Raw genomic sequence first — 56071 nt, 5'->3', positions numbered from 1 at the left:
CTGCATAAAAAAGAGTAGAGTTATTCGCGTAGGGTACAGAGGTAAGATGTTCTATCTTTCAGACCTTTTACTTCACGTAATCGGATTTGGCTGAATATTTTAGCCGCCCCAGTCAGTTGATGGCTGGGGCGTTTTTTATTGCGCGCTCCCAGGGAAAACGGCACCGGAGCCGGCAAAACCGGCCCAGCGCATGAGAAAGGGTTTACACCGTAGCGGCAGGCTTCGGCTGTCCTGAGCGATTCGCTGGTACTGTTTTCGCGCGTGCCGCCTTTGTCGTAAAGCGCGCGGATCGCGTTTTGTCCTGGTCGGGGGAGTAGCGGTAAAACATATGTCGATCGGATGAGCCGCGCCTGCCGCCATCCGACATATCAATGAATTATTCTGCGTCCAGCTTCTCTTCCACCGGCTCCAGTTCACTAAACCAGCAGTCCAGCTTTTGGCGCAGTTTATCCACGCCCTGTTTTTTCAACGAAGAGAAGGTTTCAACCTGCACGTCGCCGTTAAAGGCCAGCACCGCCTCACGAACCATACTCAGCTGCGCTTTACGCGCGCCGCTGGCCAGCTTGTCCGCTTTGGTCAGCAGGATCAGCACCTGGATGTTGCTCTCTACCGCCCACAGCACCATCTGCTGATCAAGATCCTTCAGCGGATGCCGGATATCCATCAGCACCACCAGCCCCTGCAGGCTCTGGCGTTTTTCAAGATACTCACCCAGCGCGCGCTGCCATTTGCGCTTCATCTCTTCCGGCACTTCGGCATAGCCGTAGCCAGGAAGGTCCACCAGCCGCTTGCCGTCTGCCACTTCAAACAGGTTGATCAGCTGGGTTCGGCCGGGTGTCTTTGAGATGCGGGCCAGGCTTTTCTGGTTGGTCAGCGTGTTCAGCGCGCTGGACTTGCCTGCGTTTGAACGGCCGGCAAAAGCCACTTCGATTCCGGTATCGGAAGGAAGATGGCGAATATCAGGCGCGCTCATCACAAAGTGCGTCTGTTGATAATTCAGGTTAATCAAAGCGGTCGTCTCCGTCAGTCAGGGCTTTGCGGCGATTATACCCGAAGCCGGGCAAAAGACGGCTTTTTCGACATTGTTCGCTGTAAGTAAAAAACCTGCGCTTTGTAAGAGATTGCTGATTGTGGTTATGCGAAATAACAGTATTGTGTTTGTGGTTTTTATATAAAATTACGCTGAATCAATAAATTAGAAGATGGCTATATTCTGAAAATAGTGTAAAAATCATTTTTGTTACTTGTTAGTTCAACTCAATAGGGTAAAGTAATCGACATAGCGAGGACGCTGGCAGGACGATCAACTCAGGATGAGGGTCAGGAGCGCCAGGAGGCGAGGACAAAGGAAGGTCAGGAAGACAAACGTCCGGAGACGTTGTTTATTTAAGGGAAAGGGAAACGACAGGGACTGTTTCAGGCAGATGGAAAAACAGGGCGCGTTGATTGCCGACACGGAATGTAAGGTCCGTTCAGGACAGTGAGTCAAGAAAAAGGCGACAGAGAAATCTGTCGCCTTTTTTCTTTGTTTGATTTCTGCTAGATTCCGCCGCAATTATATACTGAATAAAACGGCCAAAGACGAACAACTATGAAATCACCCTCCACACCACGCGGTAAGAATCCAGCGAAAGTCCGCCGTAAAACCCGCGAAGAGCTGAACCAGGAAGCGCGCGATCGCAAGCGGCAGAAAAAACGCCGCGGCCACGCGGCGGGAAGCCGCGCAGGCGGCGCGGATTCTGCTACCGGCGGCGGAAAACAACGTCCGCAAAAGGATCCGCGTATCGGCAGTAAAACCCCCGTTCTGTTGGGCGTAACCGGAAAGGTCGTCGGACAGCATAAACCGAAGAGTGAGAAACCTATGCTTTCACCGCAGGCTGAACTGGATTTACTGGAAACGGATGAGCGCCTGGATGCGCTGCTGGAACGTCTGGAAGCAGGCGAAGCCCTGAGCGCAGAAGAGCAGAGCTGGGTGGACGCCAAACTGGATCGCATTGACGCGCTGATGCAGCAGCTGGGCCTCTCTTATGACGATGATGAAGACGAAGAGGAAGAGGAGAAGCCGGAAGATATGATGCGTCTGCTCCGGGGCGGCAGCTAACCGGTTTACGCCCTGGATCCATTCGTGCTGTTTATAACCCTCCCGGTGATATGTTATCTGGCGTGGTTATTCGTTAAACTACGGCGCTTGTCGCGGCGACAGAGGTGGCTGCGTAGTCGGCTTATTGCCCGTAGCGTGGCGAAGCCAGCCCGCCATACTCGCCAGAGACATCATCGGAAGGAGTGAGCATGTCTGAACAGCTAATAGACTGGGATCTGGCCCTGATCCAGAAATATAACTATTCCGGGCCACGATACACCTCGTACCCGACCGCGCTGGAGTTCTCTGCGGAGTTCGACGAAGCGGCATTTTTACAGGCCGTGGCGCGTTATCCGGAGCGCCCGCTCTCGTTGTATGTGCATATCCCGTTCTGCCACAAGCTGTGCTACTTCTGCGGCTGCAATAAGATAGTGACCCGCCAGCAGCATAAGGCCGACCAGTATCTTGACGTCCTGGCGCAGGAGATTATCCATCGCGCGCCGCTGTTTGCCGGGCGTCGCGTCAGCCAGCTGCACTGGGGCGGCGGTACGCCGACGTACCTTAATAAAGCGCAAATCAGCCGCCTGATGGGGCTGCTGCGCGATAACTTCTGTTTTGACGCCGACGCGGAAATCTCGATCGAGGTCGATCCCCGCGAAATCGAGCTGGACGTGCTCGATCATCTGCGCGCCGAAGGATTTAACCGCCTGAGCATGGGGGTGCAGGACTTCAATAAGGAGGTTCAGCGCCTCGTCAACCGCGAGCAGGATGAAACCTTTATTTTTGCGCTGCTCAATCACGCCCGTGAGATAGGCTTTACCTCGACCAATATCGATCTGATTTACGGCCTGCCGAAGCAGACGCCGGAGAGTTTTGCCTTTACGCTGAAGCGCGTAGCGGAGCTGAACCCCGATCGCCTGAGCGTTTTTAACTATGCTCACCTGCCGACGCTGTTTGCCGCCCAGCGTAAAATCAAGGACGCCGATCTGCCCAGCGCCCGGCAGAAGCTGGATATTTTGCAGGAAACCATCGCCTCCCTGACCGAAGCGGGCTATCAGTTTATTGGTATGGACCACTTTGCCCGCCCGGATAACGAGCTGGCCGTCGCCCAGCGCGAGGGCGTGCTGCACCGTAATTTTCAGGGCTACACCACCCAGGGTGACACCGACCTGCTGGGGCTGGGCGTGTCCGCCATCAGTATGATTGGCGATTGTTACGCGCAGAATCAGAAGGAGCTGAAGCACTACTATCAGCAGATTGATGAGCGCGGAGACGCGTTGTGGCGCGGAATTGCCCTGACCCGCGATGACTGCATCCGCCGGGACGTGATTAAGCTTCTGATCTGCAACTTCCGCCTCGACTACGCTGCGGTTGAGCGGCGGTGGGGGCTGAACTTCGCTGAATATTTTGCGGAGGATCTGAAGCTGCTGGCACCGCTGGCGAAAGACGGGCTGGTGGACGTGAGCGGGGAAGGCATCGTGGTGACGGCGAAAGGCCGCCTGCTTATCCGCAACATCTGCATGTGCTTTGACGCTTATCTGCGGCAGAAAGCGCGGATGCAGCAGTTCTCGCGGGTGATATAAACGCAGCGGACGGCGCGCGGCCCCGCCTGCGGAAAATAAGCAGACGGGGCCGTCGCGTCGTTACCCTGCCTGGCTAAACAGCCCGGCCAGCGCCGCGCACAGCACGGCGGCGACGGTCGTCTGCGGCGTATGGCCGTCAACCGTGCCGCTTGCCAATAAATGGATTAACGTTGCCAGCATAATGTCTCTCCCCCTTTGCCGGTCACGATCATACTGAACTCATCGGAACAGTAAAGCGCAAAATAACGCCAGTTGGCGGTCGCTTATTCATCATCAGAATCGCTACTCCATGCCCAGCTCTTTCAGCTTACGTGTCAGGGTATTACGCCCCCAACCGAGCAGGCGCGCCGCCTCCTGCTTATGCCCCTGCGTATGACGCAGGGCGGTGGTGAGCAGGGTGCGCTCCATTTCGGGCTGCGCGGCCGACAGCAGATCCTGCTGGCCGGCGCGCAGCGCCCGATCCGCCCATTGCGCCAGCAGCGTCGCCCAGCTATCCGGATGAGGGGAGGGCGCGCTGTCCGGAACCGTGACCTCAAACAGCTCGCCGGGCAGATCCTGGATCAGCACCTCCTGTCCGGCGGCCATTACCGTCAGCCAGCGGCAGGTATTTTCCAGCTGGCGGACGTTGCCAGGCCACGCCAGCCGCGTCAGGGCGGCCTCGGTTTCCGGATGCAACAGTTTGGCCTCTACTCCCAGCTCCCGGGCGGCCACCTGCAGAAAATGGCGCGCCAGCCGTGGAATATCCTCCCGGCGGTCGCGCAGCGGCGGCAGGTGGATACGAATAACGTTCAGGCGGTGAAAGAGATCTTCGCGGAACATGCCCTCCTGCACGCGCAGCTCAAGGTTCTGGTGGGTGGCGGCGATAATGCGTACGTCCACCTTCACCGGGGCATAGCCGCCGATACGGTAGAACTGCCCGTCGGCAAGAACGCGCAGCAGACGGGTCTGGACGTCCAGCGGCATATCGCCGATCTCATCAAGAAACAGCGTGCCGCCGTCTGCCTGTTCGAAGCGCCCCTGGCGAACGGTACTGGCACCGGTAAAGGCCCCTTTTTCATGGCCGAACAGCTCGGACTCGATTAAATCTTTGGGAATCGCCGCCATGTTGAGGGCGATAAACGGTGCCGTTGCCCGCGGGCTGTGGCGGTGCAGGGCATGGGCGACCAGCTCTTTCCCGGTGCCGGACTCGCCGTTGATAAGCACGCTGATTGAGGAGCGGGAGAGGCGGCCGATGATGCGGAAGACGTCCTGCATGGCGGGCGCTTCGCCAATAATGTCGGCGGTTGGGCCGCTGAGCGAAACGTTGCGCGGCTGCTGCTGTTCCTGATAGTGGCTGATGGCGCGTTCGACCAGCGCCACCGCCTCGTCGATATCAAAGGGCTTTGGCAGATAGTCAAAGGCCCCCTGCTGATAGGCGCTAACGGCGGCGTCGAGATCGGAATGCGCGGTCATGATAATAACCGGCAGCATCGGGTGACGCTGCTTGATCTGTTTTAACAGCGCCAGGCCGTCCATGCCCGGCATACGGATATCCGACAGCAGGACATCCGGCGTTTTGCCCGCCAGCGCGGCCAGCGCCTCGCTGCCGTTCTCAAACGTGGCGCAGCTCAGACCCGCCCCGGAGAGCGCCCGTTCCAGCACCCAACGGATGGAACTATCGTCATCAACAACCCAGACTATTCCTCGTTGCATAAACACCTCTTAGCGCCTGTTCCGGCAGGCTGGTTTTCTTGCCCTGTTGCACGTCCTTCGGGGCGGTCCGCAGGGAAGCAAAGCGAATCCTCTCAGATACTGCGTACGCGCTCCGGCCGCTGCGCGGTCGGGATTCACGCTGGCCGCGCCCGGTGGGACAGCCTCTTATTTCCGAATGGGCAGGTAAACCGAAAACTCGGTATGGCCCGGCCAGCTGGTAAATTCAATTTTGCCGGAATGCCGATCGATAAGGCTGCGGGCGATGGATAAGCCCAGCCCGGTGCCGCCTTCGCGACCGCTGACCATCGGATAAAACAGCGTATCCTGTAGCTGAGCGGGAATGCCCGGCCCGTTGTCCTGCACGTCAATCCGCGCCGCCAGCCGATAACGCACCCCGTGCAGCGTCAGTTGAAATGCCGTACGGGTGCGCAGAACGATCTGGCCGCCCTCCGGTCCCAGGGCCTGCAGGGCGTTGCGGACGATGTTCAGCAGCACCTGCTCTATCTGTTCCGGGTCGTGGGGCAGCTCCGGCAGGCTGGGATCGTAGTCGCGGATCAGGGTCACGTTTTCCGGTATTTCCATCGAAACCAGCGCCACGACGCGTTCAGCGACCTTATGGATGCTCTCGGTTATGTGCGTTCCCGGCAACTGCGGGCCAAGCAGGCGATCGACCAGGTTTCGCAGCCGGTCGGCCTGCTCAATGATCACCTGGGTGTACTCCAGCAGTGCCGGATCGGGCAGCGCCTTGCTCAGGAGCTGCGCCGCGCCGCGCAGGCCGCCGAGTGGGTTCTTAATTTCGTGGGCCAGTCCGCGCACCAGATCGCGCGCCGCCACCTGCTGGGCGTGCTGCAGCTGCTCCTGGCTAAGGCGGCGCTGGTTGTCCATGGGGGCCATTTCCAGCAGGATCTGGCCGTCAGAGAGCCGCTGGGCGGTGACGGAGAGAATATGCGAGCGCCCGTCGATGACCAGCGTAACCTCGTTGTCGGTAAAGCCCTGGCCCGTCAGCAGGCTTTCGCGCATTAAGTCAACGTTTAGCGAAAAGTAGCTCAGCAGCTCCGGCAGCGGCGTACCGAACAGCTTGCGCGAGCTTTGGGCCAGCAGCTGCTGCGCGGCGGGATTGGCGTAATGTATGGTCAGCTCATCGTCGACCAGCAGGATGCTGTTGATTAACGAATTGAGGATCTGCCCAGCATCGGGCAGCGTGCCTGTTGCCATTAGCAGTCTCCTGAACGGGTTGCACTATTTTGGTGCAGTATAACTTTTTATGCCCGAAAGCGCGCGGTCGGGGCGGCCGAAGAAGAAAAAAGCCCATCGCAGGATGGGCCAAACGTTTCCACGGCAACGAAATTACCCGGTCCCTTTCTGACCGCAGCGATGCGGCGGCGGTCAGAAACACGATGGGTATCCAGGCACCAATTAAACGCTGTAGTACAGTTCAAACTCGACCGGGTGCGGGGTCATGCGCACCCGGTCGTCTTCTTCACGGCGCAGCGCGATATAGGCGTCGATGGCTTCATCGGTGAAGACGCCGCCCGCCTTCAGGAACTCGCGGTCCAGATCCAGCTCGTTGAGCGCTTCTTCCAGAGAACCGGCAACCTGCGGGATCTCTTTCGCCTCTTCCGGCGGCAGGTCGTACAGATTTTTGTCCATTGCTTCGCCCGGATGGATCTTGTTCTTGATGCCGTCAAGGCCGGCCATCAGCAGGGCGGCAAAGCACAGATAGGGGTTGGCCGCCGGGTCCGGGAAGCGTACTTCGATACGACGCGCTTTTGGCGAAGCCACGACCGGGATGCGAATAGAGGCGGAACGGTTGCGGGCGGAGTAGGCCAGCATCACCGGCGCTTCGTAGCCCGGCACCAGACGCTTATAGGAGTTAGTGGTCGGGTTCGCCAGGGCGTTAATTGCTTTGGCGTGCTTGATAACGCCGCCGATGTAGTACAGCGCCTGCTCGGACAGACCGGCATATTTATCGCCGGCGAACAGGTTCACGCCGTTTCTGGACAGCGACATGTGGCAGTGCATACCGGAGCCGTTGTCGCCGAACATCGGCTTCGGCATAAAGGTCGCGGTTTTGCCAAAGCGGTGGGCGACGTTGTGCACCACGTATTTGTAGATCTGAATTTCGTCGGCCTTTTTGGTCATGGTGTTGAAGCGGGTAGCCACTTCGTTCTGACCGGCGGTTGCCACTTCATGGTGATGAGCTTCGACGACCAGGCCCATCTGCTCCATGACGGAGCACATTTCAGAGCGCAAATCCTGGGCGGAGTCGACGGGCGGAACCGGGAAATAACCGCCTTTCACCGCCGGACGATGGCCCTTGTTGCCGCCTTCGTAGCGGGTAGAGGAGTTCCATGCGCCTTCGATATCGTCGATAGCCACGTGGGAGCCGGAAATTGACGAGCCGAAGCGGATATCGTCAAACAGGAAGAATTCGGGTTCTGGTCCAAACAGCACGGTATCGGCGATGCCGGTCGCGCGCAGGTACTCTTCGGCGCGCTTGGCGATCGAGCGCGGATCGCGGTCATAGCCCTGCAGGGTGCCCGGCTCCAGAATATCGCAGCGGATAATCAGGGTGGAGTCGGCGAAGAACGGATCGATAACCGCCGTAGAGGCGTCAGGCATCAGCACCATGTCGGATTCATTAATGCCTTTCCAGCCGCCAATCGAGGAGCCGTCAAACATTTTGCCTTCTTCAAAGAATTCGGCATCCACCTGATGAGCAGGGATGGTGACGTGCTGTTCTTTCCCTTTGGTGTCGGTGAAGCGCAGATCGACAAACTTCACCTCATGCTCATTCAGCATCGTCAAAACGTGTTCAGCGGACATACTTTAATTCTCCCGGATTGGTCATTTTGTCTGGTAACGGGGCCTTTTATGCTGCATCTACGGGCCGTGTCGCCGTAAAAAAGATAAAGCGAAAACTGTGCCAACTTTCAAATTACCCCAAAAAGGCGTTATCATGCGCAGCATCGTGCAAAAGGGCTGCACCATGACAAGCGAGTTGCACCATTATAGTGCTTCAGGAGCGTATTTAAGCACTATAATGGTGCAATGAACGATGAATAGCCCTTTGAACGCTCCGTGAAAGCGATCACAAAGAGACTCTGTCACACTTGTTTGCGGAGGATGTTTGTGATCCTGTTTTGTAGTGCGATTAATCCGTGTACAATAGCGCGCTATTTCTAATGCCTGAGGCAAAGTTGTGATCGAAAATCTGCGTAATATCGCCATCATCGCGCACGTTGACCATGGTAAAACGACCCTGGTTGATAAGCTGCTCCAGCAGTCCGGTACGTTTGATTCCCGTGCCGAAACTCAAGAACGTGTGATGGACTCCAATGACCTGGAGAAAGAGCGTGGGATTACCATCCTCGCGAAAAACACCGCCATCAAGTGGAATGATTACCGTATCAATATCGTTGATACCCCGGGGCACGCCGACTTCGGCGGTGAAGTTGAACGTGTCATGTCCATGGTAGACTCCGTGCTGCTGGTGGTGGACGCCTTTGATGGTCCGATGCCGCAGACGCGCTTCGTCACCAAAAAAGCCTTTGCCCACGGCCTGAAGCCCATCGTTGTTATCAACAAGGTTGACCGTCCCGGCGCGCGTCCGGACTGGGTTGTCGATCAGGTATTCGACCTGTTCGTTAACCTTGACGCCACCGACGAACAGCTGGATTTCCCGATCATCTACGCTTCGGCGCTGAACGGTATCGCGGGTCTGGACCACGAAAATATGGCGGAAGATATGACCCCGCTGTATCAGGCGATTGTCGACCACGTGCCGGCACCGGACGTCGATCTCGACGGCCCGCTGCAGATGCAGATCTCCCAGCTGGACTACAACAACTACGTTGGCGTTATCGGCATCGGCCGCATCAAGCGCGGTAAAGTGAAGCCGAACCAGCAGGTCACCATCATCGACAGCGAAGGGAAAACCCGTAACGCGAAGGTGGGTAAAGTGCTGACTCACCTGGGCCTGGAGCGTATCGACAGCGACCTGGCGGAAGCGGGCGACATCATCGCGATCACCGGCCTTGGCGAGCTGAACATCTCCGACACCATCTGCGATCCGCAGAATGTCGAAGCGCTGCCGGCGCTCTCCGTCGACGAACCGACCGTGACCATGTTCTTCAACGTCAACACCTCGCCGTTCTGCGGTAAAGAGGGGAAATACGTTACCTCCCGTCAGATCCTTGACCGCCTGAACAAAGAGCTGGTGCACAACGTGGCGCTGCGCGTGGAAGAGACCGAAGACGCGGATGCCTTCCGCGTATCCGGCCGCGGCGAACTGCACCTGTCGGTGCTGATCGAGAATATGCGTCGTGAAGGTTTTGAAATGGCGGTTTCCCGCCCGAAAGTTATCTTCCGTGAAATCGACGGTCGTAAGCAGGAGCCGTTTGAGAACGTGACCCTGGACGTCGAGGAGCAGCATCAGGGCTCCGTGATGCAGGCGCTGGGCGAGCGGAAAGGCGATCTGAAAAACATGAATCCGGACGGCAAAGGCCGCGTACGTCTCGACTACGTGATCCCAAGCCGCGGTCTGATCGGCTTCCGCTCAGAGTTCATGACCATGACCTCCGGCACCGGCCTGCTGTACTCCACCTTCAGCCACTACGACGACGTGCGTCCGGGCGAAGTGGGCCAGCGTCAGAACGGCGTACTGATCTCCAACGGCCAGGGTAAAGCGGTGGCGTTTGCCCTGTTCGGCCTGCAGGATCGCGGTAAGCTGTTCCTCGGCCACGGCGCGGAGGTTTATGAAGGCCAGATTATCGGTATTCACAGCCGTTCCAACGACCTGACCGTCAACTGCCTGACCGGTAAGAAGCTGACCAACATGCGCGCGTCCGGTACTGACGAAGCCACGGTGCTGGTTCCGCCGGTCAAGATGACCCTGGAGCAGGCGCTGGAGTTTATCGATGACGACGAGCTGGTAGAAGTGACGCCGCTGTCTGTGCGTATCCGCAAACGTCACCTGACGGAAAACGATCGCCGTCGCGCGATGCGCGGAGCGAAAGAAGAGTAACTCACGCTCTTTGTAAGAAAAAAGCCGCTGAATCCAGCGGCTTTTTTAATGGCGTGGCTGCCGTTATGGCTGCGCCTTCGCCGCTTCGTCTGCGGCAAGGATGGCCGCCCTTTCTTCCCGAATATCAGCTGTAGCACTACCAGTAGCCCAAAGACCGGCAGCAGCGCGCCGAGGGCGGAAATGCCCATTGCGCCTTTGATCAGCATCGCGCCGGAGGCGATCGGCAGCAGGAAAACGATAATGCGGAACACTTTTACCGAAATCCGTTTATGCACGTACTGGCCGACAATCGAACCCAGCACCATCGTTGGAATACAGAACAGCACCAGCTTACTGGTTGAAATGGTTAAGATCCCGCTGGTGGCCAGTCCGCCGATAATGGCGATGTTATTGGCCATAAAGAAGGCGTTAAGCGTACCGTGAAGCGCGGCGGGTGCCAGGTTACGCAGCATACCGTACATCACCACCGGCGGCCCGTTGGTTGAGAACGCCGCCCCTAAGGCCTGGGACGGGCGCTCTGACGGGGCTGCGGGCGGGAACCGCGCGTTCCGGTTGGTCTATTTATCGCCTCGCTTATTTTTCAGCAATCTGTCCCGCATGTTTCCCGCAAGACGCATAGTCAAAGCGCCTCTTTCCCGCTACAGTTACTCATCCACGGCCGGCAAGGAGAAGAACATGCTCTATATCTTTGATTTAGGTAATGTGATTGTTGATATCGACTTCAACCGCGTGCTGGGGGCATGGAGCGATCTCAGCCGTGTACCGCTTGCTTCCCTGAAGCAAAGCTTCACCATGGGCGAGGCGTTTTGCCAGCACGAGCGGGGCGAGCTCACCGATGAAGCCTTTGCCGAAGCGCTCTGTCAACAGATGGCGCTGCCGCTAAGCTATGAGCAGTTTTCCCACGGCTGGCAGGCTATTTTTGTCGGGCTGCGTCCGGAGGTCATCGCCATTATGCATCGGCTGCGCGAGCAGGGACACCGCGTGGTGGTGCTCTCCAATACCAACCGCCTGCATACCACCTTCTGGCCGGAAGAGTATCCGGAGATCCGCGGGGCTGCCGATAAGATTTACCTGTCGCAGGATCTGGGGATGCGCAAGCCCGAAGCGCGTATCTACCAGCACGTTCTGCAGGCGGAGGGGTTTTCGCCGGACGAGACGCGCTTTTTTGACGATAACGCCGACAATATCGCCGGGGCGGAGCGGCTGGGCATCCCCGGTATTCTGGTGAAGGATAAAACCACCGTCCCGGACTATTTCGCGAAGCGGCTATGCTAAACACCGTTCAGCAAAAGACCGCGCGCCGCGCGCGTTCGGCCCGGGCCTGGCTGAAGCTGCTATGGCGGCGGATTAATGAAGATAATATGACGACGCTGGCCGGGAACCTGGCCTACGTCTCGCTGCTCTCCCTGGTGCCGCTGATTACGGTTATCTTCGCCCTGTTCGCCGCGTTTCCGATGTTTTCCGACGTCAGCGTTCAGCTGCGCCACTTTATCTTCGCCAATTTTATACCCGCCACGGGTGACGTGATTCAGCGCTACATCGAACAGTTTGTCGCCAACGCCAACAGGATGACGGCGGTCGGCGCGTGCGGGCTGATCGTGACGGCGCTGCTGCTGATGTACGCCATCGACAGCGCCCTGAACACCATCTGGCGCAGCAGGCGCGCCCGGCCAAAGGTTTACTCTTTTGCCGTCTACTGGATGATTCTGACCCTCGGCCCGCTGCTGGCCGGTGCCAGCCTGGCCATCAGCTCTTACCTGCTTTCTCTGCGCTGGGCCAGCGAGCTTAACGGCGTGATTGACGACGCGCTGCGGATTCTGCCGCTGGCGCTCTCCTGGCTGTCGTTCTGGTTGCTTTACAGCATCGTGCCCACCACCCGCGTGCCCAACCGGGATGCGCTGGTGGGGGCCTTTGTCGCGGCGCTGCTCTTTGAGGTGGGCAAGAAAGGGTTCACGCTTTATATCACGATGTTTCCGTCCTGGCAGTTGATTTACGGCGTGCTGGCGGTGATCCCCATTTTGTTTGTCTGGGTTTACTGGACGTGGTGTATCGTCTTGCTTGGCGCGGAAATAACTGTCACTCTCGGAGAATACCGCAAACTTAAACAGGCCATAGAGCAAGACAAAGCAGACCAACCATGATTGCATTAATTCAGCGTGTCACCGGGGCCAGCGTTACCGTGGCGGGAGACGTGACGGGTGAAATCGGCCCGGGGCTTTTAATCTTACTGGGCGTCGAAAAAGAGGATAACGAGCAAAAAGCGAATCGCCTGTGCGAGCGCGTGCTCGGCTATCGTATTTTCAGCGACGCCGAAGGCAAAATGAACCTTAACGTGCGGCAGGCGGGCGGCAGCGTGCTGGTGGTATCGCAGTTTACCCTGGCGGCGGATACCGGGCGCGGTATGCGGCCGGGCTTCTCGCGGGGAGCCGCGCCGGAGCATGCGGAGGCGCTGTACGACTACTTCGTCGCGCGCTGCCGTGAACAGGGCGTCGCGACGCAAACCGGGCGCTTTGCCGCCGATATGCAGGTTGCGCTGGTCAACGACGGCCCCGTCACGTTCTGGCTGCAGGTTTGAACCAGGCTGTGTCCCTTAACCGTTCGTGAGTGTCGCTGGCGGTCATTCAGGTCCGGGGCAAGGCGCGAGCCGTAAGGTCTGGTTATTCCGGATGCGCGGCGAGCAACGCGGCAACGGGCCTGAATGGCCCCAGCCCTACGGGACGCGAGCCAGAAGCGCGTACTCTGCGTTGTCGGGCTTGAACAGAGTTCACTCTGTCCTGCGCCCTCCGCCTTGATTACGCGCTTCTGGCTCAGCGTCGACGCCACGCCCGGTTAAGGGACACCGCCCGGCCTTCGGCGCGGTTAACAAGAGAGAGTGCTGCTATGTATCATCTTCGGGTTCCGCAAACAGAAGAGGAACTGGAACGCTACTATCAGTTTCGCTGGGAGATGCTGCGCAGGCCGCTGCATCAGCCCAAAGGCTCCGAGCGCGACGCCTGGGACGCCATGGCCCACCATCAGATGGTGGTGGATGAAGAGGGCAATCCGGTTGCCGTTGGCCGGCTGTATATTAACGCGGATAACGAAGCCTCCATCCGCTTTATGGCGGTCGACCCGGCGGTGCAGAGTAAGGGGCTGGGCACGCTGATGGCGATGACCCTGGAATCCGTGGCGCGCCAGGAGGGGGTGAAGCGCGTGACCTGCAGCGCCCGCGAGGACGCTGTTGGATTCTTTGCCAGGCTGGGCTTTATCAATCAGGGGGAGATCACCACGCCGCAGACCACGCCGGTGCGTCATTTCCTGATGATTAAACCTGTCGCCTCCCTTGACGACATCCTGCATCGCGGCGACTGGTGCGGCCAGCTTCAGCAGGCGTGGTATGAGCATATCCCGCTGAGCGAGAAAATGGGGGTGCGCATCCAGCAGTACACCGGGCAGAAATTTATCACCACCATGCCGGAAACGGGCAATCAAAATCCGCACCATACCCTGTTTGCCGGCAGCCTGTTTTCGCTGGCGACGCTGACCGGCTGGGGGCTGATCTGGCTGATGCTGCGCGAGCGCCATCTTGGCGGCACCATTATTCTTGCCGACGCCCATATCCGCTACAGCAGGCCGGTCTGCGGCAGGCCGAGCGCGGTGGCCGATTTAGGCTCCCTGAGCGGCGATCTGGACCGGCTGGCGCGCGGCAAAAAGGCGCGCGTGCAGCTCCAGGTACAGCTGCTGGGCGACGAGGCGGCGGGGGCGATTTTTAACGGCGTTTATATCGTCCTGCCCGCCAGGCCGTTTGGCCCTTATGAAGAGGGCGGCAACGAGGAGGAGTAAGGCGTTCTGCCGCCACCTGATTGATAGAGGTTTTCCCTGGACGGCGAGATTGCCGCCTCCGATAAAACCTCTGGACGGATTTGCCTCGCCCGTTAGCGATGGCCCACCGGGGCGGGCGTAGCAAATCAGGCTGCAGGTGCTGCGTTTTTGCTTCGGCCTTTTTTACGTCGTCGGTGACCGGATCGCCCGCTCCGGGCGGGCGCAGAGTCAGAAAATATTTTCCAGCAGCTGAGATTTCATCGTTGCCTCAAAGGGAATAATTTCAGCCGTAGCCAGGTTTAATTGCTGGAAGGGGTCCTGGCTCAGATACGCTTTCAATGGCTCAGGGGTGTCGCACTTTGCCAGTATAACCCCGCCGTTTCGGGGAATTCTTCTTCCTGACGCCAAAAACAGGCCATCGGAGTACCCCTTTTTCAGCCACTCAACGTGAGCCGGTAGTTGGCGATCAACCTCTTCCAGTGATTTTATACCCGTCATACTTCAAGTTGCATGTGCGTTGGCTTTCCTCGTTCACCCCAGTCACTTACTCCAGTAAGCTCCTGGGGATTCTCTGCGTCGCCGCCTTCATGCAACTCGAATTATTTAGGGTATATAGGTTAAAACAACGACATAAACAGTATTCATCTTTAAACCCCTATCCGTCATGCTTTATAAAGCACTAACGGGGTAACTGCTCAGAATAAAGCAGTAGCCAGACGATGGGCCTTACGGGAATTGGGATTATCCCTCGGCAGTTCATGGGCCATTTTCCCTCCCAACGCGCCAGGCGACATCCTGCATTGCGCTGCGCGCCGTGCGGCTAATGCCTCCCAGCTGAAAGAAACCGTGGATCGCGCCCAGATAGCGCTGGCAGGTGCAGGCGACGCCCTGGGCCGTAAGCCGCTGAAACAGCGCCTCGCCCTCATCGCGCAGCGGATCGAACTCGGCGGTGATGATGTGCACCGGCGGCAGGCCGCTAAAATCGTTGCGCCACAGCGGGCTGGCCTCCGGATGCCGCGGCTCAACGCCGGCCAGATACATCTCGTAGCCGGAGAGCAGCGTATCGCGGGTCACAATGTAATCCTGACCGTAGCGGCTATAGCTTTCGGAGCCGGCGGCGGCGTCAAGCATGGGGTAGAGCAGGATCAGGCGGGCGGGTAGCCACCGCCCGGCCGCCTTCAGGCGTAGCGCCGTGACCAGCGCCAGCTGCCCGCCCGCGCTGTCGCCGGCAAGGGTAATGCGCTGGCGATTGACGCCGAGCCGTTCCGCGTATGTCCAGATGACGTTGGCACCCTTTTCGGCATCGTCATGGGCCGCGGGAAAGGGGTATTCCGGCGCGAGGCGGTACTGTACCGCAATGACCCGGCAGCCGCTGTAATACGCCAGCTGGCGCAGCTGATTATCGTGAGTGGCGAATCCGCCGCTGATAAAGCAGCCGCCGTGATAGTAAATGACGCAGGGCAGAGAGCCGGCGGCATTAAGTGGGGAGACGCAACGCAGCTTTATTCCTTCAAGCTCCAGCTCTTCGACCTGTACGCGGGTTTCCGTCTCTCCGGCGAGGGCCGCGCTGGCGAGATAGCCGGCCCTGCGTTCGGCAATGCTTTTTTCCCGCGAAGAGGGGCGACCTGCTGCGATAAATGCTTCAACCTGTTGGGCAATTCCATCTTCCAGCGCCATTTTTTCATCCTTGTACTGTATGCATGTACATAGTTATAGCCTGAAATTCCACGGAAGAAAATAGCAAATGTCAACGGCGCGGTCATTGTGGAAAGCGGCGCGCAAAAATGTGTGAAACATCAGCGTCTGGCGCGGTAAACGCCTCGCCGGAGCGCGGTTTACCAGCAGAGAAAGAAACGGCAGGGTGGCCGTCGCGTAGGATCGCCGCCTCACGGCCGGCGCGTCACCCACAGGCCTTGTGCGGACGGCCAGCTGGCGGGCAGCCTGAGCCGCCCGCCGGCAGCGCGGAGATTACTCCCCTTCGCCGGGGAACAGAAACGGGTTGATGGAGCTGCGGGCGAAACCCTCCTGCTCCATGCGCGCGTCCAGCACCAGCGAAGCGAGATCGTCGGCCACCGCCTCGACGTTCGGATCTTTTTCCTGATAGAGGATTTTCAGGTAGGTGCCGCAGTCGCCGCAGCTTTCCGCTTTGATCGGTGCCTGCTCGTTGTCCAGCGACCAGTAGTGCAGATCGCGGGTCTGCTCGCAGTTGCTGCACTTCACGCGCACGACGTGCCATTCGGTTTCGCACAGGTTGCAGTGCAGATAGCGCAGCCCCTGGGTGGTGCCGATCTGAACGATGCTGGTGACCGGCATCGAGCCGCAGACCGGGCAGAACTGGCGCTGTTCGCCGTATTCGGCGCGGGCTTTGCCGGGGATCAGGCTCGCCATCTGCGCCCAGTAGAGGGACAGCGCGGCCCAGATGAACGGGGCTTTATCGCTGCTGACGGAGGCGAAGTCGGCGGCGAACAGCGCGCTTGCCATCTGCTCCAGCTCCGGCCCGGACGCCTTTTCCAGGTTCTCGATCACCGCCAGCGCCGGGCCGCTCATTTCCGGCTTCAGCTCGGCAATCAGCGAATGCAGCAGCGTCTGCCAGTGCTTATCGCGCGGCAGCACGTGGCTGTCCAGCGGCGGCTTGCCCTGCTCGCTTGCCTCTTTGATGCGCGCGGTGAGATCCATTTCCAGCGGATGGTCGTACAGCACCACCTCCTGCGCGTGGGCAATCAGCGCCGCAAAGCGCAGATAGTCGCCCAGCGGATTATTCTCGGCCAGCTCGCGCAGCCGTTCGGCGCGGCGGTGATATAAATTTTTGAGCCGGGGGAACAGGAGCGGCGGGATCGTCTCCGCGCCACGTTTCTCGCTCTTCGCGAGCGTGTCTTGCGGGGTGATGCGAATGCTCATTCAGTGACTTCCTGGTTTCGGCGAAGGATACCCGTTGTGTTTCAGGCTGCATGTCCGTTGGTGACGCCGTTCGCTCCCCTTCGGGAGCGACGTGCCGTTCAGCGTCCGGCCGGTGTGCCCGCGCCCTGAACCGCTGCGCCTTCGGCATGGCGGGCGACGTGCTTCCGCCGCCCTGATGCAGCCCAAAATCCATAAGGTATGGTTCGCTCTGTGATACGGCAGGCCGGGCGTTGTTGGCCCGGCCTGGTGAATGTTCGTCATGATAACCGCAATCGGTCTGCGGGAGATACCCGCTGCATCTTAATGCGTATCTCACGATACCCCATATCGGTATCCCAGACCATGCACCGTTCGGATTAGCTGAGGGTGATTAGCGTCCCGCTCAATCACTTTACGCAGCCGGGAAATATGCTGATCCAGCGTGCGGCTGTTGGGCACGTAGTCGTATCCCCAGGCCGCGTCAAACAGCATATCGCGGGTGACCACCTGATTTTTATGCTGCTCCAGGCAGCTTAAAATACGCACCTCCCGCAGCGTAAGCTCCAGTTTTTCCTCGCCGCGCCGGGCGCGCAGCTCATTGGGAAAAACGGTTAAATCGCCGAACGGAAAGCTGTGGCTGGCCTGGGCTGCGTTCTGGTGCAGGCAGCGACGGGCAATGGTTTTTATCCGCGCCCGCAGCTCGTGAATGCCGAATGGTTTGCTGATGTAATCGTCCGCCCCCAGTTCCAGTCCGATAACCCGGTCGATCTCTTCATCTTTGGCCGAAAGAAACACGATCGGAATGTGCTCGTTGTAACGACGAATTTCCCGACAGACCGCATAGCCGTCCATCTCCGGCATCATAATGTCCAGCAGCACGAAGTCCGGTCGGTCACGATGATAGCTGACCAGCGCCGCACGGCCGTCCGGCGCGGCGACAGGCGTATAGCCTTCCCGCGACAGGGCATCCACCAGGCCCTGGCGGATATTCACATCATCTTCCGCAATCAAAATTTTCATCTTTTCTTCCCTGAGGCAAAATGAGGGTAAAGCGAAGGCCAGGATTTTCCGCCGCGACGTTAATGCTTCCCTGCAGACGTCGGGTCAGCTGTGAGGCGATAGTCAGCCCGATACCGGTGCCTGAGACGCCTTCGGTAATGGATGACTTAACCCGATAGAAGGGGCGGAAAATCAGCTTCATCTCTTTTTCCGTAATACCCGGCCCGTAGTCGCGCACGGCGATTTCAACGCTGGCGGCCCGCGCGCACGCCGTCAGATCGATGCGCCCTCCCTGGGCCGCGTACTTTTCAGCGTTGCTGAGAAAGTTGCTGACGATCTGCACAATCGCGTCGCGATCGCTGCATAACGTGATATTTTCCCCGGCGGTAAGCGTAATATCGATGCCCTTTGCCCGTAGCGCCGGTGTGAAAATATGCGCGACTTCCGCCACCAGACGCGATATATCCACCGGCTGCAGATGCATTTTGGGCGTGCGGGTGAAGGAGAGGATGTTCTGAATAAGGCGGGTCAGGCGCTGCCCTTCCTGGGTGATCACCTCCAGATAGCGCTGCTCCTGCCGTTGATCGTCGTCCAGCCCTTCGCGCAGCAGCCCGGCGTAGAGGGTAATGTTGGTCAGGGGGGTTTTCAGCTCATGGGAAACCTGGCTGACGAAATCGACCTGCTGACGCGCCTGGCGGGCGGCGCGGGTATATTCTCGCCACAGCGAATAGCCCAGCAGGGCCACCGCCGCCAGCAGCAGACCGATAAGCAGGCTACCCCACAGCCAGACGTGATAAAGCGGCGCGCTGGTGCCGTAAACGTTGACCTGCCACGCCGTCAGCGGATAGCCCAGGGTGCGGGAGTGCAGAAGCGTAAGCTGATGCTGTTCGCCCTGCCAGCTCTGATAAAGCTGACGGCCGTTTTCGACAATCTGCACGATCTGTTGCTCCGCAGGCTCGACGTGAACGCCGTTGCCGGCCTCCATCATCAGCTGAACATAAGAGAGGCGAAAGCCCAGGAACGTCCCGCCTTTTTGCCGCCAGTAAATCAGCAGTGGCTCCTGGCCTTCCTGGGTGATAAACCAGCCGGCCTGCGGCGTCTCCCGTTCGGCGCGGGCGGTATGGCTGAAAAGCTGGCTTGGATCGCTGACCAGCGGGGCCAGCCGTCGCGCCCATGCCCGCTCCTCGTGGCTTAGCGGTCGGCGTTCGTCAGGATAGAGCAGGCGGTTTTTGCGCAGGGCGAACGCGGCGATAATATCGCCGTCGTTCTCCTTCAGCGCTCCGAGAGCGGCAGCGTTGTCCCCGGAGATAAAATCGCTAACGGCGTGCAGGCGCGCGGCTTTTTGCTGCAGCAGGTTTTCGATGCCGACGACGATGCGGGCGGCTTGCGCTTTGGCAAGATTCTGCGTCTGGTAGCGGCGCAGCAGCACCTCATGTTCCAGCGTTCGAAAGCCCAGGTAAGCAAGCAGAACAAAAAACAGCAGCGTGATGATGAAATAAAACGGCCTGCTTCCCGACATCCGACGCTCCTTGTGGATCAGTGTGTTTTTGAACTCAGATTCTTGGTTCGGTACTGATTCTCTTTCAGTGACTTACGGGTCGCTTCCTGACTTGATGCGTCCATTTTTTCCAGCAGCCGGAGATTTTCTTCTACGCTTTCTTGCGCTTTTTTCATCGGGGCCGGCGCGCTGAGCGGCAGCGCTTTCAGCTTGCTGGCGCTGCCGCGTAGCACCGCTTTGGCCTCGTCCATTTTACCCGCGTCAATAAGCTTCAGGGCCTGCTCATGATCGAGGGCGGTCTTCTGGATCGCCGCGTCGACGATCACCTCCTCCACCTGCGCTTTTTTCGCTTCATCGGCGGAGTCGGTATAGGCTATGACAACGTGCTGATTCCATTCGTCTTTCTTGCCGGTGGCGAGGTTATCATAGCTGACCTTCACGTCGGCCAGCGGCTGGCTTCGCCCGGCGCGGCCTTTAGCTGGCAGCAGCTCCAGCAGGACATATTTCTCCTGCATGGCGTAGAGCTGGTTCAGCCTGACGGTGACCGTATTGCCCTGGATCTCGCCTTCGCGGCCCAGCAGCCGCAGTGGCTTAACGCCCTCCGCGAGCGTAATCTCCACCAGCACGTCCTGGGCCATCACCGACATCACGTCGCTGAACTCCTGGGCGAAGGCTTTTTCCAGATCCTCAGAAATGCGTACAAAAACGTGGTTGCCGTCGCTGTACTGGGCAATCGCCGCCATCAGATCCTCATTGTACTGTTCGCCGATTCCCATGGTGGTGACGGCAATCCCCTGGCGGGCGGCGATCTTGCCCAGCTCCGCCAGCTCGCTGGTGGAGCTGGGGCCAACGTTCGCCTGGCCGTCGGAGAGCAGGATGATGCGATTAACTCGTTCTTTATCAAGAAATTTTCCAGTTTCCTTAATGCCGCGGCTTACCCCGGCAAACAGCGCGGTGCCGCCGTGGGCGTCCAGCTGTTCGCGGATCTGGCTGATAAGTTTCTTTTTATCGCCCACCTTTGCCGCCGGTATGATGACCTCCGCGACGTTGTCGTAAACCACCACCGAGAGGGTGTCCTGACTGCCGAGGGTGTTGACCGCCATAATCGCGGCTTCCGTCGCCCGTGCGATCCGATCGCCGCGCATCGATCCGGATCGATCGATAACCAGCGTAAGGTTAACGGGGCTGCGTTTTTCCACGCTGCGTGGAAGGCCGGTTAGGGAAATCTTCAGGTAGTTTTTGTGCTGGGTATTTTCCAGTATCAGCGGGGAGGCCAGCTCCGATTTTACGATCGGGTTTTTGAGCGTCCGCTGCGCGTTTGCGCCGCCGGTTACGACCAGCAGCCCCAGCGTCAGCGCGAGGAAGCAGTGTTTGAGATTCACGGTACGTCTCCTTGTTAAACGAATCGATTCCATTCTTATGCGGTCCGGACCCCGCCTGGTCTGCTGTCTGTATAAAGTTGTCAAAAAGTTGTCAAAACCGCGCCGTCGCATACAAAAAAGCGCTGCAGCATAAAGGCCCGCAGCGCCCGGTTACCTGATGTTAAAGCGGAGGGCTTACGGCAGAGGCTTGTTCTGCTTTTCGCGAACCTCGCGATACCAGCGCGGGTGGTGCTTCCTGGCCCACGCGCGGGGGACCCAGCCTTCGACCATCGCGGTAATCGTGCCTTTTACCCACAGGGCGGCGTAAATATGCACCATGATAACCACAATCAGCGCCACGGCGGCAAATGAATGTAGCATAAGCGCAAAGCGGATGAGCGGAATGGAGAACGCCGGCGCGAAGTATGGACGCCAGATCATCACACCGCTCGCCAGCAGCAGCAGCAGCAGGATAATCGCCGCCCAGAACACGCATTTCTGACCGAAGTTATAGCGCCCGGTGTCGCCCACCTCATCGTTGACCACCACCCGGCGAATATTTTTTGCCCAGAAGATATCGTCCCGGTTGATAAGGTTGTGATGCCAGTAGCGGAAGAACATGATGATGAACGAGGCGAACATCACCACGCCCACGAACGGGTGCAGAATACGCGCCAGTTGCGGGGTGCCCATGATCTGCATCAGCCAGTTAAAAGAGGGGAAGAAAAAGCCCAGCCCGCTCACCGCCGCCAGCACGAAGCAGAAGGCGGTGACCCAGTGGTTGATACGTTCCGGCGCTGTATAGCGCACGATAACGTCACGTCGTTTCATTTGCGCACCTCGTCTTTCTCTTCGTGCAGGTTGTCCGCTTCCTCATCCGCCCGGTTCGGCCCGACGCCAACGTAGTGGAAGACGCTGGCGGCGAAGGTCGCCGCAAAGCCAACCGCGGCCAGCGGTTTCCAGACCCCTTTCCAGAACCTGACGGTGGCGCTGATCTCCGGGTTTTCCGGCAGGCCGTGGTAGAGCGTCGGCCTGTCGGCGTGGTGCAGCACGTACATCACGTGGGTGCCGCCGACCCCCGCCGGATCGTACAGGCCCGCGCTATCGTAGCCGCGGGTTTTCAGCTCCGCCACGCGCTCGCCGGCCAGGGTTTTCATCTCCTCTTTCGAGCCAAAGTGAATCGCCCCGGTGGGGCAGGTTTTCACGCAGGCCGGCTCCTGGCCGACCACCACCCGATCCACGCACAGGGTGCATTTGTAGACGCGGTTGTCGTCCGGGTTAAGGCGCGGGACGTTGAACGGGCAGCCGGCGATGCAGTAGCCGCAGCCGATGCACTGCTCAGACTGGAAGTCGACGATGCCGTTGGCGTACTGGATAATCGCCCCTTCCGCCGGACAGGCCTTCAGGCAGCCCGGATCGGCGCAGTGCATACAGCCATCCTTGCGGATCAGCCACTCCAGCCGGTCGTTCTGCTCTACTTCCGAGAAGCGCATGACCGTCCAGGATTTGGCGGTCAGATCCGCCGGGTTGTCGTACACCCCGACGTTGCTGCCGATGTCGTCACGGATGTCGTTCCACTCCGAGCAGGCCACCTGGCAGGCCTTGCAGCCGATGCAGGTGGTCACGTCGATAAGCTTCGCCACCTCCTGCTGATGATCCCGCGCCCGGGGGGCGGGGGTGAAGCCGTTAGTCGCGGAACGACGAATGATATCCTGCGATTGATAAGCCATAGGTCGTCTCTCTTATACCTTTTCCACGTTCACCAGGAAGGACTTAAATTCCGGCGTCTGGGTGTTGGCGTCGCCGACGAACGGCGTCAGCGTATTGGCGATAAAGCCCTTTTTCGCCACCCCTTCGTAGCCCCAGTGGATCGGAATGCCGATGGTGTCGATATCCTTACCGTCCGCCTTCAGGGTGCGGATCCGCTTCGTCACCACCGCCTTCGCCTTGATATAGCCGCGGTTCGACGAGACCTTCACGCTATCGCCGTGGGCGATGCCGAGCCTGTTGGCCAGCGTTTCGCCAATCTCGACAAACTGCTCCGGCTGGGCGATGGCGTTCAGCAGGGCGTGTTTGGTCCAGTAGTGGAAATGCTCGGTCAGCCGGTAGGTGGTGCCAACGTACGGGAACTTATCGGCTCTCCCCAGCGCCTCCGCGTCGTGCTTAAAGATGCGGGCGGCGGGGTTGGAGATAACGTCCGGGTGCAGCGGGTTGGTGCCCAGCGGCGTCTCGAACGGCTCGTAGTGTTCCGGGAACGGCCCCTCCGCCATCTTGTCGATGGCGAACAGGCGACCCATTCCCTCCGGCTGCATAATAAACGGCCCCACGTCGCTGCCCGGCGCGGCGGTGCCGTAGTCCGGGATATCCACGCCGCCCCACTTCGCGCCGTCCCACTGCAGCAGCTGGCGCTTCGCATCCCACGGTTTGCCCTGGGGATCGGCGGAGGCGCGGTTATACAGGATGCGGCGGTTCAGCGGCCACGACCAGGCCCAGCCGAGGGTGTTGCCGAGGCCGGACGGATCGGCGTTGTCGCGGTTTGCCATCTGGTTGCCCTTCGGCGTCCAGCTGCCGGCGAAAATCCAGCAGCCGCTTGAGGTGGTGCCGTCGTCGCGCAGGTGCGCGAAGGTGCTCAGCTGATCGCCTTTCTTCGCCAGCACCGCCCCGGTGGCCGGATCGATAACGTCCGCCAGCGCCTTGCCGTTGCTCTCCATCGCCACCTCTTCCGGCGAGGGGTTCTCCGGCGTCGAGTAGTTCCAGCTCATGTTCAGCACCGGCTCCGGGTTCGCGCCCCCCTCCGCCGCGTACATCTTGCGCAGGCGCAGGAAGATACCGGCGAGGATCTCGCCGTCGTTCATGGCGATGCCGGGGGCGTCTGCGCCCTTCCAGTGCCACTGCAGCCAGCGGCCGGAGTTGACGATAGAGCCGTTCTCTTCGGCGAAGCAGGTGGAGGGCAGGCGGAACACCTCGGTCTGGATGGTGGACGGATCGACATCGTTCGCCTCGCCGTGGTTCTGCCAGAAGGTCGAGGTTTCGGTGTTGAGCGGATCGATGGTCACCAGGAACTTCAGCTTCGACAGCGAAGCGACCACCTTATTTTTATTCGGGAAGGAGGCGACCGGGTTAAAGCCCTGGCACAGATAGCCGTTGACCTTGCCCTCGCTCATCATCTCGAAATACTGCAGCACGTCGTAGCTCTTATCCCACTTCGGCAGCCAGTCAAAGCCCCAGCTGTTTTCCGCCGTGGCCTTATCGCCGAAGAAGGCCTTCATCATCGAGACGAAGAATTTGGGGTAGTTGCTCCAGTAGTTGACCTGGCCGGCCAGCAGCGGCTTCGGCGTGTTGGCGGCCAGGTAGGTCTGCAGGTCGGTCTGCTTCTCGCCCGGCAGGGTCATGTAGCCGGTCAGGCTCTGGGAGAGCAGGCCGAGGTCGGTCAGCCCCTGAATATTGGAGTGGCCGCGCAGGGCGTTTACGCCGCCGCCCGCCATCCCCATATTGCCCAGCAGCAGCTGGATCATCGCCATGGTGCGGATGTTCTGCGCGCCGACGGAGTGCTGCGTCCAGCCCAGGGCGTAGAGGAACGAGGCGGTTTTGTCTTTCGCGCTGGTTTCTGCGATGTACTCACACACTTTCAGGAAGTCGGCTTTCGGCGTACCACAGATGTTTTCGACAACATCCGGCGTATAGCGGGAAACGTGCTGCTTCAGCAGATTCCATACGCAGCGGGGGTGTTGCAGGGTGGTATCACGTTTGGCAAAGCCGTTTTCGTCCAGCTCGTAGTGCCAGCTGGTTTTATCATACCGGCGCTGGTCCGCATCGTAGCCGCTGAACAGGCCCTCTTCGAAGCCAAAGTCTTCACGCACGATCAGGCTGGCGTTGGTGTAGGCTTCGGTGTATTCGCGGTTGTATTTTTCGTGAGTCAGTAGGTACAGCATCACGCCTGACAGGAAAGCGATGTCGGTTCCGGAACGAATAGGCGTATAGAAGTCGGCCACCGACGCGGTGCGGGTAAAGCGCGGATCGATAACGATCAGCTTCGCGCCGTTGTGAATTTTGGCCTCCATCGCCCAGCGGAACCCCACCGGATGCGCCTCAGCGGCATTGCCGCCCATCACCACCACGAGGTTGGCATTCTTGATGTCGACCCAGTGGTTGGTCATCGCGCCGCGACCGAACGTTGGAGCAAGACTTGCTACCGTTGGTCCGTGTCAGACGCGCGCCTGGTTGTCCACCGCGAGCATACCGAGCGCGCGGGTAAATTTCTGGGTGAGATAGCCGGTTTCGTTACTGGAGGCCGAGGCGCACAGCATCCCGGTGGTCAGCCAGCGGTTGACGGTGACGCCTTCGCTATTTTGCGCGACAAAGTTGGCGTCGCGATCCGCCTTCATCAGCTTCGCAATGCGATCGAACGCCTCTTCCCAGCTGATTTGCTGCCATTTATCGGAACCTGGTGCCCGATATTCTGGGAATTTCAGGCGGCTTTCGGAGTGGATAAAATCCACCAGCCCCGCGCCTTTCGGGCAGAGCGCCCCGCGGCTGACCGGATGATCCGGATCGCCCTCAATATGGAAGATAGAGGCTTTGGCGTTTTTTGCCCCGTCGCCGAGGCTGTACATCAACAGCCCACAGCCAACGGAACAGTAGGTGCAGGTATTACGGGTTTCGCGGGTGCGCAGCAGCTTATACTGTCGCGTCTCCGCCAGCGCTAAACCGGGTGCAAAGCCCAGAGCCGCCGCCGTGGTGCCTGCCATACCGCCAGCGCAGATCTTAAAGAACTGCCTTCTGCTGACCTGCATGGTTTGCTCCTTGTTTCGACATTGTTACATCGCCTTCACATACCGCGACCGCGAACGTTCAGCGAGTGGTTGTTATTTTTCTTTGCGGACCGGGCCGCAAAAGTCCAGAATTGGGTCTATTTCCCTTCATACGGGAGGGATTTGTGATAAATCACCACGGTATGTTACCCGTGTTTTTACATGGTTAAAAGAAAGTGAATAACATATATCTTGCAGAAGAGCGCAATGTAACAAAATTTACATGTTCACGCCAGATGACCCTCTGGAAACGCGGGGATCTGCAGCACGCCCGGCAGGATGACGTGGCGGAAGAGGTGCCGGTCGCGCTGGTCTACAACGGGATTTCTCACGTGGTAATGATGGCGTCGCCGAAGGATCTGCAACACTTCGCGGTCGGTTTTTCACTTTCCGAAGGCATTATTGAATCCCCGGGCGATATCTTTGGGATGGATGTGGTTCCTTCCTGTAACGGTCTGGAAGTTCAGATTGAGCTTTCCAGCCGCCGCTTTATGGGGCTGAAAGCGCGCCGCCGGGCGCTGGCCGGGCGCACCGGCTGCGGGGTGTGCGGCGTGGAGCAGCTCAACGATATCGGCAGGCCGGTGGAGCCGCTGCCGTTCACCCAACGCTTCGGTCTGGCGAATCTTGACCAGGCGCTGCATCACCTTACTGATTTTCAACCTGTCGGCAGGCTGACCGGGTGTACTCACGCCGCAGGATGGGTGCTGCCTTCCGGCGAGCTGGCGGGCGGCCATGAGGACGTGGGGCGTCACGTGGCGCTGGACAAGCTCCTCGGTCGTCGGGCCGTTGAGGGCGACGGCTGGCAGGCGGGGGCCGTGCTGGTCTCCAGCCGCGCCAGCTATGAGATGGTGCAGAAGTCTGCCATGTGCGGCGTTGAGATTCTGTTCGCCGTTTCAGCGGCAACCACCCTGGCGGTGGAGGTGGCGGAACGCTGCAATCTGACGCTGGTGGGCTTTTGCAAGCCGGGCAGGGCGACGATCTATACCCATCCGCAGCGCCTGATCGCCGGTTAATTTACCTTCAGTAAATTTGAATGTTTTAAGCAAATCCTTCCGCTTTTAGTTACCTGAGTAGCGGCCTAAGATTAAGCACATCAAGGCAACGTGCCTTACTCAGAAAACTAAATAGAAGGGTTTACATCATGAAAAGCATCAAAACTTTTGTCGCAGTTATCGCTCTGGCCGCTACTTTTGGTTCCTTTGCCGCGACGTCCGTCAGCGCCACCGGCACCACGCTGGAAAGCACCGAAGCAAAAATTGCCGCCCAGGCCCAGCAGGCCGGTGCCAGCGATTACAAAATTACCTCTGCTTACACCGGCAACCGCGTGCATATGACCGCGGAACTGCTGAAATAATCCTGTTCACAACGGTGAAAAGAGCGCCGCAGGGCGCTTTTTATATATACTGGCACAGTTTTTCGTTAATATCGATTAAAGGGTTTCCAGTATATTGCCCTATACATAACTCCCCTATGAAAAATAACTCATACTCCATATCTTTCTGCAGGAAGTGAATGAGTTTCTCTTTCTTTTTAATCATATTTTTCATGTAATCTCCCCAGACCTCCAGAAGAATAGGGGGATTGCCCGATTGTTTTATCCAGTTTTTTCCGCCTTTCAGCACCTCCAGCTCCAGTCCTTCCACATCTATTTTGATAAGATTTGCAGGTGGCAATTGCATATCATCCAGGGTGACGATTCTGACCTGCTCTTTACAGGCTTCATCTTTTATCCATCCCTGTTCTTTGCGTATTTTTTCAGACAGAGATAGCGCGCCGAGGTTTTCGCATTTGAATATATCAAGAAGAGGAATATCCACAGTGCCTGTGTAATCGCCTACGGCCATATTATGGGCATAGCAATTAATTAGGTTGTTGGACAATAAATTAGCGCAAAGTTGATAAAAAACAGGGCGTTGAGGTTCAAATGAATGAATAATACCTCCCCGCTCCTTGATATGCCATCCCATGGGGACAGACCAGGCTCCCAGATTAGCGCCTATATCAATAAGAACAGGTTCTTGCACATTTTCCGTAAGTAACTTTGATACCGTTAACGTCAATGATTCCCATTCATGGCCTTCTCTTAAATGGCTATTTATTAAATCAGGGCCGTTGGTAAGTAAATATTTTAAATTTCCACAATTGTGGAATTCCATTAAATCATCCGGCACGTTGAAAGTCTCCTTTTAAAGCTTAACTGGTACTGTTATGAGCTTGTACACCTGGATTCAATAGCGCAAAATCGCATGGTAATATAAAGCTTATCAATTTATCAATGTATTATGGTGTTGTCATAGAATAAATCGGATAACGTTTAAGTATATTTGGAAAGTATTGTGTTAAATAAAGTGAAAAGAGTGGCTTTACCCAGCAATAGTGGGCCTCAGCTAAGTGAGTAAACGCTTAACAAAAGGTAACTCTCATGGCAAAATCTGTTAAGCTAAATAGAACAGGATAAGGCGGCTGAGGGAGCAGATGATAAAAATTCAATTTGAAACAGGAACGTTTCTGGAAATTAATGCAACTACCTTGATGGGGTATGATTTTAGCAGGATGAATCTACACCGGGCTATACTTGATAGCCTTTGTCTGGATTTCTCTCTGTTCAGGGAGGCGCATCTGAGAAACATAAGTATTGAAAATTCTTCCGTTAAAAATGCTGATTTTTATAACGCAGCGTTAATGAATGCCTTCCTGAAAAATTCAGATATGACGGGCTGTGATTTTCAAAACTCAAGACCGATAGCGGCCAATTTTAGCCATTCAGTTTTAATAAACTCAAATTTTGCAGGTGCGGATATTTCTCGTGCTGATTTTTCTGGCGCTAACCTGTGCGGGGCTAATTTATGCTTTGAAAGGTATGACGAAGTGACATTGGCTGGCGCATTATTTGATGAAAATACACGATGGCCGGATAAATTTGATCCTGTAAAAGAAGGGGCCATCCTCTGTACAACGTAAGGATTTAATTCAGGATGCGGTGAAAATCATCAAGGTGGATTTGGGGTGGGAGTGGGCTCTGCCTGACAAATAAATGGCGCGATAAAGCATCGGAGCTTTGTTACAGGCGGCCCCGCTATGGTGTTACGTGTCCTGGTGCTATATGGCGAAGAATTCGACAGGGTTGAGGAAATAAATTTCTATGTGTTTGATAACTAAATTAAAGCATTTCGCCGGGGTCGTTTAAATTTGCAGCGCTGGCGTTTCCGGTTTTGTTGTCAAACCCGCAATGCTGAAAAGCTTGCCGAGCGTAAGATTGCCGTGCAAATACGTTATGTTGAACGAGTTGCTCCCGAAGGGAGCGGTTTAATTAGCCCACCTGCTTTGGTTCAGGCGGGGCAAACGGCGGCATCCGTATAAGCACACCCGGAAAGGGCCGCTAACCTCCGGGAAAAGCTGGCCTTAATGCAGCCCCGCCAGCCGCAGCAGCGCCGTGACGACCGCCGCGGCGATAATCACCACGATTAGCGGCATCCTGCGCCAGGCGAGAAATAGCGCAAAGCCGACGCCCAGCACCCGCGCCATGCCGGCAAAATGGTTGCCTTCAAAGAACATGGTGGCCAGCGCGACGGAAAATAATAAAACCGTGGCGGCGTCGGAGAGCAGCGCCTGAGCGCGTTCGGACAGCGCCAGCCGGCTACCGAGCTTTGCTCCACCGAGGCGCATCAGGTAGGTCCCCGCCGAAAGTATGGCGATGCCAACGATAAACAGCGTTATGTCGCCCATTACTTTTTCCTCGACAGCAGACCCAGCAGGGAGAGCAGCACCGGCAGGCCCGCCGGCGCAAAGGGCACGGCGGCCAGCGACAGCGCCGCGCCGCAGCAGCTGCGGATCAGCGTGGTGCGGTTTTTAAACGCCGGAATAACCAGCGCCAGCAGAATGGCGGGAAAAACGGCGTCAAGACCGATGGTCTCCGGCGCGGGCAGCAGCCTGCCGACCTGAGCACCCAGCAGCGCACCCAGCGGCCAGAGCAGGGCGACGCCCAGCCCGCACAGCCAGTAGGCGGCTTTACGCTGATCCGGGGTTTTCTGCGACAGACCGAACACCACGCTCTCATCGTTCATAATATGGCAGCCGAAGAGACCGGCGGCGCGCTTACCGACCAGCTCCCGCACCGTTACGCCAAACGGAATATGGCGGGCGTTCACCAGCAGGCCAGCCGCCGCCGCCGCAATCGGGTTGCCGCCGCTGGCGACAATGCCGATAAACATAAATTCCGACGCGCCCGCCAGCACAAAAACAGAGAGCACAAACGGCACCCAGAGCGGGAAGCCGTAAGCCATCGCCAGCGAGCCGTAGGACATGCCCACCACCCCGACGGCGAGGCAGACCAGAAAAATAGCTTTTATCGTCTCCCCGCTGAGACAGGAAAAGTTGTGTTTCATTCCCTTTCGCCATATCGAACGAATTTCCATTATAATGAACGCCGCAGATTCGATTGACAAGTCGAACAATTCGTTCGTTATAGCGGTACAGAGCTGAAGATGACACAACCTATTAGCATTATCGCCAGCAGCCTGACGCGCGAACGGCAGCGCACCGGCCTCTCGCTGGCGGAAATCGCCCGGCGGGCGGGGATTGCCAAGTCCACGCTTTCTCAGCTGGAGGCGGGCCAGGGTAACCCTAGCCTTGAGACGCTCTGGTCGCTGTGCGTGGCGCTGGATATTCCCTTTGCGCGCCTGCTGGAGCCACGGGAGCAAATAACCCAGGTTATTCGCCGCGGTGAAGGAACGAAGGTGGTGGCGGAGCAGGCGCACTATCAGGCGATACTGCTGGCGGCCTGTCCGCCGGGGGCGCGTCGCGATATCTATCTGCTGATGACGCAGCCGGGGGCGGATCGGCTTTCTCACCCGCATCCGCCGGGTTCGGTGGAGCATATTATCGTGACCCAGGGCAGAGCGCTCGTCGGCCTGACGGAGGCTCCGGAAGAGTTAGGCGAGGGCGACTATATCTGCTATCCCGCCGATCGCGAACACCTGTTTAAAGCGCTGGAGCCGGATACCCAGGCGATCCTCGTCGCCGAGCAGCGGTGATCATTCGAGGAAAAACACCTCCTTCAGCTCCGCGCTCACCGGGCTATTGTCCGGATTGGCGGGCATCACGTCGCGCATATGCCGCCACCAGCGCTGGCACACTTCAGTGCTGGCCACCGCGTTCCAGCGCTCCTCCGACTCAATCTCTACCGTGGCAAACAGCAGGTGCCGCGCTTTGTCGAGATAGATTGCGTAGCGGTGCGCCCCGTGCGCCTTCAGTACCGCCTCCAGCTCCGGCCAGATCGGGGTATGTCGGCGTTGATACTCTTCGTGGGCGTCGGCGTTAACCTGCATAACGAACGCTTTGCGGATCATAACGCCTCCAGATACAGCGCGCGGACTTCGTCACGGCCGGCGGGGCGCGGGTTGCACGGCGCGCAGGGGTCCGCCAGCGCCTTATCCAGCCAGCCTTCGATATCCGCTTTGCTTATCCCAAGCTGGCTGAAGCCCCGGGGAATGCCGACCTCTTTGCTTAAGGCCCGGATGGCATCGATCGCCGCGATGCTTGCCTCCTCGTCGCTCATGTCGCGGGTGTCCACGCCCAGCGCCTGCGCCATGCGGGCAAAGCGCGCCACCGCGTTCGGGCGGTTAAAGTTTTCGACTACCGGCAACAGAATGGCGTTGCATACGCCGTGCGGCAGGTTGTGCGTGGCCCCCGGCTGGTGCGCCAGCGCGTGCACCAGGCCCAGACCGGTGCTGTTGAACGCCATGCCCGCCAGATACTGACCAAACGCCATCTGCTCCCGGGCCTCAGGATTGTGGCCCTCGCTGACCGCTTTTGGCAGCCACAGGTTGATGAGCCGGATCGCCTCCAGCGCGTTGGCGTCGGTCAGCGGATGGGCACCGCGGGAAACATACGCCTCCACCGCGTGGGTCAGGGCGTCCATTCCGGTGGCGGCGGTAACGGCGGGCGGAATATCCAGCATGACGCTGGCGTCGTCGACGGCGATATCCGGAATGATGTTCGGATCGATAATCACCTCTTTCACCTGCCGGGCGGAGTCGATAATCACCGCGTTGCTGGTCATTTCAGCGGCGGTGCCGGCGGTGGTGTTGATCGCCACCAGCGGCACGCCTGGATTTTTTACCTTGCCGACGCCGGAACAGGCGGTGGAAGGGCCGGGGTTGGCGGTCAGGATCTTCACCGCTTTGGCGGTGTCGATGGGGCTACCGCCGCCGAAGGCGATAAGATAATCACAGTTCGCCTGCCGGTAGGCGGCGTAGCCTTTTTGCACCAGCTCTTCGGTGGGGTTCGGGAAGACCTCGTCGAACAGATGATAAGGCATATTATGTTCTGCCAGCGCGGTAAGCAGGCTGTCCAGCAGGCCCAGCTTAACCAGCCGGCCGTCGGTGACGATCAGCGCCTTGCCCCAGCGCTTGTCGGCAACAAGGTTGACCATATCGCCAATGGCCCCGGCACCGTGCAGGCTGATTTTGGGAAGTGCCAGCATAAAACTCATCATAATTCTCCTTTATAGAATGGTCTCTTCCGGCGGCGACATGCCCCGTCGCGGGAGGTATTCAGGTTTACCCGGCGGTTAAGACGCCGGGGCGTCGTGTTTAGCGGCGGCTCGCCGGTCGACGCGACGATCGTTCCACCCCCGGACGATCGGCACCCCAGGCCCGGCGATCCGCCCGTCCCGACGAGCGGAACATCGCGGCGTTACGGGTACAGGGCTAACGCGCTTTCGAGCGGAGTGACGCCGAAGCGCTTGCCCAGCGCAATCAGCTGATCGCGGGTAATGGTCTGCTTTATGCCGCCCATCGACAGCACTTTAACCAGCACCTCGGCGGATTTTTCCGCGGTGTCGATCAGGCCGAACGCCTCGTCGAGGGTCGGACCGCTGCCGAATACGCCGTGGAACGGCCACAGCACCAGCGAATGCTGTCGCATCTGCGCGGCGGTGGCCTGGCCTATCTCATCGGTGCCCGGCACCATCCACGGCAGGATGCCGACGCCGTCCGGAAAGACCACCAGGCACTCGGTGCTGCCTTCCCATAGCTTGCGGGTGATCAGCGCCGTGTCGTTTTCCAGCACCCAGGTCAGGGCGATCAGGTTGGTGGCGTGGCAGTGCATGATTACCCGATCTTTGCCGCCGGTCGCCCTGATGCGCTCGCAGTGGGAAAGAAAGTGCGCCGGCAGCTCGGAGGTCGGCACCGCATCGGCGGTCAGGCCCCATAAAATGTGATAGCCCGCGCCGTCGCCGTCCACCTTTACCACGCCAATGTTGGCCGCCGGATCGAGCTGGACGTTGCGAAAGAATTTGCCGGAGCCGGTCACGATGAACGGCGTATTTGCCAGCTGCGGCATCGGCTGGCTCAGCGGGATATAGCGCGGCGTCGGGTGAAAATCGGCGCTAAAGGGCGCAATGTCCGCTTCGTCCAGGCGCAGCGTGAGGTTGCCGCCGTTACGCTCGTCCCAGCCCTTCAGCCAGGCGTCGGAGGTTGCTTTAATCATTCCCTGGACGAACCAGGAATGGGTAATCGTCTGCATCGTCTTGGTGTTCCTGTTTTATCGCCCGACGCTTGCGGGCGTTGTCCTGGCCGGATAAGCGCGAGGTTATCCGGCCCGCATGGTTAGCTGCGCTTGCGTAAAATGTCGTTTTCCCAGGCGCGCACGTTTTCCAGCCACTGGTAGCCCGCCGGAACGTCATGGCGCTGACAGTACATCTCCCAGACCGCCTGCCACGGCAGGGATTTTTGCTCTTCCAGCAGCGCCAGGCGGGCGGTGTAATCGCCGCTGGCTTCCAACTGGCGCAGCTGCGCCGTCGGCTCCAGCAGGGCGCGCAGCAGCGCTTTTTTCATGTTGCGGGTGCCGATAACCCACGCCGCGATGCGGTTAATAGAGGCGTCGAAGAAGTCGAGGCCGATGTGCACGCGGTCAAACAGGCCGTGGCGCACGATCTCGCTGGCGATGGCCTGGGTTTCATCGTCCAGCAGCACCACGTGATCGCTGTCCCAGCGCACCGGGCGGCTGACGTGCAGCAGCAGGCGCGGCACGTAGAGCATGACGGCGGAGATCTTGTCAGAGATCGCCTCGGTCGGGTGGAAGTGGCCCGCGTCCAGGCACAGCGCGGTCTGGCGGCTGGTGGCGTAGCCCATGTAGAACTCACTGGAGCCGACGGTGTAGCTTTCGGCACCGATGCCGAACAGCTTGCTCTCCACCGCATCGATGTGGTGCGCCGGGTCGAGCTTCTCGCTGATGACCTCGTCCAGCGCCGCCAGCAGGCGCTGGCGCGGGGCCAGGCGGTCCACGGTGATATCCTTCATGCCGTCCGGGATCCAGATGTTCATAACCGACGGGGTGCCCAACTGCTCGCCGAAGTACGCCGAGACGCGGCGGCTGGCCTTGCAGTGGTCGATCCAGAACTGACGAATGCTGTCGTCGGCGTGCGAGAGGGTGAAACCGTCGGCGCTCAGCGGATGTGAGAAGCAGGACGGGTTGAAGTCGAGGCCCAGCCGCTGCTGCTTCGCCCACTCGACCCAGTTTTTAAAGTGCTTCGGCTCGATCTGGTTGCGGGGGACCGGCGTGTCGGACTCCAGATAGATAGCGTGCAGATTCAGGCGCTTCGGCCCCGGGATCAGGCTCAGGGCCAGCTCCAGGTCGGCACGGAGCTCGTCGGCGTTGCGCGCCTTGCCCGGATAGTTGCCGGTGGCCTGAATGCCGCCGGTCAGCGAACCTTGCGGATTTTCGAACCCGGCGACGTCATCGCCCTGCCAGCAGTGCATCGATACCGGCAGACGATCGAGCTGGCGCAGCGCCTCCTCGACGTCGATGCCTGCCGCGGCAAAGCGCTGTTTCGCCAGTTCCCAGGCCTGTTCTAGTTGAGTGGTCATGCGCAAAGCTCCTTTGTCTGTGGTGTGGACTGCAGCTGTGCCCGGTAGCGGGCAATTTCACTGTCAGGGTTGGGGATAAACGTCGTCAGGCCGTCGTTTCCGACTACCGTCTGGCGGAAGTCGTCGACGCTGTCCAGCTCGTCCAGGGCCATCAGCTGAATGCCGATATTGCCGAGGGTGGAGGCTTCAACGGGACCGGCGATGACACGGATCCCGCAGGCGTCGGCGCACAGCTGGTTAAGCAGCGCGTTCTGGCAGCCGCCGCCGACGATGTGCAGCTGACTGAAGGCCTCGTTACGCACCTGCGCCAGCTCCTGTAGCACCTCGGCATAGAGCAGCGCGAGGCTGTCAAAAATGCAGCGCGCCAGCTCGGCGTCGCTGTCGGGCGCGGGCTGGCCGGTCTCACGGCAGGCGGCCTGGATCTCCGCGCACATGTTGTCCGGGTTAATAAAGCGGTCGCTGTTAGGATTGATCAGGAACCGGCAGGCCGGCAGCGCGGCGGTATCGGCGATAAGGGCCGGCAGATTGGCCACCTGCCGCTCTTTCAGCACGCGCTGGAGGAGCCATAGTCCCATAATGTTTTTCAACACCCGATAGCGCCCCTCGGCACCGCCTTCGTTGGTGATATTGGCCGCCAGCGCCGCGCTGCTGGTCCACGGCATCCGGCTTTCAAAGCCCATCAGCGACCAGGTGCCGGAGGAGAGCCAGGCGCTTTTATGATCCCGTAGCGGCACGGCGATGACCGCGCTGGCGGTATCGTGGCTGGCGACGGCCACCACCGGGATGCGGTTTTTCTGCGGGCAGATCCAGTGGCCGATGATATTGCCAGGATGGGTGGGGCGGCCGAACCAGGCCCTCTTCGCGCCGCTCCACGCCAGCAGGCTATCGTCCCAGTCGTCGGTATTGATATTGACCATCTGGGTGGTGGTGGCGTTGGTGTATTCCCAGTTCATTTCGCCGGTCAGGCGGTAGCTGAAGTAGTCGGGGATCAGCAGGGCGTGGGCGACCTGCGGGGCCAGCTCCGGCTGCTGCGCGATCTGCGCTTTCAGCTGATAAAGGGTATTAAAAGGCAAAAACTGGATGCCGCTGCGCTGCCAGATATCGTCCCTGCCGGGCCGATCCAGCGCCTGCTGCATGATGCCGGCGGTGCGGCCGTCGCGGTAGGAAACCGGCAGGCCGACGCGGCGGCCGCGCTTGTCGAGTAGCACGTAGTCCACGCCCCAGGTGTCGATACCGATGCTATCAATGCGGATACCTTCGTCACAGACTTTCGCCAGCCCAAGGCGGATAGCCTCTTCCAGAGCGTCAAGATCCCAGCAGTCGAAACCGCCCTTTTTTTGCAGGCCGTTTACAAAGCGGTGGATTTCACGCAGCGTCAGCGAACGGCGTTCTCTGTCGTAGCGTGCCAGCATCACGCGCCCGCTGGAGGCACCGAGATCGACGGCAACACAATGGCGAACAGTCATAACGAGATCCTTCTGAGTTTCATTACGCCCAGTCTATGAATCCCGGCGACGCGACGCCTTTTTATGACTGACAGGTGAAATTCGCCGCTGGCAAGAGAGCAAAGGTGAACGTGATAGCGTTCACACTTCCCTGTAAAAACGCCCTTTGCGACGGATGTGACAGCCGCCGCATTTCGCGAACTTTGCCGCCGTTTCTTGAAAAATTGCCCCTTTTTGCCTGCTTTAACGTCAAAAATTTAAGGTGGCGGACAAGGGGCTTAATTACTATTTCTGTCTCGTTCACCACATCAACGCTTTCAGGCCGCGTCTGAATAACCCACCCGGCGGGAAAATTTACATCGCCGCAGGCGACCCTCAGGATGAGGCCAACGGGTAAAGGAACGGTCTGAAAGAGACGTGTCAGCATTCAGGAAGCCATTATGACCGTATTGCACAGCGTGGATTTTTTTCCGTCAGGTAGCGCGCCGGTGGCCATTGAACCCCGGCTTCCTCAGCCTGCTTTTCCTGAACATCACCATGATTTTCATGAGATCGTCATTGTTGAACACGGCACCGGTATTCACGTGTTTAACGGGCAGCCGTACGCCATCAGCGGCGGTACGGTGTGCTTTGTGCGCGATCATGACCGGCATCTGTATGAACATACCGATAACCTGTGTCTGACCAACGTGCTCTATCGATCGCCGGATGCTTTTCGCTTCCTTGCCGGGCTGCAGCAGCTGCTGCCGCAGGAGCAGGACGGCATTTATCCCTGCCACTGGCGGGTGAACCAGGGCGTGCTGCAGCAGGTGCGGCAGCTGGTGGCGCAGCTGGAACAGAGCGATAGCGAAATGGATATGCCTGCGATAGCGAACCGCGAGATCCTGTTTATGCAGCTGCTGGTGCTGCTGCGCCGCAGCAGCATGATGGAGGGGGACGTGAATAACAACGTCCGGCTTAATCAGCTGATGGCGTGGCTGGAAGAGCACTATGCCGAAGAGGTGTGCTGGGAGACGATAGCCGGGCGCTTTTCGCTGTCGCTGCGCACTCTGCATCGCCAGCTGAAGCAGCAAACCGGCCTGACCCCGCAGCGCTATCTGAACCGCCTGCGCCTGATCAAAGCCCGCCACTTGCTGCGACACAGCGACGACAGCGTGACGGAGATCGCCTATCGCTGCGGTTTTGGCGACAGTAACCACTTTTCAACCCTGTTTCGCCGGGAATTCTCCTGGTCACCGCGCGATATTCGCCAGGGGCGCGACGTGTCGCTTCAGTAACGCGAAAGCAGTCGACGTTTTTCGCCGACGAATTACTGATAATGCAACCCGGCTAGTGTTTGAGGTAAAGCGGTGACGAATCAGTTAGTTCTGCTGAAAAAAGACTTTTTTACGAATGACGATCAGGCCGTAGCCGTAGCCGATCGCTATCCGCAAAACGTCTTTGCCGAGCATACCCACGAATTTTGCGAGCTGGTGCTGGTCTGGCGCGGCAACGGGCTGCACGTGCTTAACGATCGCCCTTACCGCATTATCCGCGGCGACCTGTTCTATATTCGCGCTGAAGATCGGCACTCTTACACCTCGGTTAACGATCTGGTCCTGCAAAATATTATTTACTGCCCGGATCGGCTGAAGTTGAACTACGACTGGGAGAGCGCTATTCCGGGCTTTTGCGGCGACGAACGGCGGCCCCACTGGCGGATCGGCAGCGGCGGCATAGCCCTGGTCCGGCAGACCATCGGCCTGCTTGAGCTGGAAAGTGGGCGCAGCGATGCGCAGGCGAATCCCATGGCCGAGCTGCTGTTCGGCCAGCTGGTGACGCTGCTGCAGCGCCACCGCTACGCCATTGATACGCCGCCGGCGACCACCAGCGAAACCCTGCTCGATAAGCTGATCGCCGCGCTGGCGGGCAGCCTTGAACGGCCGTTCGCGCTGGACGTATTTTGCCGACGGGAGGCGTGCAGCGAGCGGGTGCTGCGCCAGCAGTTTCGTAGCCAGACCGGAATGACCATCAACCAGTATCAGCGCCAGGTGCGCATCTGCCACGCCCAGTACCTGCTCCAGCACAGCAGGCTGATGGTCAGCGAAATTTCCATGCGCTGCGGCTTTGAGGACAGTAACTATTTTTCGGTGGTGTTCACGCGGGAAACCGGGATGACGCCCAGCCAGTGGCGTCTACTCCGTTGCCGCGGCGATTAGCTCGCCATGCCCATGCCGACGATGTTGGCGGCAAGGATGATCACCACGCAGCCCAGGCTCAGTACGCTGACGGGACGCCGTCCGGCGTTGTTCCACTCCTTAAGCACCAGGCCGACGATGCCGCCGCACAGCACGTAAAAGCTCATGTGCAGCATCCAGCTGATGTAGTCATACTGCGCCGGAATGCGCGCGTGCCCCCAGGCGTAAAAGAAGAACTGCAGATACCACATCAGGCCGCCCAGCGCGGAGAGCAGCACGTTGCTGACGAGCAGCGATCGGGCCAGCGAGAAGTCGGCTTTTACCGACAGATTTTGCACTTTTGCCAGACGAATAAAGCAGAAACCGAGGTTGACCAGCGCGCCGCCGCCCATAATTACCACGTAGCTCGGCAGGGCCACGTACAGCGGATCGACGCCCAGCGCCGCGGCGGCGTCGTGCATCGGCTTTGCGGCATTCATTGCGAAGGACATGCCGGCGGAGAAGACACCGCACATCACCGCCAGCAGCAGCCCCTTCTTCAGGTTAAACTCTTCGGCCCTGATGCCCATTTTGCGTTCTTTAAGCTGCCCGGCGCGGGTCACTATGCCGACGCCGATCAGCGCCACCAGCACGCCGAGCAGCGTCATGCGCCCGCCGCGGGTGTAGAGCAGAACGTCCACGTTGCCGTTGATGATGGGCGTCATCAGCGTACCGACAATCAGCGTAATGCCGATGGCGATACCGATGCCCATCGACATACCGAGATAGCGCATGGTCAGCCCGTAGTTGATGTTGCCGATCCCCCACATGGCCCCGAACAGAAAAACGGGTAGCAGGGTGGAAAGGCTGAAGGAGCTGAAGTAGCCCCAGAAATCCGGCAGTAGCACGGTGCTGATGGTCCAGGGGAGGATCAGCCACGAGACAATCCCGCCGACCGACCACATCGTTTCCCAGGACCACTGTTTGACCTGTTTAAACGGGGCATAAAAACAGGCTGCGCTGGCCGCCCCGATCAAATGCCAGAAAATCCCCATCGTAATCGCGTTACTCATGACTTTATCCTCATCGTTTTATCGTCGGTTAGATCCTCCCGACGTGATGAGTGTAAAAATTGCGCAGGTGATTAACCTTGTGACGGTTGCCGTTGTTTCGTCCCTGATGGCAATTATCGCGTTAAGTGGGTGATTAGGCTCACATATCTGGCCATGAAGAGAAAAATAATAACCCTATAAAAAATGCGGCATTCAGAATCATTTTCAATATCATTTAATTAACTATAATGAACCAAATGCTTACGCGGCGTTAACAAGAGCCGCCCGACAATAATGGAGATGAATATGAGCTATACACTGCCATCCCTGCCGTACGCTTACGATGCCCTGGAACCCCACTTTGATAAGCAGACGATGGAAATTCACCACACCAAACACCATCAGACCTACGTTAACAACGCCAACGCGGCGCTGGAAAGCCTGCCAGAGCTGGCTGACCTGCCGGTTGAAGAGCTGATCGCGAAGCTGGATCAGGTGCCGGCGGACAAAAAAACCGTCCTGCGCAACAACGCGGGCGGTCACGCTAACCACAGCCTGTTCTGGAAAGGCCTGAAGAAAGGCACCACCCTGCAGGGCGATCTGAAAGCCGCCATCGAACGCGATTTCGGTTCCGTTGAGAAATTTAAAGAAGAATTTGAGAAAGCGGCCGCCACCCGCTTTGGCTCCGGCTGGGCATGGCTGGTGCTGAAGGGCGACAAGCTGGCGGTTGTCTCCACCGCGAACCAGGATTCCCCGCTGATGGGTGAAGCCATCTCCGGCGCTTCCGGCTTCCCGATCCTCGGCCTCGACGTATGGGAGCACGCCTACTATCTGAAATTCCAGAACCGCCGCCCCGACTACATTAAAGCATTCTGGGAGGTGGTGAACTGGGACGAGGCTGCCGCACGCTTCGCTGCGCATCAGGAATAACCAGACCTTACGGTTCGCGCCTTGCCCCGAGCCTGACCTTACGCAGTTCCAGCCCCGTCGGCGTTGTCGATGGGGTTTTTTTGTGATCTGAATCAAAGCAAAAACAATGATCCATTTAAAATGAAACATTGTTTTAATTTGTGCTGTGGATCACTTTTATCACTCCCGTGAATGTTAATCTTCATCCCATTAACCCTGATGCTCCATCAAAAGAGAGGGCATCAGCCGATAAAAAATTTGCCATTTTTATGGCTGCAGGTGATGGATATGCAGATTAAACGCACTATAGAAAAAATCCCCGGTGGCATGATGCTTGTTCCACTGTTCCTGGGCGCGCTGTGCCACACCTTCTCCCCCGGCGCGGGCGCTTATTTCGGGTCCTTTACCAACGGCATAATCACCGGCACGGTGCCGATCCTCGCCGTGTGGTTCTTCTGTATGGGCGCGTCGATTAAGCTCAGCGCCACGGGCACCGTGCTGCGCAAGTCCGGGACGCTGGTGATAACGAAGATCGTCGTGGCGTGGGTGGTGGCGGCCGTTACGTCGCGCCTTCTGCCGGCGCACGGCGTCGAGGCCGGATTCTTCGCCGGGCTGTCCACGCTGGCGCTGGTGGCCTCTATGGATATGACCAACGGCGGACTGTACGCCTCTATCATGCAGCAGTACGGCACGAAAGAAGAGGCCGGCGCGTTTGTTCTGATGTCGCTGGAGTCCGGCCCGCTGATGACCATGATTATTCTGGGCACCGCCGGGATCGCCTCCTTTGAGCCGCACGTGTTCGTCGGCGCGGTGCTGCCGTTCCTGGTGGGCTTTGCGCTGGGGAATCTTGACCCTGAGCTGCGCGACTTCTTCAGCAGGGCGGTGCAGACGCTGATTCCGTTCTTCGCCTTCGCGCTGGGTAACACCATCGATCTGAGCGTCATCGCCCGGACCGGCCTGCTGGGGATCCTGCTGGGCGTGGCGGTGATTATTATTACCGGCGTTCCGCTTATTATTGCCGATAAGCTGATTGGCGGCGGCGATGGTACGGCGGGCATTGCCGCCTCCAGCTCCGCCGGCGCGGCCGTGGCCACCCCGGTGCTGATCGCGGAAATGGTGCCCGCCTTTAAGCCGATGGCTCCCGCGGCCACCTCGCTGGTGGCGACCTCGGTGATTGTGACCTCTGTTCTGGTGCCGATTATCACCTCCATCTGGTCGCGGCGGGCGAAAGCGAAGGCGGCGGAAATGGATATCCGCGGCGCGGTGAAATAATCCTGACAGCCGGATGGCTCTGCGCCATCCGGCATTTTCTTTTATCCTTTCGTTAAAAACAGCTCATCGATTGCCTGACGCTGGCTTTCGTTCAGCGCGCCCCCCGCGTTACGAGAAACCCCGGTACAGTAGCCAAACTTCCGCGATACCACGGTTTTAATGGTGGTGACAAAATCCTCGCCGATGGCGTAAATCGCCATGCCGGTGCCGATCTGCTGCTGAATATCCCGCAGCGCCTGCAAATCACCCTGCTTAAACGCTTCGCGCGCGCGGACAAACAGCTCCGGCACGACGTTGTTCAGCCCGGAGATAATCCCCGCGCCGCCCGCCAGCAGGTTGGGTATGTAATATTCGTCATAGCCGGAGAGGACCGCGAAGTCGTCGCGAACCGCCCGGGTGGCCAGGATCATGCTGCGGGTGTGGGACTGGCAGTCAACGGTATCTTTGACCCCGGTAAACTGAGGGAACTCGGCGGCGAGGGTGGCGACCAGCTCCGGGGATAAATCGCAGCCGGTTCGCGCCGGGAAGTTGTAGACCAGCCATTTTCCCTCCAGCTGTTCGCCCAGCTGGCGGAAATAGCTGAGAAGCTGCTTTGGCGTCTGGCCGTAGTAGTACGGCGGCAGGATCATCACCGCATCGTAGCCCGCCCGGTGGGCCTCCCGGGCCATCAGCAGCACATCGCTGGCGCAGGTTGAGGAGACGTTGGCGACCATCTTCAGCGGGCTCATGGCGCGCGCTTCGCGGATGAGCATCAGCCGCTCCTCCAGGCTAAGAGAGGCGAACTCTCCGATGCTGCCCATCAGCAAAATGACATCAATGTTCGCCGCGGTCAGACGCTGGAAATGTTGGCTCAGGCCGTTAAGGTCGATTTTGCCGTTGTGATCCATTGGCGTAATGGAGGGGCACCAGACGCCAGCAAAGTGCGATTGTATCGTCATGTAGCAGACTCCTTATTGTGAAATGGCGTTTCAAAAACATCTACATTGATAGCATGTGGCGCACCGCGCCAGGTGAACCGCGCTCTCATTTTGAATAGTCTGGGTAAAATAATTAGGGTGTAATAAACAAAACAGAGTGAGGAAGAGACAGATGCAATATCCGGTTGCGGTATTCAGGGGCAAGGTAGTGGATTATGCGGGGAGCCGCCCCAGCGCGATAGCCAAAAGGCAGGTTGAAGGTGAACTGATGCTTACCGGGCTGGGACTGGAAGGCGATGAGCAGGCGGAGAAGCGCTATCACGGCGGGCCGGACCGCGCGCTGTGCCACTATCCCCGCGAACATTATCTGCACTGGGCGCAGGCGCTTCCGGCGCTGGCGGAGCGCTTTGTCGCCCCCGCCTTTGGCGAAAATCTCTCCACCCACGGCCTGACCGAAGAGAACGTGTTTATTGGCGATATCTTTCGCTGGGGCGGGGCGCTGATTCAGGTCTCTCAGCCGCGCTCCCCGTGCTTTAAGCTCAACTTTCACTTTGGGGTGGAGGATATGGCGAGTCGGATGCAGGAGGCCGGCAGGACCGGCTGGTTGTATAGCGTTATTGCGCCGGGAGCGGTGTCGACGGAAGCGCCGCTGGAGCTGGTATCCCGGGTCAGCGACGTCAGCGTGCGGGAAGCTATCGCCATCGCCTGGCATATGCCGTTTGACGACGAGCAGATCCACCGCCTGCTGTCGGCGGCGGGACTGTCAAAAAGCTGGGTCCGAACGATGCAAAACCGGCGGCTGAGCGGCAGAATTGAGGATTATTCACGGCGTTTGTGGGGAAAATAGCCCCGCGGGCCGGACGGGCGAACGCCCCGTCCGACGCGGCGGGGGAGCTATGAGCGCTTATATAGCGGCAGCCAGACGATCAGCCGCAGGCCGCCCAGCGGGCTGTCTTCGGCCTTCACCCAGCCCCGGTGCTGCTGAATGGCGGTTTCGACAATCGCCAGGCCCAGGCCGGTGCCGCCCGATTCGCGATCGCGCGCTTCGTCGGTGCGATAGAACGGACGGAAAATCTGCGCTCTGTCCTCAGGGCTGACGCCCGGCCCGTCGTCGTCGACGGTAATGGTGATCCCCTCTTTATCCACCGCGAAACCCACCTCAATGGTGGTATGGGAGTAGCGCAGGGCGTTGCGGACGATATTCTCCAGCGCGCTTTCCAGCGCGTTTGGGTTGCCGTACAGCGGCCACGGCCCCGGCGGGAAGTTAACCGTCAGCGATTTGCCCATCTGTTCCGCTTCAAACGCGGCGTTATCCAGCACTTCGCGCCACAGCTGGTTAGCCTTCATCGTTTCGCTTACCAGCGCGTTTTTCTGCTGGTTGCGCGACATCACCAGCAGATCGTTGATCATGCTGTCCAGGCGCTGTGCCTCGGTCTCAATGCGCTCCAGCTCTTTACTTTCGCCGCTGCGGCGGCGCAGCAGCGCGGTGCCCAGCTGCAGGCGGGTGAGCGGCGTGCGCAGCTCGTGAGAGATGTCCGACAGCAGGCGCTGCTGGCTGGTCATCATCCGCTCCAGGGCGGTCACCATCTGGTTAAAGCTGGCACCAGCCGCAAGAAACTCCTGCGGGCCGGCTTCCAGCTCCGGATGCTGGCGCAGGTTTCCCTGAGCCACTTCGTCCGCCGCGTTTTTTAGCTTGCGCGCCGGTTTGGCGAGACTCCAGGCCAGCCATAGCAGCAGAGGGGAGCTTACCAGCATGGTGACGATCAGCAACAGCAGGGGACGATCGAACAGCAGGTTGATGAAATCGGATTGGGAGCTGCTGGCCGGTCGGATCAGATAGAGCTGGTAGTTATCTTCTCCGTCCCTGACGGAGAACGGCCCCACCATCTCGACCCGTCCATATTTCTTTTTCTGCGGATGATCGGCGTTATCCGCCTGACCAATAAAGTTGCGAATGATCTGCATTTCGCTGCGTTCAGCGCCGATCACTCGCCCTTCGGTGGTTACCAGCAGCAGCCGCTGTCCGGGCGGTGCCCACTTATCAATCGCGCGAAACAGGCGACGCCACCACATTAAATCGTTGGGGGGATCGTTCGCCAGTTCGGCTTCCACATGTTGTTCAATCATTAACCCCTGGCGCTGTTCGCTATCCAGCAGCTCGGTCATTTGACGCGAATCGAGCTTGGGCAGCATCAGCACCAGCATCAGCACCAGCGCCAGCGTTAGCCAGAAAATGGCGAAGATGCGCGCGGTCAGGCTTCCTATCATGAAGCGGAAACCATCAGATAGCCGCGGCCGCGCAGGGTTTTAAACCACGGATGGCCATCCTGGCGCTCCGGCAGCTTACGGCGCAGGTTAGAAATATGCATGTCGATGGCGCGGTCAAAGGGCGTCAGCCGCTTGCCCAGCACTTCCTGGCTCAAATGCTCCCGTGAAACCACCTGGCCGAGATGCTGCGCCAGTAGATAGAGCAGAGTGAACTCGGTGCCGGTCAGTTCGAGGATCTGGCCGGCGAAGCTGGCTTCCTGGCGGCCCGGATTGAGGCTCAGGGCGTCAACTTCGAGGGTCGGCGAGCCGCCGCTGTCGCTGTTCTGCTGCTGTTCGCTCCAGTGGGAGCGGCGCAGGATCGCGCGGATACGCGCCACCAGTTCGCGATCGTTGAACGGTTTGGGTAAATAATCATCTGCGCCCAGCTCAAGGCCGAGGACGCGATCCAGCTCGCTGCCGCGGGCAGTAAGCATAATGACGGGAGTCTGGTGTGTCTGGCGAAGCGCTTTTAACGTATCGATACCGTTCTTCTTTGGCATCATCACGTCAAGCAAAAGGAGATCGATGCTGTCGTCCAGAAGGTCAAGCGCTTGTTCGCCGTCATGGGCAACCAGCACGTTAAAGCCCTCCATTTCGAGAAGCTCTTTTAACAGGGACGTCAGCTCGCGATCGTCATCAACTAACAGGATTTTATTCATTGTTTACGTACCTCCGGGGCAGAAATTACGTCATCGTGCGCTGCTATTCCATGACTTTACGTTGTTTTACACCCCCTGACGCATGTTTGCAGCCCGAATCGTAGACTGGCTCTCGTTGAATCGCGACAGAGAAGATTTTGGGAGCAAATGATGCGCAAAGTTACCACTGTCGTCATGGCCTCAACCCTGGCACTCAGTTCGCTAAGCCACGCTGCGGAAGCCGTTACCGGCGATAGCTGGCATCCGGCTGAAGGATCTGCTCAGCGCAACACGCAGAGCCATATGTTCGACGGTATAAGTTTAACAGAGCATCAACGACAGCAGATGCGGGATCTGATGCAGCAGGCAAGACACGAACAGCCTCCTGTCAATGTTAGCGAAGTGGAGACAATGCACCGCCTTGTCACCGCAGAAAAATTTGATGAAAGCGCCGTGCGCGCTCAGGCAGAAAAAATGGCGCAGGAGCAGGTTGCCCGCCAGGTCGAAATGGCCCGGGTTCGCAACCAGATGTATCGCCTGTTAACGCCCGAGCAGCAGGCGGTTTTGAACCAGAAACATCAGCAACGAATGGAGCAGCTGCGCAGCGTGACGCAGTGGCAAAAAAGTTCATCGCTGAAGCTATTGAGCAGTAGCAGCTCACGTACCCAGTAACAAACCCTGTTTTCCTTGCCATAGACACCATCCCTGTCTTCCCCCCACATGATGTGGGGGTTTTTTTTCAACGACTTACAAACTTTTCAGGCCAATTTTACCGTCCACACTGTCCACACTTCCGTTTCAGGCGGTTTCAGGCAGTCCCGAAACGGAAAAATGTGTCCACATGTGGACGGAATGATCAGACTCCCAGCCCCCCTTTCAGCGGATTCAGCGCGGGATCTCATAAGTGTTTAAAAACAGAAAGCCGCAGCTGGCGCGGGTTTGCGGGGAACTGTACGAACTGGCGCAACTGAAATATTTTGCACAGATCTATACGTCATTGGCGTACGGTGTAAGTAAGATTATTACGTTAATGGTGTAAGTCAATGGCGTATAGTAAAACCCCGCAACTAACTGCTGCGGGGTTTCTGGTCGATGTGGACGTTTTGTGGACGGAAATTACAAGAAATAACTATTTTTATCAGTGGCTTACCGGTTAAAAACAACGCCACCCCTGTCTTCCCCCATGATGTGGGGATTGTTTATCCGTTTTTTATTTACATCCTGATAAAACAGCACATTGCGAAACAGGCCAGCGCCCGGGCGGCGATACAACGCGCCGGTGTGGACGCGGTGTGGACATTTCAGCGCAGAGCTACCTGTCCTGCGGAGAAGCGTCCCGCCAGCCGCGGCGCTCAGGAGGTCGGCGGTAAATCCCTGCCGCCGTACGGTGGCCTGCAGCGCCTGATTCTGGAGAGCGCGAGCCTCCATCCCCTGACAAAACCATATCTGCGCAGGCATGAAATGGCATAGGCTGAGCAGGAGGGCGCGTATCTGCATCGTTGACGCACTGAGTCAGGGGCGAAAGTCCGGTAAAGAAAAATGGCTCTGATGCTTAGCCACGCCAGCATTTATACCTCCTGGCGAAACGTGATGACGTAATAGTTAACCGGCCCCACCTGTTTCCCACCGAAGATGCTGCCGCATCCGGGCTGCTCCTGCACGCCGATGCTGTCAATACGCTGGAACTCCCAGCCCTCCAGCGCCATCTCATTGACGACCTCTTCCAGATACTCGGCCGCCGCGTTATTTTTATTCACTTTCCTTGCATTAACCACGATGTTCGGCGGAATTTGCACCATTTTGTACTTATACATAGCTGTCTCCGTGAGTATTTACAGAATCGATCCAGAAAAAAGAAAGCAAAATCGCCAGAGGGGGATCGTTCCGGCCGCGAATAATACGCCCTTTATTAGGCTGTGTCCCTTAACCGTTGGTGAGCGTCGCTGGTGGTCATTCAGGCCCGGGGCAAGGCGCGAGCCGTAAGGTCTGGTTATTCCAGATGCGCGGCAGCGGGCCTGAATGGCCCCAGCCCTGTGGGACGCGAGCCACACGTATTCTGCGTTGTCGGGCTTGGACGTCGTTCACTACGTTCTGCGCCCTCCGGTATAAAAAGAGAAGGGGTAAACAGAGCGGAGGCCAGAGTCGAAATCTGTGATTTCCCCTTCCGGGGAAGGGTTTTTTACCCTGAAATTGTCATCTTTTTCTTCGCTAACTGTTTAATGAGGTCCGTTATACTACGGCCATGTTATACAGGAGCATTTATGAATCAGACCTACGGGCGGCTGGTCAACCGGGCGGCCATCGCGGCGACGGTAATGGCCTCGCTGTTACTTTTGATTAAAATTTTTGCATGGTGGTACACCGGATCGGTCAGTATTCTGGCGGCGCTGGTGGATTCGCTGGTGGATATTGCCGCCTCGTTAACCAATCTGCTGGTGGTGCGCTATTCTCTACAGCCGGCGGACGAAAATCACACCTTTGGCCACGGCAAGGCGGAGTCGCTGGCGGCGCTGGCACAAAGCATGTTTATCTCTGGTTCGGCGCTGTTCCTGTTTTTGACCAGCATTCCGAATCTGATTAAACCTGCGCCGATGACCGATCCGGGGGTAGGGGTTGTAGTCACCGTTATTGCCCTGATATCAACCCTTATCCTTGTGACGTTTCAGCGCTGGGTGGTTCGCAGAACGCAAAGCCAGGCGGTGCGGGCGGATATGCTGCATTATCAGTCCGATGTTCTGATGAACGGCGCTATTCTCGTCGCCCTTGGCCTGGCCTGGTACGGCTGGCACCGCGCCGACGCGCTGTTTGCGCTGGGGATCGGCGTCTATATTCTATACAGCGCGCTGCGCATGGGGTATGAGGCGGTACAGGCGCTGCTGGACCGCGCCCTGCCCGATGAGGAGCGAAAGGAAATCATTGATATCGTGACGTCATGGCCGGGTGTTAGCGGCGCTCACGATCTCCGCACGCGGCAGTCAGGGCCAACCCGCTTTATTCAAATTCATCTGGAAATGGAAGATAACCTGCCGCTTGTGGAGGCGCATTTAGTGGCCGAGCAGGTGGAGCAGGCCATTCTGCGGCGCTTCCCGGGATCGGATGTCATTATTCATCAGGATCCCTGTTCGGTTGTCCCCAGGGAAGGCAAACGTTTTGAGCTGTTATCGTGAAGGTAAAAAAGTGAGCCAGACGAGTATTTCGTGTATAAATTACCGCCATACAGGCTGACCTGAATCAATTCAGCTTGATGCGGTTGTTATACTATCTGAATATCGTTGGCTCGTTTCGACCAGGCGGGATCGGCTTCCGGCGACAGATTTCAATGTGCATTCCTAAGTTCAGAGGTAGTCATGATTAAGAAAATCGGTGTGTTGACAAGCGGCGGTGATGCGCCGGGCATGAACGCAGCAATCCGTGGTGTTGTACGCTCAGCGCTGACGGAAGGACTGGAAGTCATGGGCATTTATGATGGTTACCAGGGACTGTATGAAGATCGCATGGTTCAGCTTGACCGTTACAGCGTTTCCGACATGATCAACCGTGGCGGCACCTTCCTCGGCTCCGCCCGTTTCCCGGAATTCCGCGAAGAAAGCATTCGCGCCGTGGCTATCGAAAACCTGAAAAAACGCGGTATCGACGCGCTGGTGGTGATTGGCGGCGACGGTTCCTATATGGGGGCGAAACGTTTAACCGAGATGGGCTTCCCCTGCATCGGCCTGCCGGGCACCATTGATAACGATATTAAAGGCACCGACTACACTATCGGCTACTTCACCGCGCTGGGCACGGTGGTGGAAGCGATTGACCGCCTGCGCGACACCTCCTCTTCCCACCAGCGTATCTCTATCGTTGAAGTGATGGGGCGCTACTGCGGCGATCTGACCCTGGCGGCGGCGATCGCCGGCGGTTGTGAGTTCATTGTACTGCCGGAGGTAGACTTCAGCCGGGACGATCTGGTGTCGGAAATTAAAGCCGGAATTGCAAAGGGTAAAAAGCACGCCATCGTGGCCATCACCGAACATATGTGCAACGTTGACGAGCTGGCGCGCTACATCGAAGCAGAAACCGGGCGTGAAACCCGTTCCACCGTGCTTGGTCATATTCAGCGCGGCGGCTCGCCGGTGCCGTACGACCGTATTCTGGCCTCCCGCATGGGTGCTTACGCCATCGAGCTGCTGCTGGAAGGCTTCGGCGGCCGCTGCGTTGGTATTCAGAATGAAAAGCTGGTGCACCACGACATCATCGACGCGATTGAAAATATGAAGCGTCCGTTCAAGGGCGACTGGCTGGAATGTGCGAAAAAGCTGTACTGATATTTCGCCGTACCCGCTCCCCGACTATCTGTTGTTCTTCCCGTGCCGGACAGGTTAACGTTTGCCCTCCGGCGCATTCCCCGACTATTTATTCCCTTCAGCTATAACCAATCTTTTTATATTCTTTAAAGTTTTTAAAGATTTCTGCCACCCTTGGCCCATCACAACACAACACAACAGAAGAGAGCGGGCGATGAAAAAATGGAGCGTGGGATTAACGCTGTTGCTGGCCTCCAGCGGCGTTCTGGCAAAAGATATTCAGCTGCTTAACGTGTCGTACGATCCGACGCGCGAGCTGTACGAGCAGTATAATAAAGCGTTCAGCGCGCACTGGCTGCAGGAGACGGGGGATCGGGTCGTTATCCGTCAGTCTCACGGCGGTTCGGGCAAGCAGGCCACCTCGGTGATCAACGGTATCGAGGCCGACGTGGTGACCCTGGCGCTGGCCTGGGACGTGGACGCTATCGCCGAACGTGGGCGTATCGCCAAAAACTGGATCAAGCGCCTGCCGGACAACTCTGCGCCCTATACCTCCACCATCGTTTTCCTGGTGCGCAAGGGCAATCCAAAACAGATCCACGACTGGAACGACCTGATTAAGCCGGGCGTCTCGGTGATTACCCCGAATCCTAAAAGCTCGGGCGGCGCGCGCTGGAACTACCTGGCGGCCTGGGGCTACGCTCTGCATCACAACAACAACGACCAGGCAAAGGCGCAGGAGTTCGTAAAAGCGCTGTATAAGAACGTTGAGGTGCTCGACTCCGGTGCCCGCGGCTCAACCAATACTTTTGTGGAGCGTGGGATCGGCGATGTGCTGATCGCCTGGGAAAACGAAGCGCTGCTGGCGATCAATGCTCTGGGTAAGGATAAATTTGAGGTGGTTACGCCGGGCGAATCTATCCTGGCGGAGCCGACCGTTTCGGTGGTGGATAAAGTGGTTGAGAAGAAGGGCACCGAAGCGGTTGCGCAGGCCTATCTGAAGTATCTCTACTCCCCGGAAGGCCAGGCGATCGCGGCGAAAAACTACTATCGTCCGCGCGACGCGCAGGTGGCGAAAAGATATGAAAAGACTTTCCCGAAGCTGAAGCTTTTCACCATCGACGAGGTTTTCGGCGGCTGGGCGAAGGCGCAGAAAGCGCATTTCTCTAACGGCGGCACCTTCGATCAAATCAGCAAACGCTGAAAACGGACAGAAAGATTAGCCTGGCAAATGTTGCTGGGCTTTTTTATTGGCCGGCGTTTTGCGTTATTCTGGTGGCCACTTGCACTACAGGGAAGAGATGATGAAAAAAACAGGCTACCTTTTACTGGCGGCGGTGATGACCATTGCCGCAGCTGGCTTCGGCTATTGGATCTTTACCGGCAATCCGGATGCGCTGCGTAACATTGCCCTTGAGCAATGTCTGCCGAATCAGCTGCAGCACCAGCAGCCCGCGCCGTGCCTCAGGGTTGACGTGAGTGCCGGGTACGTCCTCTTTAAAGATCGTAACGGCCCTCTGCAATATCTGCTGATGCCCACCCGGCGGATCAACGGCACGGAGAGCCCGCTGCTGATGGAGCCAGGCACGCCCAACTTTTTCTGGCAGGCCTGGCAGGCGCGCGGGGCGATGAGCCAGAAGGCGGGGACGACGATCCCGGACAGCGCTGTCTCACTGGCGATCAATTCGCGAACCGGGCGGTCGCAAAACCATTTTCATATCCATATTTCCTGCTTACGTCCGGACGTGCGGGCGCAGCTGGACGCCAGCGCGGCGCAAATTACCTCCCGCTGGCTGCCATTGCCGGGGGGCCTGCGCGGACATCCGTATCTGGCACGCCGCGTCACCGAAAGCGAACTGGCGCAGCGTAGCCCGTTTATCATGCTGGCGGAGGCGCTGCCCGACGCCCGCGAGCATATGGGCGGCTATGGACTGGCGATGGCGCAGCAACAAGACGGCACCTTTGTACTGCTGGCGACCCGGCGCAATCTGCTGGCCCTTAACCGCGCCTCGGCTGAGGAAATTCAGGATCATCAGTGCGGCATTCTCCGGTAGCCCTGCCGTAACGGCTGTTTACTCCATCCGTCAGCCCCCGTATGCTTGTTGAAAAAAACAACAGGAGACAGGTATGTCACTCTGGCTTTCGCATCCTCTGTTTATTCCTTCACTGATCGTCGGCGTCATTATTGTGCTCTGGGCAACCTCGCTGCTGCCGGAATTTATTACCGCACTGCTCTTTTTTGCCGCGGCGATGGTGGCGAAGATCGCCCCGGCGGAGACGATCTTCGGCGGCTTTGCCTCATCGGCGTTCTGGCTGGTGTTCAGCGGCTTCGTGCTGGGCGTGGCCATCAGGAAAACGGGGCTGGCGGACCGGGCGGCGAGCGCCCTGTCGTCAAGGCTGACCGACTCCTGGCCGCTGATGGTGGCGAGCGTGGTGCTGCTTAGCTATGCGCTGGCCTTCGTTATGCCCTCCAATATGGGACGCATTGCGCTGCTGATGCCGATCGTCGCGGCGATGGCGAAACGCGCCGGTATCGATGAAGGCTCGCGCGGCTGGTACGGGCTGGCGCTGGCGGTAGGGTTCGGTACCTTTCAGCTCTCCGCCACCATTCTGCCCGCTAACGTGCCCAATCTGGTATTGAGCGGCACGGCGGAAGGGGCTTACGGCATTCATCTCGCCTACCTGCCATACCTGCTGCTGCATACGCCGGTTCTGGCCTGGCTTAAGGGGCTGATTCTGATCGGCTTAATCTGCTGGCTGTTTCCCGGTAAACCCCATCCGCCCCGCGACCTGACGCTGCCTGCGCCGATGAGCCGCGCCGAAAAGCGCCTGGCCTGGATGCTGGCGGTCGTGCTGGTGATGTGGGTGAGCGAAAGCTGGCACGGCATTGGCCCGGCGTGGATCGGGCTGGCGGCGGCGGTGATTACGCTGCTGCCGCGCGTGGGCTTTATCAGCGGCGAAGAGTTTTCCACCGGCGTGAATATTCGCACCTGTATTTACGTGGCGGGCATTCTGGGGCTGGCGATTACCGTGACGCAGACCGGTATCGGCAGCGCCGTCGGCGAAGCGCTGCTGCGGGTCGTTCCGCTGGACCCGGACCGGCCCTTCGCCAGCTTCCTGGCGCTAACCGGTATTACCACCGCGCTCAACTTTATTATGACCGCCAACGGCGTGCCCGCGCTCTACACTACGCTGGCGCAAAGTTTTTCTGACGCCACCGGCTTTCCGCTGCTGACGGTGATGATGATTCAGGTGCTGGGCTACTCGACGCCGCTGCTGCCGTATCAGGCGTCGCCGATCGTGGTGGCGATGGCGTTAGGCAAGGTGCCGGCGCGGGCGGGCTTGCTGCTGTGCCTGGCGGTAGCCCTGGCCACCTATCTGCTGCTGCTGCCGCTGGACTATCTGTGGTATCAGCTGTTGGGAAAATTATAACGATAAGGGGGTAATGCATTCAGAGAAGCTGTTTTTATGCCGCTCGCGGCGTACCCTCACCGGCGGCGTTGGTGAACGCCGCGCGTACCCTTACCCGATGGAATTTCAAGGATTGACATATGGACAGATTAACCCCGGTTCGACGCTGGCCCGCCCTTATATCGATCGCCATTACCCTGACTATCTGGTTTGTCATCCCGACGCCCGTTGACGTTACGCCTGAGGCCTGGCGTTTACTGGCGCTGTTTATTGGCACCATTGTGGCGATTATTGGTAAAGCCATGCCCATTGGCGCAATCGCTATCGTGGCCATTATGCTGGTGGCGATGACCGGCGTCACCCATCCCGGCAATTCCGCTGCGGCCCTTAAAGATGCGTTGAGCGGTTTCTCTAATCCGCTGATTTGGCTGATTGGCCTGTCGATTATGCTGTCACAGAGCCTGCTTAAGACGGGCCTGGGGGCGCGTATTGGCTATGGATTTATCGCGCTGTTTGGTAAAAGAACGCTGGGTATCGCCTGGGCTTTGACCCTGGCGGAAACGCTAATCGCGCCCGTTACGCCCAGCAATACCGCGCGCGGCGGCGGTATTATCCATCCCATTGTGCGGGCCATCGCGGAAAGCCTTGGCTCGCAGCCGGGAAACCGCGAGAACGGCTCGACGGGGCGCTACCTGGCGCTGGTTAATTACAACATTAATCCCATCACCTCGGCGATGTTCATTACCGCTACCGCGCCAAATCCGCTGATCGTCACCTTTCTGGCCAAAGGCACCGATGGGGTGCTGCAAATGAGCTGGGGGATGTGGGCCGTTGCCGCCTGTCTGCCGGCCGTGGTATCGCTGCTGGTGATGCCGATCGTCATCGCCTGGCTCTATCCGCCCGCCATCACCCGGACGCCGGACGCCCCGCGCTTTGCCCGGCAAAAGCTGGAGGCGCTTGGCCCTCTGGCGCTTGCTGAAAAGATTACCCTCGCGGTGTTCCTGCTGCTGCTGTGCCTGTGGGCCGGCGTACCGGCCATGCTTCTGGGCAGCGGCTGGAGCGTTAATCCGACCAGCGCCGCGCTGATTGGGCTGTCGATTCTGCTGCTGACGGGGGTGTTAAGCTGGGAGGATATCCTTAAATGTCGCGGTGCCTGGGATACCGTCGTCTGGTTTGCCGCGCTGGTGATGATGGCTAATTTTCTGAGCAAGCTGGGCCTGGTCGGCTGGCTGGCGACGGGGGTGGGCGGGGCCATTAACCACCTCGGCGTTCACTGGAGCGTGGCGACGCTGCTGCTGATCCTGCTTTACGTCTACTCACACTACTTTTTTGCCAGCACTACCGCGCATATCACCGCCATGTTCTCTGCCTTCTTCGTAGCGGGCCTGGGGTTAGGCGCGCCTCCCGCGCTTCTGGGGATGATGCTTGGCTTCTCGTCTTCGCTGATGATGTCGCTGACCCATTACGGCACCGGCACCGCGCCGATTATTTTCGGCTCCGGCTACGCCACCCTGGCGGAGTGGTGGAAAACGGGGCTGGTGATGAGCGTGGTTAACCTGACGATCTGGGGCGTGACCGGCGCATTCTGGTGGCGCTGGCTGGGGTACTGGTAGGATAGACGAGGGGTAACGGCTCCCTCCTCCGTGGTCTCAATAGGGGGCAAAATGGCCCGGTCTATACTACACCCCCAGGCCTGAAGCGCGATCGCGCTGTTCTGCGCCCACGACCTTAACGACGCGCCTCTGGCTCAGCGCGCCATTAACGAGGGCCGCTTACGCCCGCTTAGCCGCTTCCGCCGCCTTAACGATAACGGCGAAGGCGTCCGCCTTCAGAGAGGCACCGCCAACCAGCGCGCCGTCGATGTCCGGCTGAGCGAACAGCTCCGCCGCGTTGGAAGCGTTAACGGAACCGCCGTACTGGATAATGACCTGCTGTGCGATTTTCGCATCAGCTTTGGCGATGTGATCGCGGATAAACTTGTGTACCGCCTGGGCCTGCGCCGGGGTGGCAGATTTACCGGTGCCGATGGCCCATACCGGCTCGTAGGCGATAACCACGCCTTCGAACGCCGCCGCGCCCTGGGTTTTCAGCACCGCGTCGATCTGGCGGGCGCACACTTCTTCCGTTTTACCCGCTTCGTTTTCCGCTTCGGTTTCGCCGATGCACAGCACCGGAGTCAGCCCCTGCTCTTTCAGCACGGCGAATTTTTTGGCGATAAGCTCGTCGGACTCTTTGTGATAAGTGCGACGCTCGGAGTGGCCGATAATAATGTACTGTGCGCCGATATCCTTCAGCATCTCCGCGGAGGTTTCACCGGTAAATGCGCCGGACAGGTTCAGATCCACGTTCTGCGCGCCGAGAATAATATGGCTGCCGGCAGCGGCGTGTTTCGCCATATCGATATACATTTCCGGCGGCGCGATCGCCACGGCGCAGCCCGCAACGCCGGCCAGTTCTTTACGCAGGTTGGCCACCAGCTCGTTTACCATGTGGCGGCTGCCGTTCAGTTTCCAGTTACCCATCACTAAAGGATGTCGCATTTTCATTCTCCACGCTTGTCAGCGGTTAAGGAATTTGGCCGCCCGGCAGGGCAGCATGATTTGTGAAACAGTATATACCCGTCAAACTTCTGGCTGCATGTAGGTTGATTTTTGGTGACTCACCTCATCCATGAGATTTGCCCTGACGGGCCACCCGGTCTCTTGCCTCAGGGCCAGCTGTACGGCTGTTCGAAATGCTTTGCCTTTGGTTATGCAGCCCAAATCATTTAGGGCGACGCTACGTTACAGGCGGGTCTTGCCGGTCATCTGTTGGTGCTTTTAAGACCCTCTGCCAGCGTTAGCTTAATCGGTTCAACCGCGAAGGTCAGCCCTTTTTCGCCGTTGTCCGCCACCACGTAGCGCACCGCGCCGTCGGTTTCGGCGTAATAGCGCTTACCTTTACCCGCAGCGAGCAGCTGCTGCAGCTTTTGCTGGCTTTGCTCCGGGGTCAACAGCGGAACGATGGTACGAATCGTCGCCGCCATATATTGCTGTGCTTTGGCCTTTGCCGCTTTCTGAGCCGGGCCCTGAATCGGT

General features: G+C 58.5%; 55 protein-coding genes and 2 pseudogenes (1 of these 57 running past the window's edge). 25 read left to right on the top strand and 32 right to left on the bottom strand.

The genetic code is table 11. From position 1 onward, the window contains the following. Positions 1 to 46 precede the first annotated feature (46 nt). The gene (locus tag GJV78_RS24280; RefSeq protein ID WP_071892919.1) at positions 47 to 94 is read left to right on the top strand and encodes a spot 42 RNA, inhibition of DNA synthesis; all 48 of its coding nucleotides are present in this window, start codon (positions 47 to 49) and stop codon (positions 92 to 94) included. Positions 95 to 376: 282 nt separating this feature from the next. On the opposite strand, the gene yihA is transcribed toward GJV78_RS24280, so the two are convergent. After that, complete coding sequence (gene yihA / locus GJV78_RS12340) at positions 377 to 1009, bottom strand: ribosome biogenesis GTP-binding protein YihA/YsxC (protein ID WP_155108635.1); 633 nt, start codon at positions 1007 to 1009, stop codon at positions 377 to 379. 264 nt (positions 1010 to 1273) lie between these two features. Here yihA and GJV78_RS24140 point away from each other — a divergent pair. From GJV78_RS24140 to hemN, 3 genes and pseudogenes are all read left to right on the top strand, one after another. Next, positions 1274 to 1484, top strand: a pseudogene (locus tag GJV78_RS24140) (hypothetical protein). Between the two features lie 107 nt (positions 1485 to 1591). Further along, entirely contained in the window at positions 1592 to 2101 is a 510-nt protein-coding gene (gene yihI, locus GJV78_RS12335; RefSeq protein ID WP_155108634.1) for a Der GTPase-activating protein YihI, read from the top strand. A 188-nt stretch (positions 2102 to 2289) separates the two neighbouring features. Next, positions 2290 to 3663 carry an oxygen-independent coproporphyrinogen III oxidase gene (hemN, locus tag GJV78_RS12330; RefSeq protein ID WP_155108633.1) on the top strand — a complete coding sequence of 458 codons (1374 nt, stop codon included), beginning with the start codon at positions 2290 to 2292 and terminating at the stop codon, positions 3661 to 3663. 60 nt (positions 3664 to 3723) lie between these two features. Here the strand turns inward: hemN and GJV78_RS12325 are convergent, their stop codons facing one another. The 4 genes from GJV78_RS12325 to glnA form a co-directional block, all read right to left on the bottom strand. Next, a complete protein-coding gene (locus GJV78_RS12325) occupies positions 3724 to 3843 on the bottom strand; it encodes a YshB family small membrane protein (RefSeq protein ID WP_155108632.1) in 120 nt (39 codons plus the stop codon). Positions 3844 to 3945: 102 nt separating this feature from the next. After that, positions 3946 to 5355 carry a nitrogen regulation protein NR(I) gene (glnG, locus tag GJV78_RS12320; protein ID WP_155108631.1) on the bottom strand — a complete coding sequence of 470 codons (1410 nt, stop codon included), beginning with the start codon at positions 5353 to 5355 and terminating at the stop codon, positions 3946 to 3948. Between the two features lie 165 nt (positions 5356 to 5520). Next, positions 5521 to 6570, bottom strand: coding sequence for a nitrogen regulation protein NR(II) (gene glnL, locus GJV78_RS12315; protein ID WP_155108630.1), 1050 nt, complete (start codon positions 6568 to 6570; stop codon positions 5521 to 5523). A 201-nt stretch (positions 6571 to 6771) separates the two neighbouring features. Continuing rightward, positions 6772 to 8181, bottom strand: a complete 1410-nt coding sequence (glnA, locus tag GJV78_RS12310) for a glutamate--ammonia ligase (protein WP_155108629.1) — start codon at positions 8179 to 8181, stop codon at positions 6772 to 6774. Positions 8182 to 8557: 376 nt separating this feature from the next. Between glnA and typA the strand changes: the two genes are divergently transcribed. Next, positions 8558 to 10381 (top strand): ribosome-dependent GTPase TypA, encoded by a 1824-nt coding sequence (gene typA, locus GJV78_RS12305; protein WP_167519533.1) that lies wholly within the window; start codon positions 8558 to 8560, stop codon positions 10379 to 10381. A gap of 63 nt (positions 10382 to 10444) precedes the next feature. Here the strand turns inward: typA and GJV78_RS12300 are convergent. Then, positions 10445 to 10887: pseudogene (locus GJV78_RS12300) on the bottom strand (sulfite exporter TauE/SafE family protein); the annotation flags it as partial. 169 nt (positions 10888 to 11056) lie between these two features. Between GJV78_RS12300 and yihX the strand changes: the two are divergent. The 4 genes from yihX (at position 11057) to fabY (ending at position 14203) form a co-directional block, all read left to right on the top strand. After that, positions 11057 to 11656 (top strand): glucose-1-phosphatase, encoded by a 600-nt coding sequence (yihX, locus tag GJV78_RS12295; RefSeq protein WP_155108628.1) that lies wholly within the window; start codon positions 11057 to 11059, stop codon positions 11654 to 11656. After that, on the top strand, positions 11650 to 12522 hold the full coding sequence (locus GJV78_RS12290; protein WP_155108627.1) for a virulence factor BrkB family protein: 873 nt from the start codon (positions 11650 to 11652) through the stop codon (positions 12520 to 12522). The genes yihX and GJV78_RS12290 overlap by 7 nt, the downstream gene beginning before the upstream one ends. Then, a complete protein-coding gene (gene dtd, locus GJV78_RS12285; RefSeq protein ID WP_155108626.1) occupies positions 12519 to 12956 on the top strand; it encodes a D-aminoacyl-tRNA deacylase in 438 nt (145 codons plus the stop codon). The genes GJV78_RS12290 and dtd overlap by 4 nt, the downstream gene beginning before the upstream one ends. Positions 12957 to 13261: 305 nt before the next feature. After that, positions 13262 to 14203 (top strand): fatty acid biosynthesis protein FabY, encoded by a 942-nt coding sequence (gene fabY, locus GJV78_RS12280; RefSeq protein ID WP_155108625.1) that lies wholly within the window; start codon positions 13262 to 13264, stop codon positions 14201 to 14203. 207 nt (positions 14204 to 14410) lie between these two features. On the opposite strand, the gene GJV78_RS12275 is transcribed toward fabY, so the two are convergent. The 9 genes from GJV78_RS12275 to fdnG form a co-directional block, all read right to left on the bottom strand. Further along, positions 14411 to 14680, bottom strand: coding sequence for a YciI family protein (locus GJV78_RS12275; protein ID WP_155108624.1), 270 nt, complete (start codon positions 14678 to 14680; stop codon positions 14411 to 14413). Positions 14681 to 14938: 258 nt separating this feature from the next. Beyond that, positions 14939 to 15859, bottom strand: coding sequence for an alpha/beta hydrolase (locus GJV78_RS12270; RefSeq protein ID WP_155108623.1), 921 nt, complete (start codon positions 15857 to 15859; stop codon positions 14939 to 14941). Positions 15860 to 16150: 291 nt separating this feature from the next. Continuing rightward, positions 16151 to 17080, bottom strand: a complete 930-nt coding sequence (gene fdhE / locus GJV78_RS12265; protein WP_155108622.1) for a formate dehydrogenase accessory protein FdhE — start codon at positions 17078 to 17080, stop codon at positions 16151 to 16153. Between the two features lie 312 nt (positions 17081 to 17392). Beyond that, positions 17393 to 18079 (bottom strand): response regulator transcription factor, encoded by a 687-nt coding sequence (locus GJV78_RS12260; protein ID WP_155108621.1) that lies wholly within the window; start codon positions 18077 to 18079, stop codon positions 17393 to 17395. Further along, positions 18054 to 19577: a sensor histidine kinase gene (locus GJV78_RS12255; protein ID WP_155108620.1), complete on the bottom strand. Its 1524-nt coding sequence runs from the start codon at positions 19575 to 19577 to the stop codon at positions 18054 to 18056. The genes GJV78_RS12260 and GJV78_RS12255 overlap by 26 nt, the downstream gene beginning before the upstream one ends. Before the next feature lie 17 nt (positions 19578 to 19594). Next, positions 19595 to 20938: a vWA domain-containing protein gene (locus GJV78_RS12250; RefSeq protein WP_167519532.1), complete on the bottom strand. Its 1344-nt coding sequence runs from the start codon at positions 20936 to 20938 to the stop codon at positions 19595 to 19597. 174 nt (positions 20939 to 21112) lie between these two features. Beyond that, on the bottom strand, positions 21113 to 21748 hold the full coding sequence (fdoI, locus tag GJV78_RS12245) for a formate dehydrogenase cytochrome b556 subunit (protein WP_155108618.1): 636 nt from the start codon (positions 21746 to 21748) through the stop codon (positions 21113 to 21115). Continuing rightward, entirely contained in the window at positions 21745 to 22647 is a 903-nt protein-coding gene (gene fdxH, locus GJV78_RS12240) for a formate dehydrogenase subunit beta (protein WP_155108617.1), read from the bottom strand. The genes fdoI and fdxH overlap by 4 nt, the downstream gene beginning before the upstream one ends. Before the next feature lie 12 nt (positions 22648 to 22659). Continuing rightward, positions 22660 to 25710 carry a formate dehydrogenase-N subunit alpha gene (fdnG, locus tag GJV78_RS12235; RefSeq protein ID WP_155108616.1) on the bottom strand — a complete coding sequence of 1017 codons (3051 nt, stop codon included), beginning with the start codon at positions 25708 to 25710 and terminating at the stop codon, positions 22660 to 22662. Between the two features lie 254 nt (positions 25711 to 25964). Between fdnG and fdhD the strand changes: the two genes are divergently transcribed. Both fdhD and GJV78_RS12225 read left to right on the top strand, forming a co-directional pair. After that, the gene (gene fdhD / locus GJV78_RS12230; protein ID WP_230979123.1) at positions 25965 to 26741 is read left to right on the top strand and encodes a formate dehydrogenase accessory sulfurtransferase FdhD; all 777 of its coding nucleotides are present in this window, start codon (positions 25965 to 25967) and stop codon (positions 26739 to 26741) included. Between the two features lie 128 nt (positions 26742 to 26869). Then, a complete protein-coding gene (locus GJV78_RS12225) occupies positions 26870 to 27082 on the top strand; it encodes a YdgH/BhsA/McbA-like domain containing protein (protein WP_155108615.1) in 213 nt (70 codons plus the stop codon). A gap of 40 nt (positions 27083 to 27122) precedes the next feature. Here the strand turns inward: GJV78_RS12225 and GJV78_RS12220 are convergent, their stop codons facing one another. Continuing rightward, a complete protein-coding gene (locus GJV78_RS12220; RefSeq protein ID WP_330998807.1) occupies positions 27123 to 27899 on the bottom strand; it encodes an FkbM family methyltransferase in 777 nt (258 codons plus the stop codon). A 304-nt stretch (positions 27900 to 28203) separates the two neighbouring features. Between GJV78_RS12220 and GJV78_RS12215 the strand changes: the two genes are divergently transcribed. Further along, complete coding sequence (locus tag GJV78_RS12215; protein ID WP_155108614.1) at positions 28204 to 28689, top strand: pentapeptide repeat-containing protein; 486 nt, start codon at positions 28204 to 28206, stop codon at positions 28687 to 28689. Between the two features lie 441 nt (positions 28690 to 29130). On the opposite strand, the gene GJV78_RS12210 is transcribed toward GJV78_RS12215, so the two are convergent. Both GJV78_RS12210 and GJV78_RS12205 read right to left on the bottom strand, forming a co-directional pair. Beyond that, on the bottom strand, positions 29131 to 29454 hold the full coding sequence (locus tag GJV78_RS12210) for an AzlD domain-containing protein (RefSeq protein WP_155108613.1): 324 nt from the start codon (positions 29452 to 29454) through the stop codon (positions 29131 to 29133). Further along, the gene (locus tag GJV78_RS12205; protein WP_155108612.1) at positions 29454 to 30113 is read right to left on the bottom strand and encodes an AzlC family ABC transporter permease; all 660 of its coding nucleotides are present in this window, start codon (positions 30111 to 30113) and stop codon (positions 29454 to 29456) included. Before GJV78_RS12205 ends, GJV78_RS12210 begins: the two co-directional genes overlap by 1 nt. 99 nt (positions 30114 to 30212) lie before the next feature. On the opposite strand from GJV78_RS12205, the gene GJV78_RS12200 reads away from it, so the two are divergent. Beyond that, a complete protein-coding gene (locus tag GJV78_RS12200; RefSeq protein ID WP_155108611.1) occupies positions 30213 to 30761 on the top strand; it encodes a helix-turn-helix domain-containing protein in 549 nt (182 codons plus the stop codon). On the opposite strand, the gene rhaM is transcribed toward GJV78_RS12200, so the two are convergent. From rhaM to GJV78_RS12170, 6 genes are all read right to left on the bottom strand, one after another. Then, entirely contained in the window at positions 30762 to 31076 is a 315-nt protein-coding gene (gene rhaM, locus GJV78_RS12195) for an L-rhamnose mutarotase (protein ID WP_155108610.1), read from the bottom strand. It abuts the gene before it with no gap. Then, a complete protein-coding gene (gene fucO, locus GJV78_RS12190) occupies positions 31073 to 32221 on the bottom strand; it encodes a lactaldehyde reductase (protein ID WP_155108646.1) in 1149 nt (382 codons plus the stop codon). Before fucO ends, rhaM begins: the two co-directional genes overlap by 4 nt. A 203-nt stretch (positions 32222 to 32424) precedes the next feature. Further along, positions 32425 to 33255, bottom strand: coding sequence for a rhamnulose-1-phosphate aldolase (gene rhaD, locus GJV78_RS12185; RefSeq protein ID WP_155108609.1), 831 nt, complete (start codon positions 33253 to 33255; stop codon positions 32425 to 32427). An 83-nt stretch (positions 33256 to 33338) separates the two neighbouring features. Then, positions 33339 to 34598, bottom strand: coding sequence for an L-rhamnose isomerase (gene rhaA / locus GJV78_RS12180; protein WP_155108608.1), 1260 nt, complete (start codon positions 34596 to 34598; stop codon positions 33339 to 33341). Further along, positions 34595 to 36064: a rhamnulokinase gene (rhaB, locus tag GJV78_RS12175; protein ID WP_155108607.1), complete on the bottom strand. Its 1470-nt coding sequence runs from the start codon at positions 36062 to 36064 to the stop codon at positions 34595 to 34597. The genes rhaA and rhaB overlap by 4 nt, the downstream gene beginning before the upstream one ends. Positions 36065 to 36125: 61 nt before the next feature. Further along, complete coding sequence (locus tag GJV78_RS12170; RefSeq protein ID WP_155108606.1) at positions 36126 to 36470, bottom strand: hypothetical protein; 345 nt, start codon at positions 36468 to 36470, stop codon at positions 36126 to 36128. A gap of 13 nt (positions 36471 to 36483) precedes the next feature. On the opposite strand from GJV78_RS12170, the gene rhaS reads away from it, so the two are divergent. Both rhaS and rhaR read left to right on the top strand, forming a co-directional pair. Then, positions 36484 to 37320 carry an HTH-type transcriptional activator RhaS gene (gene rhaS, locus GJV78_RS12165; protein ID WP_155108605.1) on the top strand — a complete coding sequence of 279 codons (837 nt, stop codon included), beginning with the start codon at positions 36484 to 36486 and terminating at the stop codon, positions 37318 to 37320. 72 nt (positions 37321 to 37392) lie between these two features. Next, positions 37393 to 38241, top strand: coding sequence for an HTH-type transcriptional activator RhaR (gene rhaR / locus GJV78_RS12160; RefSeq protein ID WP_167519530.1), 849 nt, complete (start codon positions 37393 to 37395; stop codon positions 38239 to 38241). Here rhaR and rhaT read toward each other — a convergent pair. Then, positions 38238 to 39272 (bottom strand): L-rhamnose/proton symporter RhaT, encoded by a 1035-nt coding sequence (gene rhaT / locus GJV78_RS12155; RefSeq protein ID WP_155108604.1) that lies wholly within the window; start codon positions 39270 to 39272, stop codon positions 38238 to 38240. The two genes, rhaR and rhaT, sit on opposite strands and share 4 nt — an antisense overlap. 285 nt (positions 39273 to 39557) lie before the next feature. Here rhaT and sodA point away from each other — a divergent pair, with 285 nt between their 5' ends. Further along, positions 39558 to 40181 (top strand): superoxide dismutase [Mn], encoded by a 624-nt coding sequence (gene sodA / locus GJV78_RS12150; protein ID WP_155108603.1) that lies wholly within the window; start codon positions 39558 to 39560, stop codon positions 40179 to 40181. Between the two features lie 267 nt (positions 40182 to 40448). Next, positions 40449 to 41432, top strand: a complete 984-nt coding sequence (kdgT, locus tag GJV78_RS12145) for a 2-keto-3-deoxygluconate transporter (protein ID WP_155108602.1) — start codon at positions 40449 to 40451, stop codon at positions 41430 to 41432. A gap of 41 nt (positions 41433 to 41473) precedes the next feature. Here kdgT and GJV78_RS12140 read toward each other — a convergent pair whose 3' ends face one another. Beyond that, positions 41474 to 42370, bottom strand: coding sequence for a dihydrodipicolinate synthase family protein (locus GJV78_RS12140; RefSeq protein WP_155108601.1), 897 nt, complete (start codon positions 42368 to 42370; stop codon positions 41474 to 41476). Between the two features lie 151 nt (positions 42371 to 42521). Between GJV78_RS12140 and yiiM the strand changes: the two genes are divergently transcribed. Then, positions 42522 to 43196 (top strand): 6-hydroxyaminopurine reductase, encoded by a 675-nt coding sequence (gene yiiM / locus GJV78_RS12135; protein WP_155108600.1) that lies wholly within the window; start codon positions 42522 to 42524, stop codon positions 43194 to 43196. Positions 43197 to 43243: 47 nt separating this feature from the next. On the opposite strand, the gene cpxA is transcribed toward yiiM, so the two are convergent. Both cpxA and cpxR read right to left on the bottom strand, forming a co-directional pair. Then, a complete protein-coding gene (gene cpxA / locus GJV78_RS12130) occupies positions 43244 to 44617 on the bottom strand; it encodes an envelope stress sensor histidine kinase CpxA (protein ID WP_155108599.1) in 1374 nt (457 codons plus the stop codon). Then, complete coding sequence (cpxR, locus tag GJV78_RS12125; RefSeq protein ID WP_155108598.1) at positions 44614 to 45315, bottom strand: envelope stress response regulator transcription factor CpxR; 702 nt, start codon at positions 45313 to 45315, stop codon at positions 44614 to 44616. The genes cpxA and cpxR overlap by 4 nt, the downstream gene beginning before the upstream one ends. Before the next feature lie 150 nt (positions 45316 to 45465). Between cpxR and cpxP the strand changes: the two genes are divergently transcribed. After that, complete coding sequence (gene cpxP, locus GJV78_RS12120; protein WP_155108644.1) at positions 45466 to 45966, top strand: cell-envelope stress modulator CpxP; 501 nt, start codon at positions 45466 to 45468, stop codon at positions 45964 to 45966. 680 nt (positions 45967 to 46646) lie between these two features. On the opposite strand, the gene yidD is transcribed toward cpxP, so the two are convergent. Both yidD and GJV78_RS12110 read right to left on the bottom strand, forming a co-directional pair. After that, positions 46647 to 46862: a membrane protein insertion efficiency factor YidD gene (gene yidD, locus GJV78_RS24010; RefSeq protein ID WP_209439249.1), complete on the bottom strand. Its 216-nt coding sequence runs from the start codon at positions 46860 to 46862 to the stop codon at positions 46647 to 46649. Then, complete coding sequence (locus GJV78_RS12110) at positions 46863 to 47108, bottom strand: DUF4177 domain-containing protein (protein WP_155108597.1); 246 nt, start codon at positions 47106 to 47108, stop codon at positions 46863 to 46865. A 447-nt stretch (positions 47109 to 47555) separates the two neighbouring features. Here GJV78_RS12110 and fieF point away from each other — a divergent pair, with 447 nt between their 5' ends. From fieF to GJV78_RS12080, 6 genes are all read left to right on the top strand, one after another. Continuing rightward, a complete protein-coding gene (gene fieF, locus GJV78_RS12105; RefSeq protein WP_155108596.1) occupies positions 47556 to 48461 on the top strand; it encodes a CDF family cation-efflux transporter FieF in 906 nt (301 codons plus the stop codon). Between the two features lie 180 nt (positions 48462 to 48641). Then, a complete protein-coding gene (gene pfkA / locus GJV78_RS12100; RefSeq protein WP_155108595.1) occupies positions 48642 to 49604 on the top strand; it encodes a 6-phosphofructokinase in 963 nt (320 codons plus the stop codon). A 193-nt stretch (positions 49605 to 49797) separates the two neighbouring features. Further along, on the top strand, positions 49798 to 50787 hold the full coding sequence (locus GJV78_RS12095) for a sulfate ABC transporter substrate-binding protein (RefSeq protein WP_155108594.1): 990 nt from the start codon (positions 49798 to 49800) through the stop codon (positions 50785 to 50787). Between the two features lie 100 nt (positions 50788 to 50887). Beyond that, on the top strand, positions 50888 to 51637 hold the full coding sequence (locus tag GJV78_RS12090) for a CDP-diacylglycerol diphosphatase (RefSeq protein ID WP_155108642.1): 750 nt from the start codon (positions 50888 to 50890) through the stop codon (positions 51635 to 51637). A gap of 73 nt (positions 51638 to 51710) precedes the next feature. After that, a complete protein-coding gene (locus GJV78_RS12085; RefSeq protein WP_155108593.1) occupies positions 51711 to 53015 on the top strand; it encodes an SLC13 family permease in 1305 nt (434 codons plus the stop codon). A 119-nt stretch (positions 53016 to 53134) separates the two neighbouring features. Next, a complete protein-coding gene (locus tag GJV78_RS12080; protein ID WP_155108592.1) occupies positions 53135 to 54607 on the top strand; it encodes a DASS family sodium-coupled anion symporter in 1473 nt (490 codons plus the stop codon). A 159-nt stretch (positions 54608 to 54766) separates the two neighbouring features. On the opposite strand, the gene tpiA is transcribed toward GJV78_RS12080, so the two are convergent. Continuing rightward, positions 54767 to 55534 (bottom strand): triose-phosphate isomerase, encoded by a 768-nt coding sequence (gene tpiA, locus GJV78_RS12075; RefSeq protein ID WP_155108591.1) that lies wholly within the window; start codon positions 55532 to 55534, stop codon positions 54767 to 54769. A gap of 263 nt (positions 55535 to 55797) precedes the next feature. After that, a protein-coding gene (locus GJV78_RS12070; RefSeq protein WP_155108590.1) for a DUF1454 family protein crosses the window boundary here: on the bottom strand, positions 55798 to 56071 show its end. The gene runs 326 nt beyond the window's last position; 274 of the gene's 600 nt are visible here — the last part of the coding sequence; its start codon lies beyond the right edge, outside the window; its stop codon occupies positions 55798 to 55800.

This window comes from Intestinirhabdus alba (genome assembly GCF_009711095.1).
Classification (GTDB): Bacteria; Pseudomonadota; Gammaproteobacteria; order Enterobacterales; family Enterobacteriaceae; genus Intestinirhabdus; species Intestinirhabdus alba.
The sequence above is the reverse complement of the archived record's forward strand: the minus strand, read 5'-3'. Positions and strand labels throughout refer to the sequence as shown.

Excerpts from the sequence above, each read along its gene's own strand:
- rhaT (WP_155108604.1), bottom strand. The coding sequence starts at position 39,272 with ATGAGTAACGCGATTACGATGGGGATTTTCTGGCATTTGATCGGGGCG.
- rhaM (WP_155108610.1), bottom strand. The coding sequence starts at position 31,076 with ATGATCCGCAAAGCGTTCGTTATGCAGGTTAACGCCGACGCCCACGAA.
- GJV78_RS12210 (WP_155108613.1), bottom strand. The coding sequence starts at position 29,454 with ATGGGCGACATAACGCTGTTTATCGTTGGCATCGCCATACTTTCGGCG.
- fdhD (WP_230979123.1), top strand. The coding sequence starts at position 25,965 with ATGACCCTCTGGAAACGCGGGGATCTGCAGCACGCCCGGCAGGATGAC.
- GJV78_RS12085 (WP_155108593.1), top strand. The coding sequence starts at position 51,711 with ATGTCACTCTGGCTTTCGCATCCTCTGTTTATTCCTTCACTGATCGTC.
- sodA (WP_155108603.1), top strand. The coding sequence starts at position 39,558 with ATGAGCTATACACTGCCATCCCTGCCGTACGCTTACGATGCCCTGGAA.
- glnG (WP_155108631.1), bottom strand. The coding sequence starts at position 5,355 with ATGCAACGAGGAATAGTCTGGGTTGTTGATGACGATAGTTCCATCCGT.
- GJV78_RS12110 (WP_155108597.1), bottom strand. The coding sequence starts at position 47,108 with ATGTATAAGTACAAAATGGTGCAAATTCCGCCGAACATCGTGGTTAAT.
- dtd (WP_155108626.1), top strand. The coding sequence starts at position 12,519 with ATGATTGCATTAATTCAGCGTGTCACCGGGGCCAGCGTTACCGTGGCG.
- GJV78_RS12275 (WP_155108624.1), bottom strand. The coding sequence starts at position 14,680 with ATGACGGGTATAAAATCACTGGAAGAGGTTGATCGCCAACTACCGGCT.
- yidD (WP_209439249.1), bottom strand. The coding sequence starts at position 46,862 with ATGCTGGCGTGGCTAAGCATCAGAGCCATTTTTCTTTACCGGACTTTC.
- GJV78_RS12095 (WP_155108594.1), top strand. The coding sequence starts at position 49,798 with ATGAAAAAATGGAGCGTGGGATTAACGCTGTTGCTGGCCTCCAGCGGC.
- kdgT (WP_155108602.1), top strand. The coding sequence starts at position 40,449 with ATGCAGATTAAACGCACTATAGAAAAAATCCCCGGTGGCATGATGCTT.
- GJV78_RS12270 (WP_155108623.1), bottom strand. The coding sequence starts at position 15,859 with ATGGCGCTGGAAGATGGAATTGCCCAACAGGTTGAAGCATTTATCGCA.
- rhaB (WP_155108607.1), bottom strand. The coding sequence starts at position 36,064 with ATGACTGTTCGCCATTGTGTTGCCGTCGATCTCGGTGCCTCCAGCGGG.
- GJV78_RS12080 (WP_155108592.1), top strand. The coding sequence starts at position 53,135 with ATGGACAGATTAACCCCGGTTCGACGCTGGCCCGCCCTTATATCGATC.
- cpxP (WP_155108644.1), top strand. The coding sequence starts at position 45,466 with ATGCGCAAAGTTACCACTGTCGTCATGGCCTCAACCCTGGCACTCAGT.
- cpxR (WP_155108598.1), bottom strand. The coding sequence starts at position 45,315 with ATGAATAAAATCCTGTTAGTTGATGACGATCGCGAGCTGACGTCCCTG.
- GJV78_RS12090 (WP_155108642.1), top strand. The coding sequence starts at position 50,888 with ATGAAAAAAACAGGCTACCTTTTACTGGCGGCGGTGATGACCATTGCC.
- yiiM (WP_155108600.1), top strand. The coding sequence starts at position 42,522 with ATGCAATATCCGGTTGCGGTATTCAGGGGCAAGGTAGTGGATTATGCG.
- fdhE (WP_155108622.1), bottom strand. The coding sequence starts at position 17,080 with ATGAGCATTCGCATCACCCCGCAAGACACGCTCGCGAAGAGCGAGAAA.
- yihI (WP_155108634.1), top strand. The coding sequence starts at position 1,592 with ATGAAATCACCCTCCACACCACGCGGTAAGAATCCAGCGAAAGTCCGC.
- rhaA (WP_155108608.1), bottom strand. The coding sequence starts at position 34,598 with ATGACCACTCAACTAGAACAGGCCTGGGAACTGGCGAAACAGCGCTTT.
- cpxA (WP_155108599.1), bottom strand. The coding sequence starts at position 44,617 with ATGATAGGAAGCCTGACCGCGCGCATCTTCGCCATTTTCTGGCTAACG.
- GJV78_RS12325 (WP_155108632.1), bottom strand. The coding sequence starts at position 3,843 with ATGCTGGCAACGTTAATCCATTTATTGGCAAGCGGCACGGTTGACGGC.
- fieF (WP_155108596.1), top strand. The coding sequence starts at position 47,556 with ATGAATCAGACCTACGGGCGGCTGGTCAACCGGGCGGCCATCGCGGCG.
- GJV78_RS12170 (WP_155108606.1), bottom strand. The coding sequence starts at position 36,470 with ATGCTGACACGTCTCTTTCAGACCGTTCCTTTACCCGTTGGCCTCATC.
- pfkA (WP_155108595.1), top strand. The coding sequence starts at position 48,642 with ATGATTAAGAAAATCGGTGTGTTGACAAGCGGCGGTGATGCGCCGGGC.
- rhaS (WP_155108605.1), top strand. The coding sequence starts at position 36,484 with ATGACCGTATTGCACAGCGTGGATTTTTTTCCGTCAGGTAGCGCGCCG.
- glnL (WP_155108630.1), bottom strand. The coding sequence starts at position 6,570 with ATGGCAACAGGCACGCTGCCCGATGCTGGGCAGATCCTCAATTCGTTA.
- GJV78_RS12290 (WP_155108627.1), top strand. The coding sequence starts at position 11,650 with ATGCTAAACACCGTTCAGCAAAAGACCGCGCGCCGCGCGCGTTCGGCC.
- GJV78_RS12215 (WP_155108614.1), top strand. The coding sequence starts at position 28,204 with ATGATAAAAATTCAATTTGAAACAGGAACGTTTCTGGAAATTAATGCA.
- GJV78_RS12205 (WP_155108612.1), bottom strand. The coding sequence starts at position 30,113 with ATGAAACACAACTTTTCCTGTCTCAGCGGGGAGACGATAAAAGCTATT.
- fdxH (WP_155108617.1), bottom strand. The coding sequence starts at position 22,647 with ATGGCTTATCAATCGCAGGATATCATTCGTCGTTCCGCGACTAACGGC.
- glnA (WP_155108629.1), bottom strand. The coding sequence starts at position 8,181 with ATGTCCGCTGAACACGTTTTGACGATGCTGAATGAGCATGAGGTGAAG.
- GJV78_RS12225 (WP_155108615.1), top strand. The coding sequence starts at position 26,870 with ATGAAAAGCATCAAAACTTTTGTCGCAGTTATCGCTCTGGCCGCTACT.
- hemN (WP_155108633.1), top strand. The coding sequence starts at position 2,290 with ATGTCTGAACAGCTAATAGACTGGGATCTGGCCCTGATCCAGAAATAT.
- rhaD (WP_155108609.1), bottom strand. The coding sequence starts at position 33,255 with ATGCAGACGATTACCCATTCCTGGTTCGTCCAGGGAATGATTAAAGCA.
- fucO (WP_155108646.1), bottom strand. The coding sequence starts at position 32,221 with ATGAGTTTTATGCTGGCACTTCCCAAAATCAGCCTGCACGGTGCCGGG.
- GJV78_RS12200 (WP_155108611.1), top strand. The coding sequence starts at position 30,213 with ATGACACAACCTATTAGCATTATCGCCAGCAGCCTGACGCGCGAACGG.
- fabY (WP_155108625.1), top strand. The coding sequence starts at position 13,262 with ATGTATCATCTTCGGGTTCCGCAAACAGAAGAGGAACTGGAACGCTAC.
- GJV78_RS12140 (WP_155108601.1), bottom strand. The coding sequence starts at position 42,370 with ATGACGATACAATCGCACTTTGCTGGCGTCTGGTGCCCCTCCATTACG.
- GJV78_RS12255 (WP_155108620.1), bottom strand. The coding sequence starts at position 19,577 with ATGTCGGGAAGCAGGCCGTTTTATTTCATCATCACGCTGCTGTTTTTT.
- GJV78_RS12260 (WP_155108621.1), bottom strand. The coding sequence starts at position 18,079 with ATGAAAATTTTGATTGCGGAAGATGATGTGAATATCCGCCAGGGCCTG.
- tpiA (WP_155108591.1), bottom strand. The coding sequence starts at position 55,534 with ATGCGACATCCTTTAGTGATGGGTAACTGGAAACTGAACGGCAGCCGC.
- yihX (WP_155108628.1), top strand. The coding sequence starts at position 11,057 with ATGCTCTATATCTTTGATTTAGGTAATGTGATTGTTGATATCGACTTC.
- fdoI (WP_155108618.1), bottom strand. The coding sequence starts at position 21,748 with ATGAAACGACGTGACGTTATCGTGCGCTATACAGCGCCGGAACGTATC.